The sequence below is a fragment of the Aliikangiella aequoris genome (assembly GCF_053709105.1).
Genome location: NZ_CM132298.1, coordinates 2736443 through 2793031, shown reverse-complemented (window position 1 = coordinate 2793031; position 56589 = coordinate 2736443). Strand labels below are relative to the sequence as shown.

Genomic DNA, 56589 nt, shown 5'->3' with positions numbered 1-56589 from the left:
ATTTCAGCACTTACGCAATACAGTCCCAAAGTTAGAGGCCGATGTTTTTTGGATAAGTGAAGGGGGGTTTCATCCATTCGCTTTATCGGGTTGTATGGAAACGGTGATGGAATTGCCTAATCGCTATGACTATATTGTTATGGCAAGTGCAACGGGCGCAAGTATTGCTGGACTTTATTTAGGTTGTCAAAAGCAGTCACCAAATACTCAAGTGATAGGTATTTCAGTGCTAAAAAATAGTCAGCAACAGCTTGATGATATTGTTGACTTGTTAAATGGTGAACAAACAGGCGAAAATGACAGAACAAATAAATCATGTTTCCAAAATAATATTAATGTGCTTGCTAAGTCAGAGTTAGCCGGAATAAAAATCGTTTCAGGTTTTGAGTTTGGCGGTTATGCCAAAAGTAGTCCTGAGCTTGATAGGTTTGTTAAACAATTTCAAGTGCAACACAGTATTACCATAGAGCCGGTGTATACCGGTAAGTCATTTTATGCAACTCTAGATTTATGCGAAAAAGGTTTTTTTAAAACTGGCAGTAAGATTCTTTTAATTCATTGTGGAGGCATTCAAACAACGCTTACCTAGGCTAAAATAAAACACCAATAGTCCAGCTCTAGTACGACATCTTTATGGTAGATCGTACGTCCATTTTCCGCTTTCATTAGAAACGGCATATTGTCCGGCAAGTCGTTTTTTATACCTATTAAACGAAGTCGAGCAAGCCCAACGTCTTCTCTATCTCTGGCTTCTTGCAAATCAATAACTTCAGTTTGCGCGTAAATAGTGTCTCCCGCAAAGCTCGGGTTTGCATGGGTTCCGGCGTTAATTGCCGCAGGCCAAATGGCATTGCCTAAGCCATTGTAACTAAGCGCCCTGCACAGCGAAATGATATGCCCGCCATAGACCAACCTTTGCTGGTGCCGCGAAGTTTGCATAGCATAGTGATCGAAGTGAACCTTTGCGTTGTTTTGATAAAGGCGCGTAGCTAAAGAATGATCTGAATCGTTGATGGTTATTCCGTCGCGGTGAAATATTGATTGACCAATAGATAGATCGCACCATTTTATTTGGTTGTCACTATAGCTAGATTGCCAATGATTAAAGTTAACCTGTTTAGGTAAAGCGAGCGTTTGATAATCTACCGTTGAGGCCAACTTGGGAATAACCGGTTGAGTATTAGTGGTATGTGGTGCACGCTTTTCTACCATGACCCAACGCACCCATGAGACAACGAGTTGGTCATTTTGATTGGTAGCCTGCGAACGAACATAGACTATGCCGGTTTTATTATTTGAGTTTTCTTTTAACCCAATAACCTCACTTTTTACCGCAAGCGTATCGCCTGCATAACAGGGGTGATTAAAGCTTACTTCGGCATAGCCTAAGTTTGCGACAGCGTTTAGCGAAATATCGTTAACCGTTTTCCCAAATGCAATATGAAAGACTAAAAAATTATCAATTGGCATGGATTTAAAACCACAGCTTTGACTTAAAGTAAGTGCACAGTTCAGTGCAAATCGACTTCCAGTAAGTGCTGTGTAAAGAGTAGCGTCTGCTTCGGTAATGGTTCTAGGGACACCATGAATAAATTGTTGACCGAGCGAAAAATCTTCGTAGTAATTGCCGCTTAAGTTAACATTTTTGGTCATTTTTCTGGCCCAATGAGTTCGGTTTGTCCTATTTCATGAACTTGATTATAAAGCGCAATAACACGTCGCGCCCAAAGCTCTAGTGACGGCTCAATTAAACGGTCATCTATTACGGCTGTACTTCTACCTATTTCATGAGCGTTAGCAATAGCATCAATGATTTTTTTTGCTCGTTTTACGTCTTCGCCTTTTGGCGTAAATGCATCGTTGGTATATGCAAGTTGAATAGGGTGGATAACGGCTTTACCATCAAACCCGAGATCTCGCGCTTGTCGACAAGAAAATTCACATGCTTCGATATTTTTTAAATCAAAGTGAGGGCCGTCAATAATACATTTGTTGTTTGCTCGTGCGGCTAAAATACATAATGATAAACTGGTTAGTAGCCCCATTCTATCTTGAGTTTGAGTAATTCTTAGAGAGTTGGCTAAATCGGTGGTACCTAAAATAACGGCTTGCAATCGCTCAGATGCTGCGCAAATTTCGTCGCTGCGTAATACGCCCTTGGGACTTTCAATATTAATCATTACATTTAGGTGGCTGCCACCTAACTCATCTAGGGTTGCAAGTGCTGCGTTTAATTGGCCTGCGCTTTCTACGTTAGGAAATAAAATGGCGTCTATATCTAAACTAATGCTCGCTCTTAAATCGTCCATGCCCCATTCCGAATCTAATGAATTAATTCTGACGATTTTTTCTGAATAGCCAAAATTGTGATTATTTAAGGCTTTTAATAGTAAGTTGCGTGCTTCATCTTTGCGTAAAGGCGGTACTGACTCTTGTAAGTCAAATACAATGCTGTCGACACTGAGTTTACGGGATTTTTCGATATGGCGAGGTTCGTGCGCGGGGACATATAAGACGCTGCGACGAGGTCGATATTGAAAAGTCATAAGTTGGCTCCGTGAGCTTTATTTTGATTTTGCTCTGCTAATTGTTTGATTAATTGTTTGCGCAATACTTTACCGTTTTTTGTGCGCGGAAAGTCTGTGAAGAAGTGAGCGCGTTTTGGCGTTTTATATTTTGCCAAATGCTGTGCCGCAAAATTCAGAACAGTTTCTTCATTTAAGCTGCTGTCTGTTTCTGGAATAATACAGACACTCACTAGCACCTTGTCTTTTTCAATTGTTTCGCCTAGTGCCACACAGTCAGCAACCTCTGGGTGGGTCTTTACCACTCTTTCTATTTCGTGTGGAGACACGCGATAACCAAAGGTATTAATAATGTCGTCTTTACGACCTAAAAACCAAATATAGCCGTTTTCGTCTTTACGAGCATAGTCTCCAGTAAAGAAAAAACCATCATGTTTTGCACTGCGGGTTTCGTCTGGGAGTTGCCAATATTCTAGGAATAATCCGGGATCATCTTGTGGAATCGCCAGCATGCCTTCTTGATTTACTTCAACCGGTTGATTATTGCCGTCGAGCAGCTGAACATTATGACCAGGCTGAGCAAAGCCTGCCGCACCTGGTTTTATTTGGGCATTTTTATGCTGTGAAATATAGTAAGAAAACTCGGACATACCAATTGCTTCGTAAACTTCAAGCTCAAATCTAGCGCGCCAGGCTAGCAGCATTTCATCTGATAAGTGCTCGCCGGCACTCATACAGTGACGCAGCGATGGAACATCATCGCTTTTAAAGTTGGTTTTTTGAATAATTTGCCGATAAATAGTCGGCACGCCGATAAAAATAGAGCAACGATGCTTTTTAATCAGTTTAGGCCAAGTGGAGGCATCATTGGGGCCTTCGTGAACAATCACAGTATGACCATGAAACAGAGGATCCATCAAGGCTGAGCCGAGTACATAGGTCCAGTTAAATTTGCCAGAATGCATTATTCGATCACCTGGTTGAAAGTCAAACCAAAACTGGCTTGCTGGTAGCCTCCCAATTAGAGCTCTGTGAGCATGAAGTACGCCTTTGGGGTAGCCGGTAGTGCCAGAAGTGTAAACTAAATAAGCCGGATCATTCGGCTGACTTTCAACTGTTTTATGACTCTCTGGTTGTTGTGAAAGAAGGGCTTCAAAATCATAAAGCGACACACTCGAATGATTGTTAGTCGCTGGCAGTTCACCGGGGCCTGCAAGCCAAATAGATTCAATTTGAGTGTCTTGCTCAAGTAATGGTTCTAGTTCTTGCCACATAGACTTAGCGGCAATTAAGATTTTAGCTCCAGAATCTTTTGCTAAGTAAGCAACTTCGCTGGCTGCTAATAAAGTTGATGTAGGAACAGCAATTGCGCCGTGGCGCAAGCAGCCAAAAAAGCTTATTGGATAGGCGGTGGAGTTAGGTAGCCGAATTAAAACGCGATCGCCTTGGGCAACTTTAAGTTGGGTTAAAGCGTGTGCAAATTGACTGCTTTGCGCCTCTAAATTTTGATAAGTGAGCTCACAGCTGCCTAAAAGGTGATCTTCAACGATTAGTGCAACTTTATTGGGATCTTGTGCGTGTTGAGTCACACAAGCGCTGGCAATATTAAAAACCTCTGGTAAGTGCCATTCCCACTGGTCGCCATTTTGAGATAAAAAATTTGATACTTGGTAAGACATAATTAAATTCTTCCATATGGCCAGTTTTCACGAATCACATGGATAGGAAGTTTCTTTAAAACCTCCATCGCAAAACTTTTGTCTTTTGGCTCTAGCGACTTAAGTGCATAAGCACGTAATAAAGTTTGAAGCGCTTTGCCGAACATTGGCGGGTCGAGCATTTCCCCTTCAAACTTTATAGCGCCGCCTAGCAGTGCGTCAGCATCAATTGCGGCTTTTAAAATATTAACATTTCTTTGAATAACCAAGGGTGAGGGAGTAAACGCTACCTTACATAAATGAATGTGATAAGGATGAATAACTTGTTTGCCAGTTAACCCCATTTGAGCTTCAACAGTTGCATGGCGATGAACTACATGACTTTCGTGATCTCCGTGTAAGTCAAGCCATCTCCTGACATCGTGCGGCTCAATGTTTTTTTCTGGCATTGGAGTTTCGTTAATAAGTACCTCCACACCGCCTATGACTCCTGTACCGGAAATGCGCGCTTCCAATAAGAGATTACGTAAATAGGTTTTTAATTCGTCGATCCAACCTTCGGGCGTTAAATGGATAGCCATTGCTTTGGAAAAGTCGTGAATACCAAAAACAACATGCTTAACGGTTGAAAACTGCATTAATTCTGGCGCAATTTTTAACGAGCGAGGGTGTTCAATAATCGGTTGAATTTCAATGTTAGGGTTAACCCCAACCAACCAAGCTGATAAATCTCTAATTTCTGCCGCGCCGTACATTTCTCCGGCTTTGGCTAAAATAATTACATCAATATGCTCAGCCACATCGAGGATCATTTCTAAGTCTTTTTCGTATTCGTCGGTTCTAAATGGATTTATTCTTAGCGCGATTTGAAAGTTTCTTTCGGGAAAGTGAGGAAGTTCATTTCTTAATAATTCGCGACTCATCTCTTTTTGACGACAGCCATCCTCTAAATCAAAAAGTAATGTATGCGCGGGGCAGTTGTGAGCATGTCGACGCAGCCTATCAACCGCTTGCTCCATAGTTTCGTACTCTCCTTGTGCAGGTGAATACTTAACCGGGGGATAATAGAGTTGAATACCCGGCCAAAAGCCGCCTAAAACATCCTGTTCGTTTACTTGTTCTAAAAACTCGTTATGGTAAATCATTGCAACTATCCTTTTTAGGCTGTAACAACTTGAGTTTGAGCTGGTTTTTTATAACAACCTGGTACTTAAATTAGATCAATAGGCCATTTAAAATAAGCTATTATGGCTACTGGTCGGATGACTTGTGCTATTCATAATACAGAACTTAGGTTAGATTTCAATCAAGAATAAGCTAAACCGGCTTAGTTAGAACCTAATTTTTTCCTATATAGAGTATAGGCAAATCTTGTTTGCTTATTGGTTAATTTATTGCGATAACATAAAAGCGACTTCGCAATCATGCGCAAAATTGAATAACATTTTGCCTAGTTTTGCGCTTAAATTGTTGTATACAGCAGAAAAAATCTTAATTTAGAGCAAAAGGAGAGTTAAATGTCGGCAACAGTTCACCCTAATTTGGCGTTATTTGATGCGGAAAAACCATTTCCAGTCATTCCAACCTGTGAGCATTTTGCTGGCAGCGAGAAATTAATTCTTAAAGCTTTAGAACTTCAGCAAAAGCTTGGCCCGGTGTTTGATATTACTTGTGATTGCGAAGACGGTGCGGCAGCAGGGCAAGAGGCTGAGCACGCTGCCATGGTAGCTAAAGTGATTGGTAGTGAAGCGAATCAACATAAAATGATGGGCGTGCGTATTCATGATTATAGCCATACTCATTGGCGCGCAGATGTCGACATTATAGTCCCTCAAATTGGAAATCTTGTTGCCTATATTACATTGCCTAAATGCACTCAGGGCTCTCAAATCGCTGAAATGGTCGGTTATATTAAACAAGTAGCCAAAGCGAATAACATTCACCGAGAAATTCCAATTCATGTGTTAGTAGAAACCCATGGTGCGCTTAGAGATGTATGGGAAATAGCGCAGATTGAATGGGTTCAAGTGTTAGACTTTGGCATGATGGATTTTGTTAGTGGGCATCATGGCGCGATTCCGGCGGCTTGCATGCGTAGCCCGGGTCAATTTGATCATCCGTTGTTAGCGAGAGCGAAAACAGAAATGGTCGCCGCCGCATTAGCTAATGGCGTGGTGCCGTCACATAATGTCACTCTTGATTTAAAAAACGCCGAGCAAACTACAAGCGATGCCAAGCGCGCCCGTAACGAGTTTGGATTTATGCGCATGTGGAGTATTTATCCTACCCAGATTAGTGCAATTGTTGATGCGATGAAGCCAGATTACTCCGAAGTAGAAGACGCTCAAGGTATTTTATTGGCAGCACAAGCCGCTGATTGGGGACCTATTCAATATAAAGGAGAGCTCCACGATAGAGCGACTTATCGTTATTTTTGGCAACTATTACAGCGTGCTTTTATTTCTGGCGTTGAACTATCTGAAGAAGCGAAAAAAGCATTTTTCAAAGATTAATCTGGTAATAACCGTCATATAAAATAGGCTTTGAACTGAGCGCTGATGTAAAGTTTAAAGCCTCATTTTTAAGTACTAAACATTGTTGCTGCATTTTTAACTGGTTTAAATAGAACCACAATTCCTCGCACTATTCATTAACCTTTTAGCTAACTTAATAATTGCTATTTTCTAACTTCAGCTTTACTGGTTGCGGCCTTTACTAAAAGGCCAAAAATTCCGCGTTTTATGAACAAAATCTAATAGTGAATATTCCCGTTATTTTAACTTGCAATCAACTACTTTTAGATAGTCCGTTTACTTAGTGAACTAATTTAACAATAAGCGGTGAAGTTTTAAGCAAGAGTCAGCATTTTTTGAACAAAAAAAAATCAATTAGTTTTTCTAATCTCGGCAATTATATTTTTTCATTTGTTTTGAGGTTGTTGGCTGTGAATAATCCGCGCCGCCACAACGGCGGATAAAGAGTTTGTTACTGAGACTTCATTAATTAAATTCGGGTAAATAATAAATTGTTCATAAATATTATTTATCATTCGTCGCATATTCAACCAACCTTGCTATCTAATAACTTTAAGGAAAAAAGTTAGTTATGAAAATTAATCGTAATTTGCTATTCAAATTAATCATGCTGTCATTTTTTGTACTGCCGGTCAGTGCAAAAAACCAATTGAACTCGCTCACAGCAGATCTTAACAGCTCACACCAAGCTGGCGTCACTAAAAAAAATGAGTTTGTTCTTATTGGGGACATGTTAGTTAAAAGCGATGTTCAAAAATTAAACTTTGATTCGGTAAAGCCTGAATGGACCGATGGTAAAGTGTTTTACGCATTTGATGACAATGTTAATGAGCAGCAAAGAGCCTCATTTGTTGAGGCGACTAAAATCTGGGAGTCAGTTGCTCAATTAGAGTTTATTGAAAGAACAACTGAGCCCAATTATATTCATGTACGCAGTGATAACAAAAACTACGCCGTTGTAGGTATGGTAGGAGGAAAGCAAACACTAGCTATGTTTGATTGGGGATCTTTGTATATTATTGTTCATGAAATTGGTCACAGCTTAGGTATGTGGCATGAACATATGCGTTCAGATCGCGATAGTTATGTTTCTATTCATGAACAAAATATTGACTCGACTCAAGCTTATAACTTTGCCAAGCGTAGCACGATAAACTATGCCGACTACGATCACCTTTCCATTATGCACTATGGGCTAACTGCATATACTACTAATGGTGAAAGAACGATTTCTCCGCTTCCGGAGTTTGAAAAATATACACCATTAATTGGTCATAGAAGCTTTATCAGCAAAAGTGATCAAATTAATGCGGCAACTCGTTATGGAGCGAAAATAATTGATTTTGAAGACGCTCATTTCAAAGCCTACCTAGTGAGTCAATTTGATAGTAATGGTGATTCAGAAATTGATACCATTGAAGCTGCCAAGGTCACTCAAATAACGACTCCTGGCAATGGACAAATTACTTCAATTGAAGGAATCGAATTTTTTAGAGGTGTAACTCATTTAAACGTATCCAATGAGAATCTTAGTGTCATTCCTAAATTGCCGAGCAGAGTTGAAGTTCTAAACGTCTCTAATAATCAGCTAGAAAATGTTGATGTTAGTTGGGGCTTTGTGAATTTACTGGTTCAAATCGATGCTTCGCTAAACCCACTTGATGTTTATAGCTGTGACTCAGTAAGTTTTGTCCATCAAACTAAATCAAGCCAATCGTTGACCATTAACCCTTTAAAAGACGGTTCGGAATTAGACTGTAGTGGTGATGCAATCTACAGATTGTTAAACGCAAAACCGCGCCAAGACTTACGCAGCAAAGGCTCGCAAACCTATCATATTAACGTGCCTGCGGGTCAGTCTGAATTAGTGTTTGAAACCCAATTACACAATGGTGTTTTAGGTGGCGAAATGGATATATATGTTGCCTTTAATCGCACGCCAACTGACACGGATTTTGATTTTAGCTCTAATAATGCCGGAAATATGGAAACTGTTGCTGTAGCCAACCCTCAGGCGGGCGTATGGTATGTGACATTAATTCCGGTTGAGCGTTCGTTTGAAAGTGTCGATCTAAGTGCAAGTTATACCGAATCAAGTGTTAGTGAAAATGAGCTTGTCAATGGTGTGAGAAAAACTAACTTAAGCGCAAATAAATCGGCGACGCTTGATTTTTATATTGACGTTCCAAATGCTGCAAAAGATTTAAGTATTGCGATTCAAGGCGGAAGTGGCGACGCAGATCTTTATGTGCAATTTGCAGCGGCCCCAAGCTTAAGTCAATACGACTGCCGCCCATGGAAAAATGGTAACACAGAAAGTTGTGCTTTTTCTCAGCCTGAAAGTGGTCGTTATTATGTTCAACTACATGGCTATACAGACTTTTCTGGAGTTGAACTAATTGCGACTTATCAGTTAGACAATAATCCTTTACCACGAGATTTTAAGCGTTTTGATTTAACCGCTAATACTGGCGAATGGATTTACTTTAGCTTAACGATTCCAAGTGGAACAAGCGAACTGAATGTTGCTATTTCAGGTGGTACAGGTGACGCGGATCTTTACCTTAACCCAAGCTATTCTCCAGCGGAGTCGCGATATGTGTGTCGACCCTATTTAAATGGAAACAATGAAGCTTGTGTGGTAAATGCGCCAACGGAGGGAGAGTGGATTATTGGTATTAAAGCCTATAATAGTTTCTCTGGGTTAAGCTTAGAAGCTACCTGGTAATTGTTATTTTGTTTTATCGGTTGTAATAAAATAAAGCGCCCTAGGGCGCTTTATTTTAATTGCGAGTTGCTCTGGACTATAGCGTATAACTTAATGCTGTTTTTACAAGCTTGTCTTTATCGCGACAGTCTTTAACATTTTCCGCGCTAAAGACGAAGACTTTATCTTGATTTTTGACATAGTTGTTAAAGATAATTGTGACATACTCGCTGTCATCGAGTGAACGTAAAGTTGCACCGTAGTCACATAAAGTCGAAAATATTATATCTGTTTTTAACTGAGTGCTTTCGGTATATTTTTTGTCACGCATAGCTCGGTATTCTTGCATTGACTTTTTGTATTCGTCTAATTGTGCGTTAAGCTGTGCCATTTTTTCTTCTAACTTTACTTTGGCTTTATCAATGCTTGATTTATCTTTTTCTCTCTCTCGGGTGCGCTCTAAAGCTCTAATTTCTCGTTGAAGTTCACGCACTTCCTCTCGTTGCTCTCTATTTTTTTCTCTTTGTCTTTCTAAGGCTTCCATTCGCTCACTATAGACTTCAAATTTATCATTAAACTCAGCCTCAAATGGCATTTCTGGTGGCTCTGGTGCTTCTGGCATAGGTATTTCCGAAAATGCGTTACCAACTTCTGAAGCAATAGATCCAACTAAATGTCCAATACCTTCTCCAAATTGCTCCCAGTCCGATGCACTACTAAATGAGTTTCTTCCAAACTGAAAATTAAATACCATTCCTTGACGTGCCAGATAGGTGCTTTGAGTTTTCTTAGAGCCTAAAATTTTGGCCTTGCTGGAAGTTTGTTCGTTAAGCGAGGTTTCAAATATTTTGCTCATTATTTTGAGCTCTTTTTGCTCTCTAGAAAAATTGTTATCGGCCGCAACACAAAGGTTGCTGGTTAGTATAAGTGCTAGTGCGACACTTGTTTTGCTCGGTTTTAAAAAGTTCATTACTTCTCTCCCGTAGGTACAGTTGCAGACTGAATAAGTTGATTTAAATATTGATTATTTTCAATTTGGTTTTCAGCTAAATAAGATAAGCGTTGTTCAACTTTTTGCTGATCTTCATAGCGTTGGGTTTGAATGCCTGTGATAATGAAATTAAGATCTTCTCGTCTTTCGTCTCGGGTCTTTTCCATTAAGTCAGCCATTAGCAGTTTATTCGCAGTAGTGAGCTTGTCGGTTTGCGCCACAAAACGAGCTTCTAATAATAAATTTTGTTGCTGCTTAAACTCTGCCAAGCGTTGTTCAACAAGTTCCTCTATCTGAGCATCTGCCTGGCCTCCAAAAGTGATTTGTATTCCACCATTATGGGCATTAATGTTTACCTGAAATAACACCATTAATATGGCACAGGCAGATGCACCCAGCGCAGTCCAGTTTAGCCAGCTAGCTTTAGTGGCTCTTGGTCTTACTGCGAACTCGGTGCGATGCCACTCAGGCACACTTTGTTCATGCCATTGCTTTGCAAGCTCAGGAAGGACCATTGCTTGTCGATAAGTTTCTCGACAGTCGTCGCACTGCTCGATTGCTTGCTCAAATAGGTTGCGATTTGTGCTTGAGAGCTTACCTTCGCAATAGTCAATTAAATGCTCACTAACTAACTGATGATCACACAACATTTTGAACCTCCATATGCCCTTTAAGTTTTTGCAGAGCAGAATATAATCGAGTTTTAATGGTACTAACGGCAACGCCAGTTTGTTGGCTAATTTCTTCGAAAGTAAAGTGTTGAAAAAACTTTAACTCTACTACTTGGCGTTGTTCATCACTTAATACTGATAAAGTTGCAAGTATTTTTTTATTTGCAGTTAAAGTTTGATAGTCAGATTCAGGGGAGTGATGAGAGTGGAAGTCATCACTGTCTACTTCACTGGCATGATGAAGCGGGTTTCTTCCTCTTGAGCGCAGAAAATCAGTTGTTTTATTCGCTGCAATGCGCATCATCCAACCCTTAAACTGCCCTTGACCTCTGTAGCTGGGTAAGTTTCTATAAACAGCCAAAAAGACTTCTTGCATTAGGTCCATTGCATCGGCGCTATTAAAGGTCATTCGTAAGCAGTAGTTATAGACTAGCCCTTCATAACGCTTGACTAGTTTTACCCAGCAGCTTTGAGAACCTCTCAGCGCCTTTTCTATTAGCTTTTCATCGTTACTTGTTAAAAACATAATATGGTTTCATCTTATTGGCTGTGGCTTTTGTTTTACTGATTGTTATGTCGAGCTTAACGGTTAAAAAGTTTGCATTTTTAATAAATTTTTTCGGTTCAAGTCTCTAGCAGTACAAATAGGCTCTCTGACAGTTTCCAAACTATCATTGTTTGGCTTTTTAACTTATTGAAATAGCTTAACTTAACTGGTTTATGTGGTTATTTTAAGTTATTTTATTGATATTTTAAGAATAAGGCTTATCTTGACGCTTTTTCTCGTTATAATCGGGTCTTAAAGATACTCAAAGTGGCGAGTTAAAGGTGTTAGAAGGGCTAAGTCGGGGGCTAACGCTGTCGATTGTAGTCACTAACTTAGCAATAATTGGGCTAAAAAGGCTAAATTGTAAATAGAATGCCTTGCGACAGTCACTTAATAATAATGATAAATTCTTATAATCTAGGGGATAAAATGCAACCTATCACTTATCTAATTACCAATGATGCCATTGTTTTTGGTATTTTAGCCTTAATTTTAGGAGCTGTGTTTTACACGCATAAAAGCCAACATCCCTACTGCCGGGCTTTTTACAAAGTTATACCTGCACTTCTATTGTGCTACTTTATCCCTTCACTATTACATACATTTCACATAGTTCCATATGATTACCCCTGTACCAAAGTACTTAGCGGTGCGATTGATGCGGGCCAAAATGTGTTAGCTCAGTGTCAAGCAGCAGTTAATCCAGATGATACGAAAATCGCGGCGAGCGGCTCTCATTTGTATTATGTTGCATCGAGATTTTTGCTACCGGCTAGTTTAGTGCTACTTACTTTGAGTATCGACTTTGGGCGGATAAAAGCTTTGGGGCCCAAAGCGCTAATTATGTTTTTAACTGGAACCTTTGGGATTGTTATTGGCGGGCCTATTGCTATATTAGCCATGGCTGCGATTAATCCAGAAGTTGTTGCTGGCGATGTTTGGAGAGGAATGACAACGGTAGCCGGTAGTTGGATTGGCGGTGGTGCAAACCAAGCCGCTATGAAAGAGGTTTTTGAAGTATCTGGCGGGCTTTTTTCTAGTATGATTGCTGTGGATGTGATTATCGCTAATGTTTGGATGGCTGTGCTTTTATATATGGCCGGTAAGAGCAAGCAAATTGACGCAAAAACCGGTGCAGATACTACCGCTATTGATGATATGAAAAAAACAGTAGAAGAATTCGAGAAAAAACATGCACGTAACCCCGATTTAACTGATTTAATGTTGATTATTGCTATCGCTTTTGGGGCGACAGCCTTTGGTCATATTGTTGCAGATACTGTCGCACCTTGGATTGGTCAAGTATGGCCTGATGCAAGTAAGTTCTCTTTAACCAGTAAATTCTTTTGGTTAGTGGTTACTGCGACGACTCTAGGTTTAATTATGTCGACCACCAAATTACGCCAGTTTGAAGCCGTGGGAGCTTCAAAAGTAGGTTCTGTATTCATCTATATTCTGGTGGCTGCCATAGGTTTGCATATGGACATATCTGCAATTGTAGAACGGCCTTGGCTGTTTGTTGTTGGCGCAATTTGGATGTCAATTCATGCTGGATTGATGCTAATAGTGGCTAAATTAATAAAAGCACCGGTGTTTTACATGGCTGTTGGTAGTCAAGCGAATGTTGGTGGGGCTGCATCTGCTCCGGTAGTTGCGTCGGCTTTTCACCCGTCTTTAGCTCCAGTTGGTGTGTTATTGGCAGTGTTAGGCTATGCTTTAGGTACCTATGCGGCATATATTTGCGGGCTTCTATTACAAGCAGCAGCAATGGTTTAGTCGCTTACTAGAAACAGTGTGATGCTTTTAGCAGTTTATGTTTCTTTATAAAAACAATAAGTTATACCATTATCATCTGAGGTGATTCTGATATAAAATGGCGAGCAATTAATTTTAATCGATTTAATTACTATGCCATTAAGATGTAAATTATATTTTAAGCAAAGTTGAGCGTTTTTTAGGTGTAGCATAAGAGTCGCTGGGAGCTTTACCAAAGCTCATTGTTTTTCAGGTTGTGTAGATTGATCACTTTCGGAAATTTTAAGTTATGTTGAAAATCCAATTCAAGGACAAGCGCAAACCCGCAATGTGGTTGGTCGACTCAACTTTGAAAATAGGGTCGGATAAAAGCTGTGAACTATTTATTGATGAGCCTTCAGTCGATCCTGTGCACGTAGAACTCATTGTGCAAAACGGCGAGATTTTGCTCAAAAATGTTAGTCAACATCGCAGCGTTTTTGTGAATGAAGTCCCTATTGTGAAAGAGCAAAAATTAACTGCTTGGGATATCATTAAAGTCGGTGCGAGTGAACTTGAAGTCGTTGACCCGTTAAAGCAGCGTGAATCTGAGCCTGTCGTTCAACAAGAAAACAAAACGGTTATTCGACCTGCGGTTAGCCCTTGGATGTTAAAAGCACTTACTGCACCTTTAGATGGACAATATTTTTCATTAAGTAACGGCCAAATAATTGGCAGAGATAAAGAGGCTGAAATAACCTTACCGCTTAGCTTTATTTCGCGCCAGCATGCCAAAATAGCATTGCGTAAAGAGAAAGTTTATATTGAAGACTTAAACTCTTCTAATGGCACTTATGTTAATGGTGAAAAGATAAAGTCAGCAGAATTGCGTAATGGTGATGAACTGCGGCTCGACCAATTCGCATTTTCTGTCATTGGACCTGTGAGCAAGCTTGATAGCAAACCTCGAACTGTTGTAAGAGACGCTATCGCAAAAGGTTCGATTAAAAAATCGGCAACACCCACTAATCCAGATCAAAAGAAAACCTTGGCTGACAAAACTGTTTATTTGCATGGCTTATCTGCGGAAATTCGCGGAAAAGTGTTTACCATACCCAATGTAGATAATCATATTTCGAGAATGCTAGGTCATCATTTGTCTACCAGCGAGCGCAGTGTTTCAGCACGACATGTGTATTTGTCTGAAACCGATTACGGCTGGGAGATTCGCAACAATGGTGCCTCAGATGGCCTCTTAGTTAACGGCAAAATGCAATCGAGGGTAGTATTACAAGACGGTGATGAGGTTACCGTTGGCGGGACTCATTTAAAGTTCCAGTGTAGCGGCAATGCACCTTTAAAATTAGCTGATTTGCCTGAACCGCCAAAAAGTAAAAAAGGTATTTGGTTGAGCTTAGCTATGATACTTATTGCTGCCGCAGCGGTTGTAGCGGTTACCTTTAAGTAAGAAAGTTTAATATCCTATTGCTTAAAAGCTGCTATTTATCATAGTGGCTTAACTGATTTAATCGTGTCTGATGTCACCTAATAAAGTCTTTTAGCAAAAGTCCAATAATACACAAGATAGAAATAAATAGGGCTATAGAAAGCCACATTGTCGAACTGCTCTTAGGCACTTGTTTTTCCTTATGTTTGACTTTTTTGTGCTTTTTTTTGGGCTCATTGGGCTGGCCTATTTTAGAGCGTTTACGCTTATACTTTTCACTATTTGCCATTCTGTTTAACTCAAGTAACACTAACTGTGCACTTTGCGGACGACTTAAGGGATCAAGGGCGAGCATTTGGTCTAATAGTTTTTGTAATCGAAACGATATTTTTTGTGGTTTTTTATTGCGTAGCATTCCGGGAGGCGCGCCGAATAGCATGTGATGAAAAATTGCACCTAAGCAATAAATATCGTACTGCTCATTTATGCTTTGCTGTTGTGGAGGCCTGTAGTTTTTAATGCTGTTGAGCTCTTCTTCGTCGGTATAAGGAAGGCCAAAGTCACCTAGTTTAGGGATGTGTTTGTCGTCAAATAAAATGTTATTGGGACACAGGTTTTTATGCAATATTTTATTTTGGTGAGCATAGTCAAGACCCGCACAAATTTTGCAAGCGATAGTAAAAAACGCTTCCTCAGTAAAGTCTTGGATTAGCTGATTATTTAAACTTCCGCCAGATAAATATTCTGAGATAATCGTCATATTGTTTTGGTTTTTAACCGCTGCTAAAACTTTTACAATATTCGGGTGCTTTAAACTGATAAGCTTTTTGGCCTCAACGATTCCTTGGGTATCACCATGGTTTCTGCGTATAACCAGGAGCTGTTTATTACTTTTCTTTTGAAATAATAGCACTCGCTTGTTTTTACTTTGGCTTAACACATCGAGTAAATTAAAATTGCTCGCCAGATCTTTATTTTCTTTTTCTACACTGTCTTTATTAGATTTATCTAAATGTTGACCTTGTGAAATTCTTAATAGTTCATCTCTTACTTGAGTAAGGGACTGATATCTTTGCGCAGGATTTTTGGCGCAACACTTTGCTAGTACTTTATAGAGATCAGCAGGTAGATCTTTAGGCAGACGGTTGACCGAAGTGCGAATTCTACTGTCTTTAACCGGTCTTCCAAATAAATCATATAATACGACGCCAGTGGAATAGATGTCGCTTTTAATCGTGGCACCGCTGTAGTCAGAGGCTTGCTCTGGTGCGACATAGCCAGCAGTGCCTACAACACTGGTTTGTTGTGTAGATTGCTCGCTACTAACTTCATTTAGTGCAATTCCAAAGTCGAGTATTTTTACCTGACCATGTTGGTCAATAATAATATTTGAAGGTTTAATATCGCGGTGGATCACATCATTTCTATGAGCATAAGCAAGACCGCGGCAAATTTGCAATGCAATGTCTATCTTTTTGCTAAATGGCAACTCGCCTTGGGTTAATAGTTCTGCTAGATCAATACCGTTAATTTTTTCCATCACAAAATAGGGAAGCGACTCTTCTGAGATACCTTTGTCGATGATTTGAACGATATTGGGATGGTGTAGTTGTGCAATAATTAAAGATTCATGCTCAAAAAGCGCTTTTGCTTCGGCGTGAGAAAGTAGTTGTTCACTTAAAAATTTAATTGCTACTGGACGGTTTAAGGATGTTTGGATCGCATCATAGATCTGTGCCATACCGCCAGATGCGAATTTTTGTTTAATTTTATATCCTTCTAAAAAAGGTAAAGCCATATAGCGTTTAATTTTTATTGTGATTACTAAAAAGTATAGTTATTTAATCGCTAATTTGCTGAAAATTAGATAGTTTTTAAGTAAATCCAGTAAATTTTAATCACCTAAGCCTGATCTCGACATTCTTTTAGTGGTAAAAAGTTTTCTGCGATCATGCAGCGGGCGCTGCCACCGCCAATATGTTCTATAGTTGAGATATTTGAAGAGACTAATTCGCCATGTTTTTCTAAAGTCTTTCTTTGTTGAGGGCTAAAACCCTGTAGAGCAGACTCAGACATCGCAATAATTTTGGATTGAGCGGCTTTTAGCTGAATAATATTGCCACAAAAAGATTCACTCATTTGCTGTTGGCTAATTTCAATTACATCGGTGACTGTTTCATTGAGATACTTTAAAACATTCTGGCGAACATTTTCATTAACCAACGTAGGGGAGGCGATAACCGCAAAGTCTTCCCCACAGGACATCACAACGTTGGTATGATAGATCGGAGCACCACTTGCGCCATTAGCCAACATCGAGCGGAGTTGATAGCCGAACTGCTGCGAGAATTTTAGTAAACTCGATTGCTCGCAGCGCTCGGAAATTGCAGCAAATAGTTGTTTGCTCGGATGATGAAAAACCATACTACCTGTGCCCTCTAGAATGCCATCGAGTTGGTGACGTAAATCAATCGTTTGATTAATTTGATAGGCAGCAGAGCTTAACAATTGACTTAACGGCTGTACTTTTACTTCCGCTCGACGATTGTCTGTTTTCATTGGGTAAATGATTAAGTCCCCCTGACTTGTTGTAGAGAACCAGTTATTAGGGAATACAGCGTCTGGTATTTTTATTTTATTTGAAGTGTCATCCAGTACTATTACTTCTATGCCAGCCTTCATTAAACGGTCTACCATTTGGTCAAATTCGTTTAAAGCAAGTTGAGTTACTTCTTGAGCTGCGCCGGCACTGGGCTTATTTTGAAATTCGTTATCTACGCCGGTTTCTGGGTTATAGCCAAAATCATTTGGTTTAACCATCACAACTGAGTTAGTTAGGTGAGGAAGTGAGTCTATCTTCATTGGAGGCAACATAAGTTAGGATAATTAAGCGTATTATGCAGCAAAATAGGAAAAAAAAAAGGCCTGCAAAAGCAGGCCTGTATAGTAATTTGCCGTGAAATTTAGGACCACTAAAGGGGTAGGAGGTCACAGCACTCACTAATAAACTCTGTTGGGACAGAAATAAAATAAAACAACTCTCAAAAAGGTTAAACTAACCTGCTGCTTATCTTTCAAGGGCAGACAATCCTGATAAGCAATGATATACCGGAGTATATCCTTGAAGTATTAACTGAGTTAATCCTTCAAGCCATGACTAACCCGTTAAGGCCAAGAGCGGTAACTAATCGCTCTTTGTTAGTCAAATGTTCACGCTAGCGAACAAATACCTGCGTACTGGAAAATAGATTGCTAACAATTTGTACTGGCAAAATGTTAGAGGAAGTGCGACTAATCAATCTGATATGGGTCAATCACTTCAAATATCAATGTGTTCCTGAACACGGGGCGAACTATACTTGTGTCATTGTTTCGCTTCAAACGATCATTTATAATGTTTCGCATAAATAAAACTAATCCGAAATAAGCGAGAAGATTATTTCATGGCGAGAAGATTACCTCCATTAAAAAGCCTCAGAGCGTTTGAATCCGCTGCGAGACATTTAAGTTTTACCCGCGCTGCCGATGAGCTTTTTGTCACCCAAGCTGCTGTGAGTCATCAAATAAAGTCATTAGAAGAATTTTTGGGAGTGCCACTCTTTATCCGGCGAAATAGACAACTACTTTTAACCGATGAAGGACAAAATTATTGGCCCAAAATTAGGGATATTTTTGAGATACTGAGCCAAGCAACAGAGGAAATAAAAGCTAATCGTGCCAGTGGTGCGCTTACCGTCAGCGTTGTTCCTACTTTTGCGACGGTATGGTTAGTACCACGCTTAACTATGTTTAAAAAGCTTTACCCTGAAATTGAGGTGCGTCTAAAGGCCAGTGATGATTTAGTCGATTTTGTGCGCGAGGATGTCGATATCGCAATATATTATGAAAAAAGCGACTACCCTGGGATGCATTCTGTAACCTTATTGAGCGAGCGATTAACGCCGTTATGTGCGCCAGCCTTGTTAGAAGGTGATATTCCCTTAGATTCTCCAGAAGATTTGCGTTTACACACCCTTTTACATGATGGGACTACCGATGACTGGCGCCGTTGGCTCCGGTTTGCTGGAGTCAAAGGGATTCCTCTAAATAGTGGCCCGGTGTTTAGTCATACTGCGATGGTTCAGCAAGCTGCAATTTATGGGCAAGGGATTGCAATGGGTCATTTAGTATTGTCGCAAGCCGATGTTCAAGCAGGGCGGCTAGTTAGACCGTTTGAGCTAACTTTAGAAAGTGATTACTCTTACGATATCGTTTGCCCAAAAGAGTCGGCAGAAAGGCCTAAAATTAAAGCTTTTACCGACTGGTTACTGCAAACAGTACAATTAGAAAGTAGCGCATTAGTGTAAAACTAAACTCGCTCACAATTAATCTATAGGGGGTTGGTCACTTGGGGTTTAAATAGTTGCAGCCTATTATTCGCCAAAACCGGCTTCAAATAGCTCTCGTAGTGCGGTTAACGCTTCTTCAGCTTGTGGCCCTTCACTTGTTATTACCACATCGGCATGTTGAGGCGCATTAAGGGTTAGAAGTTTTATCAGACTATTTGCGGGAGCGGTGGTTGCCTTGTGCTTCAGCTCGATATTACAGTCGAATGTAACGGCTAAAGCAGCTATTTGCGCAGCTGCACGAGCATGCATTCCTTTTTTATTGGTGACTTTACATTGAATTGAAGGCATAAGCTCCTTGTCTTTATTTTTGTTTGTCTAGCTCCCTATGCCGAATTTGCGTGTTAGGGAACAGTGCCTTAAAGTTTTTTGCAAGTTTTTCTGCTACGTAAACCGAGCGGTGTTGACCGCCTGTACATCCGATAGCAACCGTAAGGTAGTTTCTATTATCTTGTTCAAACCGAGGGATCCAGGTTTGCAAAAATATTTTAAGTTGCCAGTAAAATTCTTGAGCGTCTGGCTGAGAGTCTAGAAACTCAATAACTGGTTCGTCTTTTCCAGAAAAACTGCGCAAACTCTCGTCCCAATAGGGATTTGGTAAGCAACGCGCGTCAAAAACAAAATCTGCATCGTTCGGTGCGCCGTTTTTAAAGCCGAATGAGGTGAACAATAAACTTAAATGCGATGATTGCTCTCCTAAAACCCTATTCACAATCATAGTACATAATTCGTGGGGGGACTTAGAAGTTGTATCAATCACTAGCTCTGCATAGCGAGTTATTGGCTCTAGGCGTTGCTTTTCTTGCTCAATTGCCTCGGCTAAAGAGTAGCCTTCGGCGGTTAACGGGTGGCGACGGCGAGTTTCGCTAAAGCGTTTAAGCAGGGTTGCATCATTCGCGTCAATAAAGATGACATCTAGGTGGTATTGGCTTGCTTCAATTTGCTTAATTAAATTGTCAAACTCTTCTACTGTATGGGTAACATTGCGAGCGTCTACGCCGATAGCTAACCCTGGATAATGGCTATCAATTTGGTCAAGAAGCGCTGGAATGAGTTTAACCGGAATATTATCAACACAATAAAAGCCTTGATCTTCAAGCGCTCTTAAAGCGACTGTTTTTCCTGAGCCCGATCGCCCACTAACAATAATACGTTTCATACCTTTCCCTTTGTTGGCCAGTATGGCCGAGTTCTAGAGCCTAAAAATACTTTTTTGGTGACAGGTATTATTATAGTAACGCGAGATTGATTTCTGGCTAGTGTTTGAGTCTAATTGTTGTAATTTTTTGTGAATCAATCGACGTTATTGGCTTGTAGCTTTATTAAAAATTTGTAATAGCGCATCATTGCAGTGTGCATGGCGTATTTGGGCAACAACAGAAGGCTCAGACAATACTTTTGCAATAGCTGCTAAGCATTTTAACTGCGCTTCGTCGGCTTGTTCTGGAACCATGATGGCGAAAATAATATCAACAGCTTGGTTGTCGGGGGCGTCATAATCGACTGGTTCTTCTAATAGAATAAATACAGCGGTTGCATCTTGGCAAGATTTTACTCTGCCGTGCGGTATGGCAATACCGTTGCCCAACGCAGTAGAACCCAGTCTTTCTCGGGTTAACAAGCTCTCAAATATTTCTTCCGAAGGGCAGCCGATACGCTTGGCTAGCTCTTCACTAACTTTTTCGAGCACTTTTTTCTTGCTACTTAATTTTAAGTGGCAAAAAGTTGATTCTGGTGTGATTAGCTGGCTAATTTTCATTTAAACAACATTCTTAAAAATTAATAGGGCCTAATGTGTCGCACTCTAACACATTAGGCCCTGTTATATTTAGTGGTATTTTTACAATTCTTACAATTTTAAAGGATTAATGACGAATCATCTTTTCTTTGTGCTTAATCACCTGCCTATCGAGCTTGTCCACAAGGCTGTCGATTGCGGCATACATATCTTCTGATTCACTATTAGCAAATATTTCACCGCCGTTAACATTTAACTTTGCTTCAGCAATTTGGCGAATTTTTTCGACTTGTAAAATCACGTGAACATTATTGATATGGTCAAAATGACGCTCGATTTTCTCAAACTTGTCATACACGTAGTTTCTTAAAGAGTCTGTAATATCAAGATGTTGACCGGTTAAATTAATTTGCATAATTGTATTCCTTCGTTTGTGGATGGAAAATTAGTTGATTATTAATTGACTAAAACTATTAATAATCAGCCTAATACTTAAAGAATCAATATTACCGCGTTGTTTAAAGTAGTCTCTTTCGCTCGTTTGAAGGCGGAATAGACATAGCTTCACGGTATTTTGCTACCGTACGACGCGCAACTTTGATTCCTTGATCTTTTAACAAATTGGCTAACTTACTGTCGCTTAATGGTTTGGCTTGGTTTTCTGCACTAATTAACTTCTTTATAACAGCTCTTATGGCTGTTGACGAACACTCACCGCCTGCCGTAGTGCCGACATGGCTAGAGAAGAAATATTTTAATTCAAAAATGCCACGTGGGGTGTGCATAAACTTTTGTGTTGTTACTCTTGAAATCGTTGACTCGTGCATGTCGACTTCTTCTGCTATATCGTTTAGCACCAATGGTTTCATCGCTTCTTCGCCGTACTCTAAAAAACCAATTTGCTTTGATACAATACATGAAGCTACTTTAAGTAAGGTTTCATTTCGGCTTTGTAAGCTTTTAATAAACCATTTGGCTTCTTGCAAATTATTCTTTAAATATGTGTTGTCTGGGCTATTGTCGGCGCGCTTAATCATAGCCGCATATTCGTCATTAATTTTTAGCTTGGGGGTGCTACCACCGTTGAGCTCTACTCCCCAAATACCGTTGCTGTCTTTGCTCACAAACACATCGGGAATGATATACTGCGCGGTGTTTTCCGTGAGCTGATTACCTGGTCGCGGATCGAGCGTTTGTATGAGGTCAATAGCAGATTTAAGTTGGCTTTCGCTAATGTTCATAGCCCGCATAATTTGCCGGTAATTGCGACTTGAAAGGTGCTCAAACTGCTGTTGAATGACTTTTTCGGCGAGGTCTGCGCCTTCAACACCAGCTTTTAGTTTTCTTAATTGAATGATTAAACATTCTTGTAAGTTTCTTGCGGCAATGCCCGCAGGCTCAAAACTTTGTAATAGGTGCAGCACGGCTTCAACTTCGTCTACTTCGACCGACTCAATTGACTCTTGCTCTACCAGTTCGTCATATTCTTCAGCGAACATAGCAACGACTTCTTCTAAGGTGGTTTGCAGATAGCCGCGATCATCTATCGAGTCAATCAATATAGTGGCTATGGCGTAGTCAATATCAGAGAGGTTAGTCATATCAATTTGAAATTGAAGTTGATCACGAAGTGATTCGCTCGTTTCGCCTTGGTAGTCTAACTGAGTCCCATCGCTGGCGTTATAGTTGGAGTTTGGCCCCTGTGAAGTGTATCCCCAGTCTTCCCACTGAGTGTCGGTTTGTAACTCAGAGGCTATTTTATCATCAGCTAACTGATCACTGGTGTCTCTATCAACAGAGGATTCTGCATTGGGTTTTTCTTGGGGAGTATTTTGTTCTGCATTCGAAGTCTGTTCTTCAAGCGCTTCTGCCTCTAAAAGTGGGTTAGAGTCGAGCGTTTCTTGAATTTCACTTTGAAGGTCTAAATTTGACAATTGCAACAATTTAATCGCCTGCTGCAACTGAGGCGTCATGGTTAGAGATTGACCAATTTTAAGCTGTAAAGATTGTTTCATTCAGTTTTATTGTCCAGAGACTTGCCATGCGTCTCTCTTATTTATAACTATAGCAGTTAAATTCTAGTCAGGTGAAAATTGTCGTTACTAATTGACAATAATCCGTATGTTTTTTAATTGGTTTTGTTTACCGTTAATCTTAATATGCAGATCATTTGGACCATATTCAAGTGCAAAAGTGCATAAAAATATTTCTGCTTATAAAATGTACTAAAAGTGTAGCGTTTTAGTGGTATAAAACTTTAATTGGGTATGAATCGTTGGAGACAGAGTAAAATTGTATCTTGGCTTTACAAAGTAAAGTTTTCGCCAAGGTAGACCTCTTTGACTTTTTGGTTGTTGAGTATTTCTTGCGGCAACCCTTTGGCTAATAGGTGACCGGATTGAACGATATAAGCACGTTCACAAACATCGAGTGTTTCACGTACATTATGATCGGTAATTAAAACGCCTAAACCGCGATCGCGCAAATGTTGAATGATTGATTTAATATCGCTAACAGAAATAGGATCAACGCCAGCGAAAGGTTCATCTAATAGAATAAATTTAGGGTCATTAGCAAGTGCGCGAGCTATTTCTACTCGCCGGCGCTCTCCACCAGAGAGTGCCATACCTTGGCTTTTGCGAATATGCGTAATTTGAAACTCTTCTAACAAGCTTTGCACTTTAGCTTCTCGCTGCTGAGCGGTTAAGTTTTTATTAAGCTCTAAAATTGCCATGATATTCTGCTCAACCGACAGCTTTCGAAAAACTGATGCTTCTTGAGGGAGATAACCGATACCTAGTTTGGCTCTTTCATGCATTGCTAAATCGGTAATATCGCGTTGATCCAGTGATATGCTTCCTCGGTCTGTATTGACTAAGCCTACTATCATATAAAAAGAGGTCGTCTTTCCAGCACCATTAGGCCCTAGCAGGCCAACAATTTCTCCAGTTTTTACTTCTAATGAAACGTCGGAAACAACTTCTTTTCCTGAATAAATTTTTGCAAGATTTTTGGCGCTTAAGTGACTCATTATTTTGGCTTCTTTTTTTGTATAATTTCTACTCGGCCCGTACTCATTTTGGGAATTTCAATTTGACCGTTATCAATTTGATAGATTACTTTTTGAGCTCGTATCGTTTCTTGTTGATTAGTTAGAACCACATCGCCTATGAGAGTAATTGTTTTAGTTTGCTCTGCATAGGTCAACTCTTTAGCTTTGGCATGTATTTCCATAGCGCCTTGCTGTGTTATGTTTAATTCTAAGGGAGTACCTTGCACTTTTAACTCAAACTCAGGAGATTGCGTTGAAGTTAAATGTGTACCTTGTATTTTAAGGTTTTTTGTATTGTTTTCTTTTTGGATCATGACGACATTGTGCCACGCTTCGATTGCTTTAGTGCTCTCAACATAATTAATTTTATTGGCAAAAAGCTTCCGTTCTGGCATGGGGGCTTTTGGGGTTTGCATTAATATGGCGGGAGAGCCATGAATTTCGACCTGTTTGTTGGCACTATTTTTGGCATTAAAGGCAATGATTTTGTCCCCATTAATTTGATTGTTTTCGTGTAAAAGTTGCGCATTACCTAAATACTCCATGACATTATTTTTCATGTTGCCATTTAAGCTGTCGCTGGTGATTTTAAAGTTGGTATTGGCTTGAACATAACAAGCAAACAAACTAATTAAAAAGAGCTTGCTAGCTTTAATTGCTTGCTTCATTTTCAACTCCAAGAGTGATGACTTTTTGATTTAAACTAAATGTTTGCTGCTCAAAATCGACTTCTAGCCCTTGCGCCTTAGTCATAAAATTTGATTGTACTAAATTTACGCTGCTTGCTGTGCGCGCTTTCTTTTGATTTAAAAACACACTAAGATCGGCGGCGTAAATTTTTAACTCATTGGGTGCAGCAGAGCCAAGTTGCTCTGAGGCCGCTTGTTGTATTTCTACATTAGAGTCGAGCACTAAGACTTGTTTTGCGTGATCAAGTTGGCCTGTTTGTGAGGTTATTTTCCATTGGCTTTGTTCTACTGGCTGATTTAATGGTTCATTTTTCGCTAAATCAAACTGTTTTAGCGTTATTACCGGAGCCGTCAGTAACGAGGTGTCTTTAGCTTGAAAGTACTGTAGCTGACGCGCTTTTAATTGGCTTTCGAGCAAACCATTTTGATTAAACTGAACAATGCGCACTCCGGCAAAATAATTGTCGGCTTCAACCACAGGTAAACTTTTTGAAATAGTTTTTACGTTAGGTTGCGACGGCAAAAGGCTAATTATTAACAAGCTAGTTGCTAATATAATAACTAAGAGCAATTTAGAACGATTGTTCATTACTTTAAGTAGCTAGTTAAAATATTTTCAAGTTTGTTTTGAGCTGAGAGTAGTAAGTCTGCTACTTCTCTCACTGCGCCACTTCCCCCAGACTGAACTGTTACATAGTCTGCATTTTGGCGTACAAACGAGTAGGCGTCTGCGACTGCTATTCCTAATCCAGCAAGTTGCATTAAAGGTAAGTCGGGAAGATCGTCGCCTATATGAGCTACCTGATTGGGCTGCAGATTTAAAGATTGAGTAATTTCTTTAAAAGCCGCCCGTTTGTCTGAATGCCCTTGATATAAAATATCGATTCCCAGTTCTTTTGCTCTAGTTTCCACAATTGCTGACTTTCTTCCGGTGATTATCGCGACTTTTATACCGGATTTTTGAAGTAGCTTGATGCCTAAGCCATCTTTAATATTAAAGTTTTTTAGCTCATCACCTTTTTGAGTAAAGTAGACTTTTCCATCACTCAGTACGCCATCGACATCGCAAATCAGTAGTTTAATTAGCGCTGCTTTGGCATGTAAGTTGGGCATTTTTTGTTGTACTAGCGAATCAAAAACAATGGGGGTACTAAAACTAGGCTCGCTCATTTAGACGACTCCTGCTTTGAGTAAGTCGTGCATATTTAAGGCACCAATTGGACGCTGTTTTTGGTCCGTAATAATTAACGCGTTGATAGCAGCGGCTTGCATTATTTGTAATGCCTCGGCTGCTAATTTGTGCGCTTCAATAGTTTTGCCACCGGCGGTCATCACTTCACCAATTGGCGTAGTTTTAAAATCGACCTCTAACGCGAGAGAGCGCCTTAAATCTCCGTCGGTGTATATTCCGGTGAGCTTGCCTGAGTCATCAGTAACGCATGTCATTCCCAAGCGCTTTTCGGTCATTTCTAACAAGGCTTGGTTGAGTAAGGTTTTTTCGGTCACTATTGGAATGTTAACGCCGCTATGCATGATGTCTTCAACTTTCAACAGGAGCCGTCGACCTAAGCTTCCACCTGGGTGAGAAAGAGCAAAATCGTCTTCGGTAAAGCCTCGCGCTTCAAGTAACGCAACAGCGATAGCATCGCCCATAACCAGAGAAACGGTGGTTGATGCGGTGGGGGCCAAGTTCATTGGACAAGCTTCTTTTTCAACCGAGGTATCAAGGTTTACGCTAGCAAACCGCGAAAGTGTAGAGTTGGGGTTGCCGGTCATACTGATAAGTGGCACATTAATGCGTTTTATTACTGGCAACAAGCTGGTCACTTCGCTGGTTTCGCCAGAGTTAGATAGTGCAATCACAACGTCTTTAGGTGTAATCATGCCCAGATCACCATGGCTAGCTTCACCGGGGTGAACAAAAAAAGCAGGACTGCCGGTACTTGCTAAAGTAGCAGCAATTTTATTACCAATATGACCCGACTTACCCATGCCGATAACGACGATACGACCTTCACAGGCAAGTAAAATTTCACAAGCTTGCTTGAAACTTTGGTTTATTTTTTGCTTTAGAGAAATGACTGCCGCAACTTCAATATCGACGACTTTTTGGCCACATTGAATAAAATCTTTAATATCAGACATTTTTTTCCTGAACTCATTGTAGTTTTTGTGCTGTATGGTTTAACAACAAAGCGCGCTCTACAAACAATAGATAGTGGAAGTATAACCAAAAACGTCACGCTTTGAGTAACGTTTTTTAACCTTGAGAAGCGCTGATAAATTGATAGGCTTGATAGGCGCAAAACAGAATAAGGAGTATCGCACCTTCTATACGATTGATTTCACCTGGCTTACCATTACGTCCCCAAGCCATCACACACACGGCCACAACTAAAGCAACCATTAGCGCATAATCGATAAATAATATCTCTTGAGACACGCCAACCCAGGTAATAAGAGAAGGAACGCCTAGTACGGCGAGTAAATTAAATATGTTTGAACCAATAACATTACCAATGGCTAGTTCATGCTCTCCCTTTAATACACCTGTAACCGATGCAGCAAGCTCTGGCAAGCTTGTTCCTACCGCAACAATAGTAACCCCGATTAAAAAGTCGCTCACCCCAAATTGGTGTGCAATTGCGGTTGCACCGGTCACTAACAGCTTGGAGCTCACATTTAATAATACTAAGCCAATAACAACCCACATAAATGCTCGCCAATTTGGCATTTGTTCTGGAAGCTCTTCAATTAACTCATTTAACATTAAGTCTTCTTTGTTGCGATTTTTGAGAGCAGAACGAGATAACCAAGCTAGATAGGCAAACAAGCTACCTAATAAAATGATGCCGTCAACAAAACTTAAGCCGCCGTCTAACATTAATACAAATGCTAATACCATAACCCCAAACAGCACTGGTATTTCACGTTTTAACATTTCAGATCGGACTTTAAGCGGTACCACGAGAGCTGCAATACCTAATACCATGCCAACATTGGCAATATTTGAGCCAATTGCATTTCCAACTGCTAGTCCGGGCGCGTCATTGAGTGCAGCATTTAGCGAAACCACCACTTCTGGTGCAGAAGAGCCCATAGCGACAATGGTTAAACCGACGATTAACGGTGAAATACCATAATTACGCGCAATAGCTGCTGCTCCGTCAGTAAATCTGTCGGCGCTCCAAACTAATAGTGAAATGCCAGATATAATCATGGCGAAGTAAAGAAGTGACATTATTATTTGTTAAACCTAATATTTCTCAAATTTAAGTTCTCGTAACCTTTGGATTTAAATTGATTATTTTAGCAAAGCGAAGCTAGTTATTATCATTTATACTGTGTTCTAAGCTCTTTTTAAGCAAGCCTGAATTTGTTTCAAAGCATTAAAAGTCGCTAGCGGCTAATTCTCATAATGGTTCAAAAGGCGCCATTATACGGAATCTTTGCTATTTGTGTAGGCTTTAATCTGGCTGGCTGGTAACAAAGTAAGCACAGATAAGCTTTATAAAGCCTAGGTCATAAAATGCTGATTTGTAAGAACTAGTTCAATTAATTTTGCTTGTTTATCCGTAATCAAGCACAGGAGTGGATTCTGGCGTACACTTTCGGGTTTTTTCGGGGTACAATGCGCGGCTAAGCGAAATTATCATAATTTGAGCAGCAAAATGACAGAATTAGAGATTAAAAATAAGATTGAAGCAGGGTTGCAATGTCAGTCGGTAGAAGTTAATGGTGATGGGTATCATTATGAAGCAGTTGTTGTTTCACAACAATTTGAAGGCAAACGCGCCGTTGCAAGGCAACAAATGGTGTACGCAACCTTGCAAGCTGAAATTGCATCGGGCGAGTTACATGCCATCACAATGAAAACATTGACGCCAGCAGAAGCCGGTTAGTTGTCAAAGTACCTGAATTAAAATATCTTAAATTGGAGTTCTAATGGATAAATTGCAAATAACCGGTGGTAAGCAGCTCGACGGAAGTATTCGAATTTCTGGCGCAAAAAATGCCGCGCTTCCTATATTAATGTCTACGTTACTCGCTGAGGGAACCACTTCAATTGGCAATGTTCCCCACTTGAACGATGTTACTACTACCTTAGAGTTACTGGGAATTTTGGGTAACTCAATGACTTTAGACGAGAAAATGACGGTTCAAGTTGATACCAGTACGATTCACTCGTTTGAAGCTCCATATGAACTAGTTAAAACAATGCGTGCTTCGATTTTAGTTTTAGGTCCTTTATTGGCGCGTTTTGGTCAGGCCGATGTTTCATTACCTGGCGGTTGCGCAATCGGTTCGCGTCCGGTGGATTTGCATATTAAAGGCATGCGCGCCATGGGTGCAGATATTGATGTAACCGATGGATACGTTAAGGCTCGGGCACCTCAAGGTTTAAAAGGTGCGCGAATTTTTATGGACACAGTTAGTGTGACCGGCACGGAAAATATTCTTATGGCTGCGGTTTTAGCTAAAGGTACCAGCATAATAGAAAACGCTGCTAGAGAGCCAGAAGTAGTTGATCTGGCGAATTGCTTAATAGCGATGGGCGCAAAAATTGAGGGTGCAGGAACCGATATCATCACTGTAGAAGGCGTTGAAAAGCTGCATGGTTGTCATCATCAAGTGTTGCCAGACCGTATCGAAACCGGAACTTATTTAGTTGCGGCAGCAATTACCGGTGGACGAGTTAAGCTAAGAGATACTAACCCAGAAATTTTAGAATCAGTATTACTTAAATTAGAAGAAGCTGGTGCAGAAATAAAAACAGGCAAAGATTGGATTGAGCTTGATATGAAAGGTAAACGGCCTAAAGCGGTTAATGTTACTACAGCGCCTTATCCTGGTTTTCCTACCGATATGCAAGCACAATTTACCGCCATGAACGCCGTTGCTGAGGGCACAGGGATCATTACCGAAACCATTTTTGAAAATCGATTCATGCATGTGAGTGAAATGCAGAGAATGGGAGCTGATATAACGATTCAAGGCAATGCTGCCATTGTGAAAGGCGTAGATAAACTTTCTGCCGCACAAGTAATGGCAACCGACTTAAGAGCATCAGCTAGTTTGGTTCTTTCTGGGTTAGTTGCTGAAGGCAACACAATGGTCGATCGCATTTATCATATTGATCGAGGATATGAATGTATCGAAGAAAAGCTTCAATTAATGGGCGCCAGTATTCGTAGAGTGCCATAACTTGATAAGTAAAATAAAAAAGAGCGATTGATTCGCTCTTTTTTTTTGGCCGGTCGAAAAAAAACTTAGAAGGAACGATTAAAATACTTAGTCGATTTTGAAATGTCTTTTGTTTGTATCTATTACACTTTAAAAAGTAGCAGCAAAGAAAAAGCTTTCGGCTCATGAATGAGTGCTTTATGAAATCACGGATGACGTAATTTATAGGCATGTTAAAGGGGGCAAGTTAATCGCGACAATCATTTCTTTTAATGCCTGCATACAAATTGATTATATTATCCCGCAGGCTAGATGAGCGGTTTTTCAGTTTTAGCGAGCTTCAATTAAAGCTCTTCTTCTAATTGAACTTCAATTGAAACTACTTCTTTGTCTCTAAGAATTTGAATTGTAACCTTACTTCCAATTTCTGTTTCGTAAAACATTTTGTAAAACGAAGCTATGCCGTTAACTTCTTTGCCATTCATCGCAATTAAAAAATCACCAGGTAAAATTCCTGCTTTATGAGCAGGACTACCTTTTTCAATGCTGCGGACCCACATGACCGGCTTTACCACGCCGTTGGATTCCGTATCGCGGCTGATTCTATCGCCGGCATCTATGCCAAGCCAGTTGCGACGAACTTTTCCATATTGAATAATGTCTTCGACAATGGATTTAACCTTATCGATAGGAATTGCGTAATTGACGCCCGTTTGTCCACCACCTTTTGAGTTCAAGCTGATTTGATTAATCCCAACAATTTGACCATTGGCATTAATCAGTGGGCCACCAGAGTTACCTTCATTTAAGGCTGCATCAGTTTGAATACGGGCAGCTATAGGGTCGTGAGTAACTGCGCTAACAATTCCTAACGACACAGAGGCTTGGCTTGAGCCAAACGGATTACCAATGGCCATAACAAAGTCGCCAGTGCGTAAATCGCTAGAATTTGCCAGTTGAGCTGGAGTAATGTCTGAAATTTCGGTTTTTAATACCGCGATATCTGTCTTTTCGTCGTGACCGACAATTTCTACCCAGCGGCGTCGACCGTCGTGTAAGTTTACCGATATTCTTTCTGCGTTAGCAATTACGTGATAATTAGTGACAATATAACCGCTACCCAAAAATATACCCGAGCCAAAGCCAACGCCTAAGCCAACGATTTTTTCTTGTTCGGTTGTTTCTCGAATTGGGCGAGGGCGTAATACGTTTATACTAACAACTGAAGGGAAGGCTTTTTCTACCGCAGATGCAAAAGATAAATCTTGAATGTTAATGGGGGGGTGGTTTAGTTGAGAATGATCAACTGACTGGTGCTGCTGGATAAAGTGCCATGCTGCTTGGGTTGTTTGCCAATTAAATGCGAGTTGACTGTTAGGCATAAAATAGAGCACTAATAGCCCAAATCCTAAGCCGTAAAGAGCCCATTTGAACCAAAAAATTAAGTTGTTAATTATGTGCATAGTAATTTAGCCAAAATGAATCGTCTTTATGAATTTGGCCTAAGAACAGTCTATAAAACTTCAGCCTCAAGCGACTTAACGCTAATTATAACTTATTTTATTAAAAATGTTTGAAGCAAGTCGAGGTTATATCCGTCTATTCGATACTCAAAGTTGGTGCATTAGGCAAATAAATAAGCTAACGCACCAAACCGAGTTTAATTGATTAAAAACCCAGTGGCATTGGATTTCCATTCATGGTTGCTTGACCATTTTTAAAATTAAAGTCGAACTTAAGATTTTTATCTTCTTTAACTAGCATGCCCATTTCGATTAATTGGCTTATTTCGGCTTGCATTCCTAGGCCGATTAAAAACGCTTCTGGAGCGAAGCCTTTAGAAGCCGCGTCAATCGCCATTAACATAGTCATTGGGTTGCTTACATCGTAGATAGTCGGGTCAATTTTAATCACCATATCTGTTTTAACATCACCTTGAGGCGTAGTCACAGAAAGCTCATTAATTTTCACTTCGGGATTTTTAGCCAGCAATTGTGGTAGTAGCGCCTGTACTTGGGTTGCAAAAAGCATCGGATTAGGATCAGTTGCTGTTTGCGACTCTACCATAAGCTGGTTAAGTTGCTGTAAAACTTTAGCGTCAAATTTTTCAAATGATAAATTAAAAAAGTAATCGGTATATTGTGCATTAGCTATTTCGAAGGCTTTAATTTCGCCAATTAGCATTAAGTTGGCGAGGTCTGCTTCTAATTCCGAAACAAATGAAACGCCAATATTGTCAAAGTTAACGGACATATCTGCCGCGTCGTTGAATTCAATACGCTCGACTTGCATTTTTAAAAAGCCAGAATAAATCGCTGCAGGGGAAAAAAGTTCACCAAGCTCTAACTGTTGCTCACTGTTAATGGCGATTTTTTTGATGTGCACGCTTTTTTGCGTGTCGTTAACATCGGTAATGCTCATTCCGGCCCAGTCAATGCGACCAGCAACTTTACCACTCTGAGTAAAACTGAACTCACCATCGCCTGCTTTCACATCAATTAGAGTGTCTTGTTCTTTTATTTGAAAAGCTTTTAAGTCTAAATAAGTAGTTGAAGCAAGGCTAAAACTAGTGCGAGAAGCAACGCTTAAAGTTTCTTTATTGATGGCTTCAAGTTTATCTAGCTCACTTTGAATTTCAGCAGGTAAGGTAAAGTCCACTAAAGTGTCGGCCAAACCAAAGCCTATCCCATTCACCTTAGTTAAAATAGGCCCATGCTGAATAAAGTGGTCCATGCCCAACGCGAAGTCGACGCCACTGGCGGCAAGTTCTGGTGAAAGTTCAACTGACATAGTCACCTTAGCGGTTGAGCTAAACCAGCCTCGATGGTATTCGTCAATTTTAATCGACATGTTAGGATGTTGATTCAATTTAGTAATTTGGTCTGAGAATACTTGCTCGGCTTTAGAGCCGATGAAATAAGGGGAAATGCCAAAAATTACCGCTAAGACAGCGATAATTACAATAATCTTTTTCATTAATTTGCGTCCTAATTTAGGTTTTAGTTTTTTATCTCAATGGGAAGAACGAGTTCATCCTTGAATATGAGGGGGCAGTTTAACATAGCTGAGTTTAACTTTTAGTGAAAAAGTACCCGATTTAAAAGAGCTTTTAATGCTCGGTATATCATTGACGTGAAGGAATGAGTTTAAATTTCAGTTCATCACACTGAAAGTAGGGCGCAGTAAAGTTCTTTGGGTGAATTGATTAGTGTGTTTGCTCAAGTAAAAATAAAGCTAAGCAGTGGTAAAAACTTTCACTAATGAGTGTTACATTAGTGAAAGTTTACCTGTCAATGATTATGACTCTGACTTCTTGATATTGTCGTGATCGAGACTATTATGATTAATTACGCCTTTAGGCTTTATTGCGTAATCTAATGCAGGTTCATTTGGCTCATCTTTAGCACTTTCTATAGCCACTACATTGGCGTTCTGTTCAGCCGCTTTTTCACTTTCTTTAATGAGCTCTTCTGCTTCTTCTTGCTGGTTGCGATAATCATGAGCATTATATAATTTGTGAGCATCAAACATATTTTGCGCATCTAAATTGGTTTTGTTGGCTTTATTTAGTTTTGCTTGTGGCAGCTCTTCTGCTTCTGGCGACTTAGGTAAACCATGAAAAGTTTGACTTGCACACAGTTGGGTAGAGCTTTTCGCCATATGATCGTAAAGCGACTGATAGCTGTCCGAAACATGATTAAACAAAGTGGCGGTTTTTTCAAAATGGTTGGTGACTTTAGCTTGAAATGCTTCAAGTTCTTGTTTCTTTTCGTTTAGTTCATTTTGTAAGCGAATTTTTTCTTGGCTTCCTTGAGACGTTTTTTGTCCAATCACGAAGCCCGCGATCGCTGCGACTATAATGCCTAGAACAATAAAAGTGAATTCCATTGATAGTTCCTGAAAGGTTAATAAACTCCTTTTAAATATAACGCAGATTAGCTGACTAGTCGAATTGGATTTTGTTAGATTGAGTAAAAAATTGCCCGGTAAGTATCGCTCTATTCCAATTTTATTGCGCCTTTAAAAGTCCACGGGTTTTTGAGTCTATCAAAATACGGCTTTGACTCCTGCTGAGAAATCGAGTCTTACAAGTTTAAATTAATTGCTAGTTAAATACCTCGCTGTGTTGATTGCTACTAGCTGAATGCTAGGATTAGTGAGAAAATAAGGTTTTTAGCAGCTAAAATTATCCATATGAAAATTCAATCTCAAAAGTTGATCATTCGAGGCCAAGTAGGCGATATTCAGGCTGTATTAGATATTGCCGAAGGTACGCCAGAAGTTGATTTTGTCGCCGTAAACTGTCACCCACACTCGCTTCATGGTGGTAGTTTATCTAACAAAGTGACGCATACGCTTGCTAAAGCAATAGCTAGTTTTGGGATCCCAAGCTTAAGGTTTAACTTTCGTGGGGTTGGGGACACACATGGAGAATTTGATGAAGGGGTGGGAGAACAGCAAGATTTAGCCGACGCAGTGGCTTGGTTGCAAGCTCGGTACCCTAATAAACAACTGATTTTAACAGGATTTTCGTTTGGCTCCTATGTATCTGCTTTGGCGGCAAAACAACTTAATCCGAGTTTGTTATTAAGTGTAGCACCACCAGTTAAACGGTTTGATTTTAGTCAGTTTCAAAGACCAAATTGCGAATGGCAGGTGCTTATGGGAGACGCGGATGAACTTGTTGAGTTTGGCGCAGTTGTTGATTGGGTCGAAAGCTTTACTCCTAGCCCGCATTTAATAAGGTTTGAGCAAGCCAGTCACTTTTTTCATGGGCGATTAATAGAACTAAGAGAGCAAGTAGAGCAAATCATTGAAAACCATATAAAGGCCAATAGCAATAATGAGTAGTCCATTAAAGGTTTATCAAAATGATATTGAGTCTGGTCGAATTACGCCAGATGAAGCGCAACTAAATGCCATCACCGAGCTCGATAATTTGTATCAACGATTAATCCAGTTTAATCAGCCTACCGGCCTAATTGGCTCATTATTGCAACGCTTTAGCCAAACTAAAAAGCCGGTCACTGGGGTCTATTTTTGGGGTGGCGTAGGGCGAGGTAAAACTTATTTGATGGATATGTTTTATGATCAGCTACCCTTTGAAAATAAGTTACGCTTACATTTTCATCGTTTTATGCACCAGTTACATGAAAAGCTAACCGAGCAAAAAGGCCAAAAGAACCCTTTAATTAAAATAGCCGACGATATAAGTAGTAAAACCTGTATTATTTGTTTTGACGAGTTCTTTGTAAGCGATATAACTGACGCAATGCTCCTTGGCGGGTTATTTGAAGCACTTTTTGAGCGTGGTGTTTGTTTGGTCGCAACTTCTAATATACCGCCTGAAAAACTTTATTGGAATGGGTTGCAACGGGATCGATTTTTACCGGCCATTCGGCTAATTCAGCAACATACCAAAGTAGTTAATGTTGATAGCGGTGTAGACTATCGGCTGAGAACGTTAGAGCAAGCCGATATTTTTCATAGTCCCCATGATAGGGAAGCGATAGATAACTTAAACCACAGCTTTGATTTATTAGCGACAGAAGAACGCCTTGCTGGCAGCCAAATTGAAGTTGAACATCGTCTTATTGACACCGTAAGATGCGCTGAAGGGGTTGTTTGGTTTGAGTTTAGCGCCATTTGTGAAACACCACGTAGCCACGCGGATTATATAGAAATCTCTCGCTGTTACCATACGGTGATGGTGAGCGAAGTTCCGCAGCTTCTGCCCAAAGATGACGCGGCAGCCAGGCGCTTTATTAGCTTAGTTGACGAGTTTTACGAGCGAAATGTTAAGTTAATGCTGACCGCAGAGGTAGAGCTAGAAGCGATTTATAAAGGAAGTTTGCTAACTTTTGAATTTAAACGAACCTTGAGCCGGTTACAAGAAATGCAGTCAACTGAATATTTGGGTAGACAACATCTCACTTAGTAGAAATTTAGCAGGTTTGTGGTTATTCAGTTTGCCGTAAGTCAGGATTATAGTAAGTCAGGATGTGAAAATGAGATGAATAAAGCCTTCAACCAGAGCTGAAGGCTTTAATGATACTAGCTAGCCGCCATATCTTTTAATTTCTTAAGCGGGCGAACTTTTACCTGAGTAGAAGCCGGTTTTGCTTTAAACATGGTTTCTTCGCCTGTAAAAGGGTTGATGCCTTTACGAGCTTTAGTTGCTTTCTTTTTAACTGTTGTTATTTTCATTAGGCCAGGTAATACAAACTCGCCACAAGCGCGCTTTTTAATGTGTCGCTCGATCATATCGCCTAGTTCATCGATAACTGCTGCAACTTGCTTTTTAGAAAGCTCTGTTGATTCAGCAATTTCCGCTAAAATTTGAGTTTTAGTATATCTTTCTTTAACAATTTTTGGTTTTTTTGCGGTAGCCATGTTATTTCCTAGAAAGTTAGTAATTAAAAAGTACAAGATGTGAAGAATTGGTCCAATCTTCAAAAGTATCTTGCTGTTGTGCTTTTTAACGTAGAAATTGCGGGAAATAAAGTATTATTTTAAAAAAATGACTATTTTTTTAGGATATATTGAAATTCTTGCGCGCCAGAAAAAACGCGGTACAGGCAAAGATTTGCTAATAAATAGGCCGGAATATTAGAAATGTTGTTATTTTTGTGTAAAAAGGTTGTGTCATGGGATTGGTTTCTGTAAAATTCGCGCTCCTTTTTGATTGTAATAACGATCAACAGGCACAAGCAAAGCTAAAAATTGGAGCTATTTTAAATGAGAACTTTTAGTGCAAAACCAGAGTCTGTGAAACGAGATTGGTTCGTTGTAGACGCTTCTGGAAAAACACTTGGCCGTTTGGCCACTGAAATTGCTCGTCGCTTACGCGGCAAGCATAAAGCTGAATTCACTCCTCATGTTGACACAGGCGATTATATCGTTGTTGTTAATGCTGAGAAAATTGCCGTAACAGGTAACAAAGAAGCAGCTAAGACTTATTACCACCATACAGGTTATCCGGGTGGTATTCGTGGAATTACCCTTGGTAAATTACGTGAAAAAGCACCTGAGCGCATTCTTCATAATGCGGTTAAAGGCATGATCCCATCTAACCCATTAGGTCGCGCTTGCTTACGTAAATTAAAGATTTTTGTTGGGCCAGAGCATTCGCATCAGGCACAGCAGCCGAAAGAACTTAATATTTAATTGGTGAATAATAATGTCTAATACACAATATTACGGAACAGGTCGTCGTAAAAGCTCTACAGCTCGAGTTTTTCTTCGTCCAGGTAAAGGCGACGTTATCGTTAACCAACAGCCTTTAGATGAGTACTTTGGTCGTGAAACTTCTAGAATGGTTGTACGTCAGCCTCTAGAGTTGACTGAAACTATAGAAAAATTTGATGCATACGTTACTGTTAAAGGTGGCGGTGATACAGGACAAGCTGGCGCTATCCGTTTAGGTATTACTCGTGCATTAATGGAATATGACGAAGAAATGCGTCCTTCTCTACGTAAAGCGGGTTATGTTACTCGTGATGCTCGTGAAGTTGAGCGTAAGAAAGTTGGCTTACATAAAGCACGTAAGAAGCCACAATTCTCTAAGCGTTAAGATGCTTTTGGGGGACAGCCCCTCCCCAAGGTTTTGCTTACTAAAATGCCTCCAGTCGGAGGCATTTTTTTTGCGCGCTTAGAGAGTGTTTTTGTTAATGGTCATGCCATTAACGCAGCTATTAGCGCTTGCTTTTCCTTAACAAGCTCTGTTGCTTGTTGTCTTGATATATAAGTGAAATTGACTTTGTCGTGTGGAGCTAACTGCCCTAAAAGATCTCTGTCGCAAAGACAAACATTACCTATCCTTGGATAACCGCCAATGGTGTGACTGTCTGCCGTGGCAATGATAGGTAAACCGTTAGCCGGAATTTGGATGCTGCCCGGAATGAGTCCACTGGAAGTCATTTGTGGTAAATCGATAGCCGCTAGAGCTTCTCCATTAAGGCGCAACCCCATTCGGTTAGAATCGGCTGAAACAGTGTAAGGTTGAGAGTAAAACTGATTCCAGTGACTCGGCGTAAACCAGTCACTTTCGACTGATTTGACACATCTAAGCAAGTAATTGCCGCTATAACTTATTTTAAAGCTTTCTGGTAACTGGCGGAGCGGCCCTTGCCGGCTTGATAGAGAGTAAATCACATCGCCATCTCTTAAAGCTCGGCCTTTATAGCCGCCAAATGCCGCCGTTAAGTTGGTAGAATAGCTATCAAAAACTGATTTTAATTTTAATTTGGCTGATACCGCCAGATAAGCTCTTGCACCACTTAGCCTTTTTTTAAATACCAATCGGTCGCCTGCACTAACTGCAATAGTGAGGTTGTTAAATACTCTTGTGTCATTTAGGTATAACTCAAACTCTGCGCCACAAACCGCTACATTAAAGTTTGCATTAAATTCAATAACTGGGCCGTTTAAGGTGATTTCAAAAGCAGGTGTATTCGCCGGATTATCAACTAACCAGTTGGCCAACTGTAAAGAAAGTTTATCCATTGCGCCAGAGCAAGCGATTCCATTATGCATTTGTCCGTGCCTTCCCAAGTCTTGCAGGCTGGTTTGTAATCCTGCTTTAACAAAATGCAAACTCATGAGTGCTTCCTTGCAATTTGCTTAAATTCAGCTTCGTTGATAGCGACAAACTGGATTTTATCTAAAGGGCGAGCAATAAAAGGTTGAGCCGTGTCTGGCTTAAACAAAGCTAATGGCGTTCTACCAATAATTTGCCATCCGCCGGGAGTGGCTAACGGATAGATTCCCGTTTGACCGCCGCCAATACCTACGCTGCCAGCGCTAACTTTTAATGCAGGCGTTGATTTACGTGGAAAATTAAGCTTTGCATTTAAGCCACCTAAATATAAAAAGCCGGGCGTAAAGCCGAGCATATGAACTAGATATTGGGGCGCTGTGTGAAGCTCAATAAATTGTTCCTGAGATATCTGCTTGTGTTGACAAAGCGGTTCTAAATCAGGCCCAAACTTACCACCATAACAGACCGGAATGGACACTATTTGGGGTTGTACCTGTGCAAAGCTCACAGGATGGTTAAGTATAATTGTTAATTTAGTTTCGAATTCTTGTACGCTAATTATCAAAGGATTAAAAATCACAGTAATACTTTGAAAAGCAGGTATCGCATCTTCTAGGCAGTACTCAAATTCGCTCTTAATGGCTTCTGCTAGCGCGATTATATGCTCACTTAATGATTGACTCACTGGCAATTCAAACTCTACGGTCAGTGCAGCTTCACCATTGGCCTTGATAGAGTACGGAATAGGGGTCATGTGATTTCAACTCCCGCTTGCTGTAACCGAAAAAATAAATTTCTTGCAATGTATTGTGCATTGCTATTGTCGCCATGTAGGCACAGGCTGTCTGCGCTAATACGGAGCTTTTGACCTTCTACTGTGTCGATCGCTTGACCTGTCGCAATGTTAAGTGCTTGCCTGATTACCGCGTCAACGCTGTCGAGCATCGCTTTGGGGTGTTGCCGTGAAATTAAAAATCCATTTGCTTGGTAGCCTCTATCCATAAAGGCTTCGCGAATAAAATTTTGTTGATTAGCTTTTGCGGCCTGTTGAGTAGCTCCACCGGCTAAGCCCAATATTTTAAGTTTAGGAAAACTATTTTTAAGCCTTAATAAAATGCTTTGTGCGAGTTGCGGGTCACTTTCTGCGTCATTGTATAACGCGCCATGAAGTTTTATATGAGTTAATTGGATTGCTAAGCTGTTGGCTAATTCGGCTAGGCTTTCAATTTGTTGTTCAATTGAATTGAGTAGTTCATCTTGCGAAATTTTGATCGATATTCGGCCAAAGTTTGCTTTGTCAGGGTAGCTTGGATGAGCTCCGGCTTTGACTGAGAATTTGCGCGCATTTAAGAGGCTATTTTGCATCGACTCTTTATCGCCTGCGTGTCCGCCACAGGCAATATTGCAGCGCGAAATAAAAGGCATTAGCTGAGCGTCTTGCTGCCACCCTTGTTTGCTTTGGTACTCACCTAAGTCGCAATTAATATCTATTTTAGCCGAGTGCTTGGGGGCATTTGAGCTACACAAAGAATTCTCCCGTTTAAAGTAAATTAAATGCCAGCATTAAGCTTCGCCCGCTGAGAATAAGCGTTACGACAAAAATAGTGCCTCCTAAGAGGTTTTGTAATGGCGAATTAGCATATTGCCTTAAATTAGGGTGGTTAACAGCCCACAACAAAAATAAGGTAATGATTGGCAGTAATATACCGTTTGCTACTTGGGCAAACCAAATAATACTAATGGGTTTAAAGCCTGTGCTCGCGATAATAACCCCAAAAACTAAAATTAGCGCCCAAGTGATTTTAAACTTAAAGTTGGCTAAATTATTGCTGAAGTTTAGCACCCCCGATAATGCAAAGGCAGCGGCGAGAGGGGCAGTTATAGCCGAGGAAATACCCGCAGCAAATAGGCCAACCCCCATAAAGGTTTGCGCCCAGCTTCCTAATAGCGGTTGAAGTGCTGGGGCTAAATCGGCAGCACTTGTAATTTCAATTTGTTTACCAAAAAAAGCTGCAGCTGCTGTCCCCATAATTGCAATCGTAATTAGCCCGCCTAAAGGAATTGATAAATAAACGTCTCGCTTAGCTGCGTTTAAGTCTTTTTCGCTGTGCCATTTTTTGCTGACGCTTGAGGCGTGTAAAAACAAATTGTAAGGAACTACGGTAGTCCCAATAAGTGCAATAACAGTTAAAGTTGCACCACTAGGAAGTGCTAACGAGAAGATTTGCTCATAAATTAGTGAGAAGTCAGGCTTGCTTATGATTAATGTGGTTAAAAACGCCGCGCTCATTAGGCCAACTAAAAGAATTAATGACTTTTCAATTATGGCGTATTGGCCGTGCCATAATAGCAAAAAAGCGATGCCGCCAATAAGCAAGGGCCAAAAGTTTAAGGCCAGCGCTTCTGACTCAAACGGAGTAGGTAAAAGGCTTTGAATGCCTAAGCTTGCTCCAGAGAGGTTGCCGCCTTGATAAGCCGCATTACCAATGACTATCGCGCCAATGATTAAGCATTGCATAGCAAGCTTTAGGAAAGGTTGAGTAATCAGTTGATTGAGGTTTTCGCCAAGGCCTTGTTGAGTAATAACTCCTAGCCGAACAGCCATTTCTTGTAAAATGAGCGTTGCGACAATTGAGAATAGAAGCGCCCAAATTAAGGCGTATCCAAAATGTGCGCCAGCTAAACTGGCAGCAACCACTGTACCTGGCCCGATAAAGGCTGCAGTAACTAAAATAGCAGGGCCTAGCTTGTAATTATTGGGCAAAACCATTTTCTCGTTGAGTTTTAGACTATTATAAGTAATAACATAACAGAACTAGCTTGCCAATTATGCTTGTTTTAGCCAGTGTGGTGGAATTTTGTACGGCTTTTGCTTTGAATTAGATCAGGGGTTTTACTTAGGTAGAAACAGAGCAGCGAAAAATGAGCTCTTGAGAAATAAATTATTATATTTTTCAGTTAGATAGAAACAAAAACTGGCAATTCCTTGTATTATTTAAGCTTATTCTTTATGATCCGGTCGCAAATCCTATTTATGGGCATATTTGGCGACTATTTAATCTAATTTTAGGTGGCGACAAATTGCTAACTAAAAAAATTGTGTTTTTACGTAAAAATTACCGGTCGATGGGGAGACTTTCCGAATGAGTAATGAAGGTGTAGATAACGGCAAGCGTCGTTTCCTAACGCTTGCAACGACTGCCGTTGGAGCCGTGGGAGCGGGCTTTGTAGCTGTTCCTTTCCTAGGGTCTTGGAAGCCTAGTGCGAAAGCTCAGGCTGCAGGTGCGCCAGTTGAGGTTGCTTTAAATAAGCTAGAAGAAGGCCAAATGATTAAAGTTGAATGGCGTGGTAAGCCCGTTTTTGTAGTAAAACGTAGCGGCAGCGTTGTAGATTCTTTAAAAAATACAGCCCAACAATTAAAAGATCCTAAATCAACTGATGCAGAGCAGCAGCCTGAATATGTGGACTCTGAGATTCGTTCAATTAAACCAGATGTATTAGTGTTGGTTGGTATTTGTACTCATTTAGGTTGCGTTCCGCAGCACTTAAAAGAAACTGAAGTTGAATGGGGAGGAGGTTTCTTCTGCCCATGTCATGGTTCACGTTTTGACTTGGCTGGGCGCGTTTTCTCTGGGGTACCCGCTTCTAAAAACTTAGAAGTACCGCCTTATTCTTACGTAAACGACAGTACCATTATGATTGGTGTTGATGAGGGGGCTGCATAATGACTAAGATGGCTCAATTAATGCAATGGATAGATGACCGATTTCCTGCGACCAAAGTTTGGAACGAGCATTTAGCCGAATATTACGCACCAAAAAACTTTAACTTTTGGTACTTTTTTGGTTCTTTAGCGCTTCTGGTTTTAGTTAATCAAATTTTAACTGGCATTTGGTTAACCATGAATTACACGCCTTCTGGTGAAGAAGCTTATCGCTCTGTAGAGTTTATTATGCGAGATGTAGACTGGGGATGGTTGCTCAGATACATGCATTCTACTGGTGCCTCAGCATTTTTCGTGGTGGTTTATTTGCATATGTTCCGTGGTTTAATCTACGGCTCATTTAGAAAACCGCGTGAATTGGTTTGGTTATTTGGGATGGTGATTTTCGTCTTGCTAATGGCTGAAGCTTTTATGGGGTATTTATTACCATGGGGCAACATGTCTTACTGGGGCGCTCAGGTAATTATCAATTTATTTAGTGCAATTCCCTACTATGGTGCAGACATCACCGAGTGGATTCGAGGTGACTTTATTATTTCTGGAGCGACTCTTAATCGATTCTTTGCACTTCATGTGGTCGCTTTACCAATGGCTTTATTGTTAATGGTATTCCTTCACATTGTTGCATTACATAAAGTGGGTTCAAACAACCCAGACGGTATTGAAATTAAAAAATATAAAGACGAAAACGGTATTCCACTAGATGGAATTCCATTCCACCCTTATTACACAGTAAAAGATATTGTTGGTGTAGCTGGCTTCTTATTCTTTTTCTGCTTAATTATATTTTTTGCGCCTGAAATGAATGGTTTCTTTTTAGAGCCACCTAACTTTACTCCGGCAGATCCATTAAAAACGCCTGCGCATATCGCTCCAGTTTGGTATTTTACGCCTTTCTATTCGATATTACGTGCGATCCCAGATCAGCAGTTAGGGGTTATTGCAATGGCAGCTTCGTTAATTATTTTATTCTTCTTACCCTGGTTAGACAGAAGCAAAGTAAAGTCGATTCGTTATAAGCACTGGAGCTTTAAGCTTTGGTTAGCTTTGTTTGTAGTCGCTTTTGTTGTACTTGGCTATTTAGGCATGAAAGGGCCAACGCCAATGCGCACTTTAGTCGCTCAAATTGCTACATTCTACTACTTTGCATTCTTCCTGTTCATGCCTTGGTGGAGTCAATGGGGCGCAACAAAACCTGTTCCAGAGAGGGTAACGCACTAATGAAAAAATTAATAATGATAGTCACTGCGTGTTTGTCTCTTTCATTGACTGCCGCAGAGCAAGGGTTGGTATTACCAAACGATAAACTGCCTAAGTTAACCGGTGATATGTTAAAAATCTCCATGCAACGAGGCCTGCAAGTATACGTTAATAACTGCCTTGGATGTCACGGGTTAGAGTTTCAACGTTATAACCGAACTGCTAAAGACTTAGGCATTCCAGAAGAGATAATGATGGAAAATGTGGTGCCAAAAGGTTCTAAAATTGGGGATTTAATGACCAATAATATGAGTCCTGACGCAGCAGCTAATTGGTTTGGTACTACACCGCCTGATTTGTCATTAATTGGCCGCTCACGAGGCAGTGATTGGCTTTATAATTATTTAAGAGCTTTTTATAAAGACGAGAGCAGACCTTATGGCGTAAACAACACTGTGTTCAAAGATGTTGGTATGCCGCATGCGCTAGAAAGTATGCAAGGCATTCAAGCAAAGTCAGAAAAGGTTGTGGCGCTTGAAGGCAAAATTGCTGATGCAACAGCTGCCATAGCTGCAGCACGCAAAAAAGCAGAAGAAGGCGATGCCGAAGGTACTGAAGCGATTATTGACGCTGCAGAAGAGACTATGCACGCTGCTGAGGCTGAGCTAATCGCGTTATCTAAAGCGGGTGAGTTTTTTACCATAGTAAAAGATGGTCAGTTAACTCCTGCTGAGTTTGATCAGTCAATGGCAGACTTAGTTAATTTCTTAGATTATGTTGGTGAGCCGATTAAATTAGAGCGACGCCGATTAGGTGTTTGGGTGCTACTATTCATCCTAGGCTTCGGCTTTATTGCTTACCTCTTGAAGAAAGAATATTGGAAAGATATTCACTAAGCTCAAATAATAAAATCAATTTAACCTAACATAAACGAACAGTGTAAAGCACTGTTCGTTTTATTAACGGAGAAAACTCCATGGCAACAGTAGCCAAACGTTCTGTAATGACATTGTATTCAGGGGCCGATGATGTATATAGTCATCAGGTACGTATTGTTCTGGCGGAAAAAGGTGTTAACTTCGAGGCGATTGAAGTAGTTAGTAACCAACAGCCACCGGAAGATTTAATTGATTTAAACCCATACAACACAGTACCAACTCTGGTTGACAGAGAATTGGTATTGTTTGAAGCGCCGATTATTATGGAATACTTAGATGAGCGCTTCCCACACCCACCGCTAATGCCGGTTTACCCTGTCGCCCGAGCTCGTTCACGCTTAATGATGCATCGTGTTGAAAAGGACTGGTATAGTTTGATGCAAACTATTTTGAATGGCAAAGACAAAGAAGCTGAAAAAGCTCGTAAAGAGTTAACTGAAAGTTTACTTACTCTTGCGCCTGTTTTTAGTGAAACACCTTACTTTTTGAGTGAAGAATTTTCACTTATCGACTGCTGTTTAGCACCATTAATGTGGCGGTTACCTGCCATGGGTATCACGTTAAGTGGGCGCGGCGCGAAAGAAGTATTGAGCTATATGGATTTGTTATTTGAGCGCGACTCGTTTCAAGCGAGCTTAACTGATTCAGAAAGAGAGTTGAGAGATTAAGTTTCAATGAGTCAATCGACTGTATTTACATCGAATAAACCCTATTTGTTTAGAGGTATACTCGACTGGATTTTAGACAATGAGGCTACACCTTATATTTTAGTTGATGCAACTAAAGTTGGGGTTGATGTGCCGCAAGAGCACATTAAAGATGGACAAATTGTATTAAATGTTAACCCTAGTGCGGTTCAAAACTGGTTGGTAGATAATCAGGCTATTTCGTTTAATGCTCGTTTTTCTGGTGCATCAAGAAGTATTTATGTACCTATGTATGCATTGCTCGCTGTATATGCGCAAGAAAATGGGCAAGGTATGGCCTTTCCAGAAGAAGAGGCTAACGAAGCGCAAGAAGGTGCGAATGAGTCATCAGAAAGACCAACCCAACCTAAACTAGCTGAAGTTGAAGCAAGCGATAGCTCGCTAAAAGAAGACAGTCAGTCGTCAACTAAACGAAGCTCTCATTTAAAACTAATTAAGTAATCTATTAAGAATGCGAAAGCCAATTAATTTTAAAAAATTAATTGGCTTGTTGCTGTTGCATTCATTATTTAATGCCAGAACCCAATATGCCAATACCTGAAATCAATGAGGTTGACTTTGTCGCTTTTAATGAAGCTAAAGGAATTGTTTTTCTGGTGATTAGCGATGAAATAAGCTGGCAGCCATTAGAGAAAAAGCTGAACTGGCTTACCCAGAAAGTTAACTTTTATATAGAATATATTAACTCGGGTGAATTATCTTTGCGATACCCACAAGCAGGTCAGTTAAATCCTTTTATTCGGCTAGTTTCAAAATTTAAAATGCCACCCTCAGCGTATGAGAAAATGCAGCAACTACAACTCATGGTTGAAGAGCATGGCTATGCTTTTAGTAGCGAGCAGTTATCGGTTTAGCTACTGACGCTATTCTTGAATAATCTCAAATACTTTAATGACTTTACTAACGCCACTCACGTTTCTGGCAATTTCTACTGCTTGATTTGCTTCTGCCGGAGTCACTAACCCCATTAAGAAAACTTCGCTGTTTTCAGTGACAACCTTTACTTTGCTAGAAGGAAAGCCAGAAGCAAATAGCATTGCAGACTTAACTTTGGTGGTTAAATACTCATCATTTCTAGCAGCAAAAAACGAGATTGGCGCAGCAACTCTTATCTGGTTGTGAACCTTGCGGACTTTAGCCACGCGATTAATTTCCGCTGTTGCTTTTTGCTTGAGATCTGCCGTTGGTGCTTGTCCTATGATAAGCACTATATTGTTATAGCTGATTACACTGATATTGGTGTCGCTCCACAGCTCGTCATTTTCAAAAATAGCCTTAAGCGCTTTAAGCTCTATGCTCTCGTCTTCTAGCTGGGTAGGAAGGGTTCTTCGGTCTTGAGACGCTACCGCTCCGCCTGCCGCTCCAGCAACTAGCAGTCCGCTGCAGCCTTGTAAGAGTGCACACAAAAGTAAAATGCAGATAAGGTAATTTGATTTCATTCTATTCTCCCAATTAGATTTTGCTTAAACCTAATTATTCTCGCCAAACAAAGTGCTATCTATAAGGTCACAAAGACTATGAATAACGACCAAGTGTACTTCCTGGATTCGGGCTGTGCTATTTGATGGTACTCTAATCTCAACATCTGTTGGACCCATTAAGCCAGCCATTTCGCCGCCATCTTTTCCGGTACAACTAATAATTAACATATCTTTGGCTAGTGCTGCGCGCATGGCTTCAATCACATTTTGTGAGTTTCCACTGGTTGAAAACACCAATAATATATCACCAGCTTGGCCAAGTGCTTTGACTTGCTTAGAAAACACTTCGTTAAAGCTGTAATCGTTACTTATGGCAGTGAGTGTTGCCGTATCTGTGGTTAGCGCAATGGCTGGTAGAGGAGGCCTTTCCCTTTCAAAACGATTTAGCATTTCCGATGAAAAATGTTGGGCGTCGCCCGCGGAACCACCATTACCACAAGTTAAAATTTTTCCACCGTTCAATAAAGTATTTACCATTAGTTCGCCAGCTTTTGCTATTTTTTCGGGTAGTACGTCCGCAGCGGCAATTTTAGTTTGGATACTCTCGGTAAAACTATTGCGAATCTTTTCTATCATTTTAAAACCTATTGGTGCGATTGTTTTAATAAACTTGTATTTGTATTTTAAACGCTTTAATTAAAGGCGTTTTCTATCCAGTTAAACTCTAACTGGTTGAGCTCGCCAGTTATTGCAATTACGTCAAAGCGGCAGGCAATTTTATTAGTTAATTTTTTTTGTTGTAAGTAAAAGCTCGCTGTTTTAATTAGCTTGCTCTGTTTGCGTTTATCAACACTTAGTGTCGCTCCGCCATATCGATGACTGTTACGATATCGAACTTCTACAAAAACTAACGTTTCTCGGTGTTTTGCAATTAAATCGATTTCGCCTAACTTACAGTTAAAATTGGTCTCTATAATTATACAACCTTCGCGCTCTAAAAACTGGCGAGCGCGAGCTTCTATTTGGCTGCCAAAATCTCTCTTGTTAGGCAGGCTAAACAAAGCAGTCTAGCGGCCGCCGCGCTGTATAGTGTTTGGTACAACAGGGTTGGCTGAAGCCTCTAATGCTTTTACTTTTCTCTCGTCTGTGACATTGGGTACGCCACGATTAAATTGCGCCCAAGTTAAGTAACGGTGTACTAGGCCATTAAAGTCTACGCCGAGCTCCCCTGTTAGGCCATTCCATCGGTATTCGGGAAATGCTTGCAATATAGCTAGCTGGCTTAATATATTGTAACTGTCATAGCCTAGTGCAAAATACCTGCCGCGAGCGTCCAAAGCTTCGGGTAGTATTTGGCCTAAAGTTTGCCGTGTTTGTTCGAACTCTGCTTGCTCACTCAGTAGTAGCGGAATATCGGTAAATTCAATACCATTTAAATCAATGTCGGTTTGCGGATCGCGCTTTCCAGAGAAAATAGACGAAGTGGCAATCACGGGTAAGTCATGCGCAAAATAGTAGTTGATAAAGGGTTTGATACGCCGCCCGTCTTCTGGTCGTGCGAGCATAAAGATAAAGTCTGCGTCTTGTCGACGTCGCATTTCAAATTCTAAATTGCGACCTAGTAATCGTTCTAGAGAACGCTTGCGCTGAATACTGGTGTCGACTCTCAATAATTTTTGTACATTTTGTTTGAGCTGGTTAATTTCGCGATAGTTCTCAACGCTGATTAATTCACCACCTAACTCTTCAAAGGTCGCTCTAAACGCATTTTCTGCGCGTGCGCCAGTGCTATTTTGCGGCAAAAAAGCAATGGCTTTGGTGTAGCCTTTCTTAATTGCATAGTGAGCAGCTTGGATTGCCTCGTCTTCAATTGGTAAGCCAAATTGGTAAACCTGAGGATGAGTAAAGGTTTCAGACTCAGTTCGGTTTAGTGCCAGCATAGGGATTTGAATTTCCTCTTGCTGTAAAATAGATTCTATTGCTTCTTTAGTAAGCGGCCCTAAAATAAAGTCTGCTCCTTCTCGCTGCGCTTGTTGGTAAGCGGTAAGAGACGACAAGTTCTTTGCGGTATCATAAAAAGCTAGCTGTGGCGCGCTTGTTGCCTCTGGAGTTTGGTAGTGGGCTGCTAGAATGCCGTCATGTATCATTTTGCCAAACGATCCAAGTTTACCGCTTAAAGGCAGTAAAATAGCTATTTTCTTAGGCGTAAATTCTTCTGCAGCAGCGGCTTTACGCAATACTTCTGGTTGATTAACTGATGAAGGATGTAGTGGATATTTTAGTTGCCAACGCTCTATTTCAGCCAAAAGCTTTTTCGGATGGTATCCCCAGCGCTGGTTAATATAAGCAATTTCTAGCCAACCATTGAGGCGCTGCGAATTAAAGTCTGATTTTAACTGGAGTAAAAAGTCGGTTTGTATTTGGTTTAATGCCGCCCAAATCTTCTCATTATTTTGTCGTAGCGCTTGCTCGTCATCGATAAGGTCGTCTAATTGAATCCGTTGCTTGGCTGCTTCAAAATAATTGCTATTGGCCAAAAACGCATCGGATAAGCTTTGGGCATGGCGAATTTGCCAATGAATAGGCTTGGCTGAGATTAAATGAACAGACTGTATATGATTGAGTGCTTTTTCATGAGCGCCCAAAGCTAAAAGTGTTTCACCGTAATATAAGTTAAAATCGTCAACTTCTAGCGGAGTGAGCCGCGTCTGATCGACACGGACTAAAATTTCTTGTGCCTTTTCGTAGCGAGCCTCTTTGACCAATAAACCGGCGGCTTGAACTAAAAGCTGGCTTTTTTGATGTGGCAGCGCTTGTTTGGCTTGGTTAAGAATATATTCTAAGTTTTGCGATGCGTTATTCGTATGTCGTTTATTCTCTTTTACAACCGGACCGCAGCCTTGTAGCATTAATGCAATCAATACTGAGATAATTAATTTGTTGCTTTGAGTGATATAATTCATCATTATTTCTAAAAACTCCAACCTACCTTATTAAATCATCGTAAAACCTAAAGAGCGTGTATGAACTCCCTGAATACTGATAACGAACAAAAGCATGGCATATTGTATGTTGTTGCAACGCCAATTGGAAATCTGGGTGATATTAGTGATCGAATGCGTCACACTTTAGCTCAAGTTGACAAAATAGCCGCAGAAGATACCCGTCGAACTCGACAGCTATTATCGCATATTGACGTGGATACACCATGTTTTTCACTGCATGACCATAATGAAAGACAAAAATTAAACTATATTGTTCAATTGCTTACTCAGGGCGAGTCGATTGCGCTGGTGTCAGATGCTGGCACGCCGTTAATTAGTGATCCTGGCTACCCGCTTGTTGCCGCAGTGCGCCAGCAAGGGTTGCAAGTGGTGGCAATTCCCGGGCCTTGTGCGTTAATCGCAGCGCTTTCGATCGCCGGTTTGCCTACCGATCGCTTTATATTTGAAGGCTTTCTCCCGGCAAAAACAAGTGCGAGAAAGGCTTTGTTAGTCGAATTGGTCGAAGAAACCGCGACCCTGCTTTTTTATGAGTCTTCACACCGAATTAAAGACTGCCTTGCGGATATCGCAGAGGTATTTGGAGATAGCCGGTTTGTGGTAGTTGCAAGGGAATTAACCAAGACCTTTGAAACCGTATTACAAGGTGACGCAATAAGCCTGCTGCAAACTTTACAGACAGATCCTAACCAAAGTAAAGGTGAATTTGTTGTAATGATAAAAGGGGCATCTAAAAAGTCACAAGCGCTATCAAAAGAGGCCCAAAAATTGGCTCTGCTGCTTGCAAAAGAGCTACCGGGAAAGCAAGCCGCAAAGCTTACTTCGGAGATGTATGGCGAAAAGAAAAATGCTATCTACCAATTTTTGTTAGACTCTAAACACTAAATTTAAGCGCTAGTAACCTCCTCAGATAGTGCACTTTAGACTGGCTGGTTTTTTGTGCTCTCGCATAAAGATTAGTTACCTTGGTGTGAGCTTGCTGTCTTATGCTCAGGATAACGATTTACGATTTACGATTTACGATTTACGATTAACAATTAACGGTATCAACTCAATATTTCACTACTTAATTATCCGCACTTTCGCTGTTTTATATTTATTTTATATAAGTAGATTTAAAATAACGCTGTTTAATAATACATCTTTTCATATTTAAGAAATAATGTTTAAAGTTTGCTTGAAATTGGTAGAGCGACTGTGGTTATATTTACAACTAGAACGCAAGTTCGCCTGTTGTTCTCCTGGATGATTTGAGCTGCTTGTAGAAAAAAAATCGAATAGATATTACCAATAATAATTATAAAGGTTTTTGTTATTTATGAGTGTTTTTTTTAAGTCAGTTTTTGTTGTTGCTAGTCACAAAAACAAAACCTTAAATAGTATTTTAGCGTCTCGCTACAAAGTATGGGCAAAGTTAATAGCCGCTAGCTTGGTTGGTCTGAATATTACTGCTTGTAAATCAGAGTTTGATGTTTTTCTTACTCCATTTGAACAGTTATCGCTACCGCTAATTAGCTTGGTTGTCGCAGTTTTACTTCTATCAAGTTTAGCTTTTTTGTTTCGATATCAACATAACTTTGTGAACCGAATTTTTAGCACAAAATCATCACAGCCTGTCGCATTAGATAATGCTTTTTTAAATAGAAAAGCATTATCGGAAAGTTTATCTCAAGAAATAACAAAAGCACAAAAAAACAAGACAAATTTTTCCGCAGTTCAAATTAAACTTGATGACTTCTCTAATTGGCATCAAACGCTCGGTGTTGAGGAGAGTCGTCGAATAGAAAAGGCTTTTCAAAGCTGCTTAGTGAAACCCTGTAATACGCTAGATGTTTGCTTTAAAATAAGCCCGAGTGATTACGTTGTTTTGTTACCAGAAACTCAAATTCAGCCTGCGGTTGCGTTTGCTTCAAAGGTGTTAGAAGAAACTAGAAAGATTAAATGCACCGCTAACTATCTTGTTTCAGCTAGCATTGGAATTACAACTTTCCACTGTGAAGATAATGTTACCGATTTCTTACAGAGATTAAATAAAGCCTGCCTGAAAGCAATGGAGTCTGGTGGCAATCATTTTGTCGCCAAACTCGCTAGTTAATTTTATTTGGTTATTGATTTGGCGCTGCGTGGCGAATGTCGTTAATAAACTGAGTGTCGGTTAGGGTTTCTAAAAACGCAATTAAATCTTGCTTTTCTTTTGGCGTTAAGCTGAATCCTTTAATAAACTGGCTTTTATTGGGATTAACTCGGCCGTCGCCTTTAAGCTCGCCAGTTAAGATGTTTCTTCCTCCGCTGGCGTAAAAGTCAATGACTTCTGTCAAGCTGTTAATGCTGCCGTCATGCATATACGGAGCCGTTAGCGCAATATTTCTTAAGGTGGGCGCTCTAAATTTGCCGTTGTCTTTTGGATCTAAAGTAATTTCCGCAAGCCCTGGATCAGACTGAGGGTAACCTTGATTTGAGTCAAGAAAATACAATCCAGTATTGTGAAAGGGACGTCTATCAAGTACTTGCTGCTGATGAAAAGTTGATTGGGTAAAATTAAAGCCGCCATGGCAGTGATGACATTCAAGCGCTTCTGAAAAAAATAGTTTCATCCCATTGATAGCGCTTTCACTAATGGCTGTATCGTCTCCATCGTATGCGTATTGATCGAAGGGTGAGTTAAATGAGATTAAACTGCGCACAAAGGCAGCCAAGGCAAAACTTATGTGCTTGAAGTTTGCATTGGGATTTTCAAATGCTGCCTCAAACAAGCTTTGGTATTGCGGTGTGTTGAATCGAGCAAGCACGGCTTCTTCATTGCCGGTAATGCCGAGCTCAATCGGCTCTTCTCCAAATAGCGGCAGTAGTAATTGCATTTCGATAGATGTGATTTCACTGTGTGCCCAAGTTAAAGTTTTGTTGTAAGCGATATTGACTAATGCAGGAGAGTTTCTGCGATGTTTTTCTCCGGTTGAGCCAATAGAGGTTGGCTTAGGTTCTGCAAAAGAAAACTGTTGTTGGTGGCAAGTGGCGCAAGCTTGGGTTTGATTAAAACTCAAGTTTGGGTCGTAAAAAAGTTTTTTGCCTAATTTGACTTTAGCACGGCTCATAGGGTTGTTGAGAGGAACTTGTGGACGCGGGAAATCTTCTCGTAAATCCCAGCGAAAATCTTCAGCAGTTTTTTCACAGCTAACTAAAAGGTTTAATATCAATAAGCCACTAATGAACTTGATTAAAAAGTGTTTTTTTTTGAACATGAAAAGCCTTTAGTTTAATACTTTGAAAACTGTGTTTTTAGTGGTTGAACCGTCTAGGTTTAGGCTCTTAAAAAGTAAGCGGCAATCAGGATTAGTTAGGCTAGATTGACAACCTTGACTTTGTGCTAAGTTGAGAGGATCAAGTAATTGATCGAGTTGAATAGCAATTTTTGATTGGACTGAAAGTTCGCCTAACTCAATGTTAACGATATTAGGGTATTGGCAAACTTTCTGAGGAGGCCTTACTGGAGATTCAGACTCGCATCCCGTGGCTCCTAAATGAAAAGCCCATTGCTTGTTGTCGTTGGATAGTTCTAGCCGAAAATATTTGTGACCTGTTTGCCATACCCAAAACATATCGGCCTGATTTAATGGGTAGTTTTGTGTGATAGGGTTATTATGGTTTAACTTGTTAGGAACGCCAATTTTAAATTTTATTGCGCTAATTTCACTTTGCTTTATTGCTGAAATTCCTGCAAGCGTTAGCTTAAACGAGTTTGGGCAAACGCCACCGAGTAGTGCGACTCTAGTCGAGTTATTTTCATGTTTTGGCAGATGGAGTCGATGCCAGTTTGCCTGTGTATCTTTTAAATAGACGTCATGCAAAAAGAATTGCAACTGAGCAAGTTGCCAATTCATCGCTTGGTTGGTTAACAAGCTTTTACAGGTGACTGGTTTGGATTGATCGCGCAGTTCAAATGGTATTTGAATTGGATGGTTACTTAAATCGCAGCTACTAATTAATAATGTTGTACATACAACTAAAAGTTTGAACCCAATCTTAAGTAACCTAAATTGTTTATAAAAGCGGTTGAACATTTTGTATGAAATTAACCTTAACGAGAGTTTGTAATTAAAATTAACATATTTAGTTCAGTGTTTTGAACTTAAATCGCCAAAGTGTGAAAATTGAACTTTTTGCTAAACAGGTTAAGTGGTTAAATGGCTACTTACTTAAGTTATTTATCAGTTAGCCGTTAATAAAGGCTAAGCGGAGCGTTTGAAATGGTTCGAGCAGTGATAGTCAAAAAACTAATATTTACAGTTGTTTGGATAAGCCTAGGCATTGGGTTGTATGTTGGTGCTCATTCTGAACACGGTAAACCACGTTTTGTTGCTCCTAATGGCACGGATAGCGGATTTTGTGACAACGCACTGCGCCCTTGTAGAAGTATCGAGTTTGCAGTTCAAAAAGCCAATAAAGGCGATAAAATACTCGTATCTGGCGGAACCTACAAAATAACCTCTGCCGAAGCGCTCTTCTATTTAAAAAGTGAGCTAGTACCAGTTTATGGTGGTTACAACCGCTTTGACCACTTTCAGACTCAGGCCCCTAACAGTAACCAAACTTTTTTGTTAGGTGTGCCAGTAGAAATGTCTCAGCAAATGCGCAACAAGGGCTTTAAAGTCATTAGTGACGGCTTAAGCGCTGATTTAGCGAGTGAACTTTCAGCGCAAATGACGTCTTTTAGGGCGTTAGATCAAAAGCAAGCTGAAGAACCTTGTGTGGCCGGAAGTGCTGCTGGCTTTCCATGTGAAAATATTGATTTAGTCGCACACGTACCTTTGTCTAGTTTTAGTTCTCGGCCTTCATCGGGCAATGATATTTGGGGACACACAGATCTAAATACTGGCATAGAATACGCGCTTATCGGTGTGAATAATGGTGCTACCGTGTTTAGTTTGGAAGACCCAAGCAACCCAGTTGAAGTTGGCACCATAAGTGGTAGTCAATCAACTTGGCGTGACATTAAAGTATATCAATACTTTGACGATGCCGATCACCGTTGGAGAGCCTATGCTTACGTTACCGTCGATAGTGCGTCAGACGGCGTTACGATAATTGATTTAAATGATTTACCTAATAGCATAAGTTTGGCAGAACGTAATCAATCAGTACTAAGTGCACATAATGTTTATATTTCAAATGTTGACTACACGCTTAATGCAAAGCTTGATAATGCGGAGCCTTTACTGCAGCTAATTGGAACTAATCAATATTCAGGCTCATTTCATAGCTACTCGTTAACTGATCCAAGTACCTTGTCTGTTAAAGCTAATCAATCGACTTTTAATGGTTACACTCATGATGGCGCTTCAGTGTTAATTGACGACTCAAGGAAAGATACAGACTGCTTTAATGGTGCTGAAAACTGTAGCGTTTTTGTGGACTTTAACGAGAAAGAAATGGTGCTATGGGATATTTCTGATCCAACAGATACGCAAAAACTTTCTACCGCAGGTTACGACGACGTAGCCAAGGCTAATCAATATGTACACTCAGGCTGGGTCACTGAAGACAAACGTTTTGTTTTGCTTCATGATGAATTTGATGAGTATAGAGGCGGCCTGAATTCTACCGTGAGAATTTTTCAAATCGATGATTTACGCAACCCTGTTCAAGTTGGCCAGTGGACCGGACCAACCAAAGCCATTGATCACAATGGATTTGTTAGAGGTAATCGTTATTATTTATCGAATTATGAGCGTGGGGTTACCATTTTAGATATTACCGACCCGGCGAACCCTGTAGTTGCAGGCTATTTTGATACTTTTCCTGCGAGAAACAACCCTTCGTTTAATGGTGCTTGGGGAGTCTATCCTTTTTTACCGTCAGGTTTAATTTTGGCCAGCGACATTAATAGTGGTCTTTATGTTTTAAGAGACAATACACAAACTAGTGCCCAGGGAAGTTTTAAGTTTGCGCAAGCGTCTCAAAATGCTCAACCTAATAGTAGTTTAACGGTCCAAGTAGAAAGAATAGGTACTAATTCGTCTAGCCAAAGCGCTAGTGTTTTTTACGAAGTTATCTCTGGCAGTGCATTATTAGGAGAAGACTTTAGTTTTGCGAAAGGTGAGCTATCTTGGGTTGGGAGTGACGCCACAAGCCAATCTTTTACAATTGAGATTGCTGATAACCTCTCTGCACTAGAGTTTGATGAAGAGTTTTTTATAAGGCTTTATAACCCGACCTCTGGAGCAACTATATCTAACCCTAGTTATCAAACTGTTAAAATTGAAGGGGCGCCTAATACAGGCAATGTTGAGTTTTCGGTTAGTGAGCTTCAAGTAGATGAAAATGCGGGCAGTATTGAAGTTGTAGTCAAGCGTAATGGAGGCAATGAGGGCTCTGCAAGTGTTGACTATACTAGCGTTGCTAATAGTGCTGAGTCTGGTTCTGATTATGAATCATTCAATGGAGTATTGACTTGGGCTGACGGAGACTCGTCTGACAAAACAATTAGTTTTACCTTAATTGATGATGACGTTGAAGAGCCTACGGAAAACTTTAGTATCGACTTGAGTAATTCTAATGGTGCGACTCTAGGTACTAACACAAGTATGCTGATTAGTATCAGTGATGATGATTCAAATACCGCTCCTGTTGTTTCCGTACCAGATAGTTTTCAAGTCAATACCAGCCAGTCAGTGACTCTTCAAGGCTCTGCCGTAGATGCGGAAGGAGATGATTTAATTTACTTATGGACTCAGGTTTCTGGTAGCAACGTTGAGTTAAACAATGCAAATCAAGCCACGGCAAGTTTTACCGCACCGCAAGTTGCGGGCAATTTAGTGTTTAATTTTAGTGTTATTGATAGCAAAGGGGCGCAAGCGAGCGCGCAGTTAGTTATTCTTGTCGTTGCGGCCGAAGAGCCTCAACCCGAACCGCAACAGTCGAGTGGCGGTGGTGGACTAGGTGCTGCGGTACTGATGATTTTGGGCGCCTTAATAACGCGTAAAAAAATTAAGCAGCGGTAAAATCTACTCGTTATTGTGCTTAATAGTTGGTAACATAGCCTCGGGTTGACTGGACAATCGCTGTTTATCGAAAGGTAAGTGGAGGAAAGTCCGGACTTTAAAGAGCAGAGTGCCAGGTAACACCTGGGGGGCGAGAGCCTACGGAAAGTGCAGCAGAAAATATACCGCCTTGTAAAAGGTAAGGGTGAAAAGGTGCGG

55 protein-coding genes and 1 other RNA gene (2 of these 56 only partly in view) are annotated in these 56589 nt (G+C 40.4%); 22 read left to right on the top strand and 34 right to left on the bottom strand.

Features of this window, described 5'->3' with window-relative positions; translation table 11 throughout:
* Positions 1-589: the 3' portion of a 1-aminocyclopropane-1-carboxylate deaminase/D-cysteine desulfhydrase gene (locus tag ACUR5C_RS12085; protein ID WP_454465388.1), read on the top strand. 377 nt of this gene lie to the left of the window's left edge; 589 of the gene's 966 nt are visible here — the last part of the coding sequence; its start codon lies beyond the left edge, outside the window; the stop codon is at positions 587-589.
* On the opposite strand, the gene ACUR5C_RS12080 is transcribed toward ACUR5C_RS12085, so the two are convergent.
* From ACUR5C_RS12080 to ACUR5C_RS12065, 4 genes are read right to left on the bottom strand one after another with little or no spacing between them, the layout of a single operon-like run.
* Positions 586-1653, bottom strand: a complete 1068-nt coding sequence (locus ACUR5C_RS12080; RefSeq protein WP_454465387.1) for a MaoC family dehydratase — start codon at positions 1651-1653, stop codon at positions 586-588. The genes ACUR5C_RS12085 and ACUR5C_RS12080 overlap by 4 nt on opposite strands.
* The gene (locus ACUR5C_RS12075; RefSeq protein ID WP_454465386.1) at positions 1650-2546 is read right to left on the bottom strand and encodes an HpcH/HpaI aldolase/citrate lyase family protein; all 897 of its coding nucleotides are present in this window, start codon (positions 2544-2546) and stop codon (positions 1650-1652) included. The genes ACUR5C_RS12080 and ACUR5C_RS12075 overlap by 4 nt, the downstream gene beginning before the upstream one ends.
* Positions 2543-4204, bottom strand: a complete 1662-nt coding sequence (locus ACUR5C_RS12070) for an acetate--CoA ligase (RefSeq protein ID WP_454465385.1) — start codon at positions 4202-4204, stop codon at positions 2543-2545. The genes ACUR5C_RS12075 and ACUR5C_RS12070 overlap by 4 nt, the downstream gene beginning before the upstream one ends.
* A 2-nt stretch (positions 4205-4206) precedes the next feature.
* Positions 4207-5328 carry an HpcH/HpaI aldolase/citrate lyase family protein gene (locus tag ACUR5C_RS12065; RefSeq protein WP_454465384.1) on the bottom strand — a complete coding sequence of 374 codons (1122 nt, stop codon included), beginning with the start codon at positions 5326-5328 and terminating at the stop codon, positions 4207-4209.
* Positions 5329-5700: 372 nt separating this feature from the next.
* Between ACUR5C_RS12065 and ACUR5C_RS12060 the strand changes: the two genes are divergently transcribed.
* Positions 5701-6696 (top strand): HpcH/HpaI aldolase/citrate lyase family protein, encoded by a 996-nt coding sequence (locus ACUR5C_RS12060; RefSeq protein ID WP_454465383.1) that lies wholly within the window; start codon positions 5701-5703, stop codon positions 6694-6696.
* A 592-nt stretch (positions 6697-7288) separates the two neighbouring features.
* Positions 7289-9445, top strand: a complete 2157-nt coding sequence (locus ACUR5C_RS12055) for a pre-peptidase C-terminal domain-containing protein (protein ID WP_454465382.1) — start codon at positions 7289-7291, stop codon at positions 9443-9445.
* A gap of 76 nt (positions 9446-9521) precedes the next feature.
* On the opposite strand, the gene ACUR5C_RS12050 is transcribed toward ACUR5C_RS12055, so the two are convergent.
* Genes ACUR5C_RS12050 through ACUR5C_RS12040 form a run of 3 tightly spaced genes read right to left on the bottom strand, consistent with a single transcriptional unit; the run spans position 9522 to position 11612 of the window.
* Positions 9522-10394 carry a hypothetical protein gene (locus ACUR5C_RS12050; RefSeq protein ID WP_454465381.1) on the bottom strand — a complete coding sequence of 291 codons (873 nt, stop codon included), beginning with the start codon at positions 10392-10394 and terminating at the stop codon, positions 9522-9524.
* Entirely contained in the window at positions 10394-11065 is a 672-nt protein-coding gene (locus ACUR5C_RS12045; protein ID WP_454465380.1) for an anti-sigma factor family protein, read from the bottom strand. The genes ACUR5C_RS12050 and ACUR5C_RS12045 overlap by 1 nt, the downstream gene beginning before the upstream one ends.
* Complete coding sequence (locus ACUR5C_RS12040) at positions 11055-11612, bottom strand: RNA polymerase sigma factor (RefSeq protein WP_454465379.1); 558 nt, start codon at positions 11610-11612, stop codon at positions 11055-11057. The genes ACUR5C_RS12045 and ACUR5C_RS12040 overlap by 11 nt, the downstream gene beginning before the upstream one ends.
* 450 nt (positions 11613-12062) lie before the next feature.
* On the opposite strand from ACUR5C_RS12040, the gene ACUR5C_RS12035 reads away from it, so the two are divergent.
* Both ACUR5C_RS12035 and ACUR5C_RS12030 read left to right on the top strand, forming a co-directional pair.
* On the top strand, positions 12063-13409 hold the full coding sequence (locus ACUR5C_RS12035) for a DUF819 family protein (RefSeq protein WP_454465378.1): 1347 nt from the start codon (positions 12063-12065) through the stop codon (positions 13407-13409).
* Between the two features lie 268 nt (positions 13410-13677).
* Complete coding sequence (locus tag ACUR5C_RS12030; RefSeq protein ID WP_454465377.1) at positions 13678-14835, top strand: FHA domain-containing protein; 1158 nt, start codon at positions 13678-13680, stop codon at positions 14833-14835.
* 73 nt (positions 14836-14908) lie between these two features.
* On the opposite strand, the gene ACUR5C_RS12025 is transcribed toward ACUR5C_RS12030, so the two are convergent.
* The gene (locus ACUR5C_RS12025; protein ID WP_454465376.1) at positions 14909-16612 is read right to left on the bottom strand and encodes a protein kinase domain-containing protein; all 1704 of its coding nucleotides are present in this window, start codon (positions 16610-16612) and stop codon (positions 14909-14911) included.
* A 104-nt stretch (positions 16613-16716) separates the two neighbouring features.
* Entirely contained in the window at positions 16717-17676 is a 960-nt protein-coding gene (locus tag ACUR5C_RS12020; RefSeq protein ID WP_454465375.1) for an arginine deiminase-related protein, read from the bottom strand.
* Positions 17677-18257: 581 nt separating this feature from the next.
* Here ACUR5C_RS12020 and ACUR5C_RS12015 point away from each other — a divergent pair.
* A complete protein-coding gene (locus ACUR5C_RS12015; RefSeq protein ID WP_454465374.1) occupies positions 18258-19160 on the top strand; it encodes a transcriptional regulator GcvA in 903 nt (300 codons plus the stop codon).
* 66 nt (positions 19161-19226) lie between these two features.
* Here the strand turns inward: ACUR5C_RS12015 and ACUR5C_RS12010 are convergent, their stop codons facing one another.
* The 11 genes from ACUR5C_RS12010 to ACUR5C_RS11960 form a co-directional block, all read right to left on the bottom strand.
* Positions 19227-19490, bottom strand: a complete 264-nt coding sequence (locus ACUR5C_RS12010) for an HPr family phosphocarrier protein (RefSeq protein WP_454465373.1) — start codon at positions 19488-19490, stop codon at positions 19227-19229.
* A 13-nt stretch (positions 19491-19503) separates the two neighbouring features.
* On the bottom strand, positions 19504-20358 hold the full coding sequence (rapZ, locus tag ACUR5C_RS12005; protein WP_454465372.1) for an RNase adapter RapZ: 855 nt from the start codon (positions 20356-20358) through the stop codon (positions 19504-19506).
* A 144-nt stretch (positions 20359-20502) separates the two neighbouring features.
* Positions 20503-20958 carry a PTS IIA-like nitrogen regulatory protein PtsN gene (gene ptsN / locus ACUR5C_RS12000; protein WP_454465371.1) on the bottom strand — a complete coding sequence of 152 codons (456 nt, stop codon included), beginning with the start codon at positions 20956-20958 and terminating at the stop codon, positions 20503-20505.
* Positions 20959-21064: 106 nt separating this feature from the next.
* Positions 21065-21352 (bottom strand): ribosome hibernation promoting factor, encoded by a 288-nt coding sequence (gene hpf / locus ACUR5C_RS11995; protein ID WP_454465370.1) that lies wholly within the window; start codon positions 21350-21352, stop codon positions 21065-21067.
* Between the two features lie 103 nt (positions 21353-21455).
* Entirely contained in the window at positions 21456-22952 is a 1497-nt protein-coding gene (locus tag ACUR5C_RS11990) for an RNA polymerase factor sigma-54 (RefSeq protein WP_454465369.1), read from the bottom strand.
* Between the two features lie 290 nt (positions 22953-23242).
* Positions 23243-23968 carry an LPS export ABC transporter ATP-binding protein gene (gene lptB, locus ACUR5C_RS11985; RefSeq protein WP_454465368.1) on the bottom strand — a complete coding sequence of 242 codons (726 nt, stop codon included), beginning with the start codon at positions 23966-23968 and terminating at the stop codon, positions 23243-23245.
* Positions 23968-24657 carry an LptA/OstA family protein gene (locus ACUR5C_RS11980; protein ID WP_454465367.1) on the bottom strand — a complete coding sequence of 230 codons (690 nt, stop codon included), beginning with the start codon at positions 24655-24657 and terminating at the stop codon, positions 23968-23970. The genes lptB and ACUR5C_RS11980 overlap by 1 nt, the downstream gene beginning before the upstream one ends.
* Positions 24641-25267: an LPS export ABC transporter periplasmic protein LptC gene (gene lptC, locus ACUR5C_RS11975; RefSeq protein WP_454465366.1), complete on the bottom strand. Its 627-nt coding sequence runs from the start codon at positions 25265-25267 to the stop codon at positions 24641-24643. Before lptC ends, ACUR5C_RS11980 begins: the two co-directional genes overlap by 17 nt.
* Positions 25267-25848, bottom strand: a complete 582-nt coding sequence (gene kdsC, locus ACUR5C_RS11970; RefSeq protein WP_454465365.1) for a 3-deoxy-manno-octulosonate-8-phosphatase KdsC — start codon at positions 25846-25848, stop codon at positions 25267-25269. The genes lptC and kdsC overlap by 1 nt, the downstream gene beginning before the upstream one ends.
* On the bottom strand, positions 25849-26823 hold the full coding sequence (locus tag ACUR5C_RS11965; protein ID WP_454465364.1) for a KpsF/GutQ family sugar-phosphate isomerase: 975 nt from the start codon (positions 26821-26823) through the stop codon (positions 25849-25851).
* Positions 26824-26938: 115 nt separating this feature from the next.
* Complete coding sequence (locus tag ACUR5C_RS11960) at positions 26939-27919, bottom strand: calcium/sodium antiporter (RefSeq protein ID WP_454465363.1); 981 nt, start codon at positions 27917-27919, stop codon at positions 26939-26941.
* A gap of 430 nt (positions 27920-28349) precedes the next feature.
* Between ACUR5C_RS11960 and ACUR5C_RS11955 the strand changes: the two genes are divergently transcribed.
* Positions 28350-28580, top strand: coding sequence for a BolA family protein (locus ACUR5C_RS11955; protein ID WP_454465362.1), 231 nt, complete (start codon positions 28350-28352; stop codon positions 28578-28580).
* A gap of 43 nt (positions 28581-28623) precedes the next feature.
* A complete protein-coding gene (murA, locus tag ACUR5C_RS11950; protein ID WP_454465361.1) occupies positions 28624-29883 on the top strand; it encodes a UDP-N-acetylglucosamine 1-carboxyvinyltransferase in 1260 nt (419 codons plus the stop codon).
* A 323-nt stretch (positions 29884-30206) separates the two neighbouring features.
* On the opposite strand, the gene ACUR5C_RS11945 is transcribed toward murA, so the two are convergent.
* The 3 genes from ACUR5C_RS11945 to ACUR5C_RS11935 all read right to left on the bottom strand — a co-directional run bounded on the left by ACUR5C_RS11945 (position 30207) and on the right by ACUR5C_RS11935 (position 33750).
* Entirely contained in the window at positions 30207-31325 is a 1119-nt protein-coding gene (locus ACUR5C_RS11945) for a S1C family serine protease (RefSeq protein ID WP_454465360.1), read from the bottom strand.
* A gap of 205 nt (positions 31326-31530) precedes the next feature.
* Entirely contained in the window at positions 31531-32838 is a 1308-nt protein-coding gene (locus tag ACUR5C_RS11940) for a YdgA family protein (RefSeq protein WP_454465359.1), read from the bottom strand.
* A gap of 321 nt (positions 32839-33159) precedes the next feature.
* Positions 33160-33750 (bottom strand): Z-ring associated ZapG family protein, encoded by a 591-nt coding sequence (locus ACUR5C_RS11935; RefSeq protein WP_454465358.1) that lies wholly within the window; start codon positions 33748-33750, stop codon positions 33160-33162.
* A gap of 306 nt (positions 33751-34056) precedes the next feature.
* On the opposite strand from ACUR5C_RS11935, the gene ACUR5C_RS11930 reads away from it, so the two are divergent.
* Together ACUR5C_RS11930 and zapE are read left to right on the top strand one after the other, a co-directional pair.
* The gene (locus ACUR5C_RS11930) at positions 34057-34713 is read left to right on the top strand and encodes an alpha/beta hydrolase (RefSeq protein WP_454465357.1); all 657 of its coding nucleotides are present in this window, start codon (positions 34057-34059) and stop codon (positions 34711-34713) included.
* Complete coding sequence (gene zapE / locus ACUR5C_RS11925) at positions 34706-35800, top strand: cell division protein ZapE (RefSeq protein WP_454465356.1); 1095 nt, start codon at positions 34706-34708, stop codon at positions 35798-35800. Before ACUR5C_RS11930 ends, zapE begins: the two co-directional genes overlap by 8 nt.
* A 116-nt stretch (positions 35801-35916) precedes the next feature.
* On the opposite strand, the gene ACUR5C_RS11920 is transcribed toward zapE, so the two are convergent.
* Positions 35917-36255, bottom strand: coding sequence for an HU family DNA-binding protein (locus tag ACUR5C_RS11920; RefSeq protein ID WP_454465355.1), 339 nt, complete (start codon positions 36253-36255; stop codon positions 35917-35919).
* Between the two features lie 345 nt (positions 36256-36600).
* On the opposite strand from ACUR5C_RS11920, the gene rplM reads away from it, so the two are divergent.
* Together rplM and rpsI are read left to right on the top strand one after the other, a co-directional pair.
* Positions 36601-37029 (top strand): 50S ribosomal protein L13, encoded by a 429-nt coding sequence (gene rplM / locus ACUR5C_RS11915; protein ID WP_454465354.1) that lies wholly within the window; start codon positions 36601-36603, stop codon positions 37027-37029.
* A 13-nt stretch (positions 37030-37042) separates the two neighbouring features.
* Positions 37043-37435 (top strand): 30S ribosomal protein S9, encoded by a 393-nt coding sequence (rpsI, locus tag ACUR5C_RS11910; RefSeq protein WP_454465353.1) that lies wholly within the window; start codon positions 37043-37045, stop codon positions 37433-37435.
* Positions 37436-37536: 101 nt separating this feature from the next.
* On the opposite strand, the gene ACUR5C_RS11905 is transcribed toward rpsI, so the two are convergent.
* From ACUR5C_RS11905 to ACUR5C_RS11890, 4 genes are read right to left on the bottom strand one after another with little or no spacing between them, the layout of a single operon-like run.
* Positions 37537-38463 (bottom strand): 5-oxoprolinase subunit C family protein, encoded by a 927-nt coding sequence (locus ACUR5C_RS11905; protein WP_454465352.1) that lies wholly within the window; start codon positions 38461-38463, stop codon positions 37537-37539.
* Positions 38460-39155 carry a 5-oxoprolinase subunit PxpB gene (pxpB, locus tag ACUR5C_RS11900; protein ID WP_454465351.1) on the bottom strand — a complete coding sequence of 232 codons (696 nt, stop codon included), beginning with the start codon at positions 39153-39155 and terminating at the stop codon, positions 38460-38462. The genes ACUR5C_RS11905 and pxpB overlap by 4 nt, the downstream gene beginning before the upstream one ends.
* On the bottom strand, positions 39152-39928 hold the full coding sequence (gene pxpA / locus ACUR5C_RS11895; RefSeq protein ID WP_454465350.1) for a 5-oxoprolinase subunit PxpA: 777 nt from the start codon (positions 39926-39928) through the stop codon (positions 39152-39154). Before pxpA ends, pxpB begins: the two co-directional genes overlap by 4 nt.
* Positions 39929-39941: 13 nt before the next feature.
* Positions 39942-41165, bottom strand: coding sequence for an Nramp family divalent metal transporter (locus ACUR5C_RS11890; RefSeq protein ID WP_454465349.1), 1224 nt, complete (start codon positions 41163-41165; stop codon positions 39942-39944).
* Positions 41166-41544: 379 nt separating this feature from the next.
* On the opposite strand from ACUR5C_RS11890, the gene petA reads away from it, so the two are divergent.
* From petA to ACUR5C_RS11860, 6 genes are all read left to right on the top strand, one after another.
* A complete protein-coding gene (gene petA / locus ACUR5C_RS11885) occupies positions 41545-42126 on the top strand; it encodes a ubiquinol-cytochrome c reductase iron-sulfur subunit (protein WP_454465348.1) in 582 nt (193 codons plus the stop codon).
* An 8-nt stretch (positions 42127-42134) separates the two neighbouring features.
* Positions 42135-43346, top strand: a complete 1212-nt coding sequence (locus tag ACUR5C_RS11880; RefSeq protein WP_454467877.1) for a cytochrome b — start codon at positions 42135-42137, stop codon at positions 43344-43346.
* A complete protein-coding gene (locus ACUR5C_RS11875; protein ID WP_454465347.1) occupies positions 43346-44221 on the top strand; it encodes a cytochrome c1 in 876 nt (291 codons plus the stop codon). Before ACUR5C_RS11880 ends, ACUR5C_RS11875 begins: the two co-directional genes overlap by 1 nt.
* Before the next feature lie 80 nt (positions 44222-44301).
* Positions 44302-44931, top strand: a complete 630-nt coding sequence (gene sspA / locus ACUR5C_RS11870; protein WP_454465346.1) for a stringent starvation protein SspA — start codon at positions 44302-44304, stop codon at positions 44929-44931.
* Between the two features lie 6 nt (positions 44932-44937).
* Positions 44938-45411 (top strand): ClpXP protease specificity-enhancing factor, encoded by a 474-nt coding sequence (locus ACUR5C_RS11865; RefSeq protein ID WP_454465345.1) that lies wholly within the window; start codon positions 44938-44940, stop codon positions 45409-45411.
* A gap of 86 nt (positions 45412-45497) precedes the next feature.
* On the top strand, positions 45498-45824 hold the full coding sequence (locus tag ACUR5C_RS11860) for a DUF6572 domain-containing protein (RefSeq protein ID WP_454465344.1): 327 nt from the start codon (positions 45498-45500) through the stop codon (positions 45822-45824).
* Positions 45825-45833: 9 nt separating this feature from the next.
* Here ACUR5C_RS11860 and ACUR5C_RS11855 read toward each other — a convergent pair whose 3' ends face one another.
* The 4 genes from ACUR5C_RS11855 to ACUR5C_RS11840 are packed head-to-tail and all read right to left on the bottom strand — an operon-like array spanning position 45834 to position 49357.
* A complete protein-coding gene (locus tag ACUR5C_RS11855) occupies positions 45834-46409 on the bottom strand; it encodes a BON domain-containing protein (protein ID WP_454465343.1) in 576 nt (191 codons plus the stop codon).
* A gap of 30 nt (positions 46410-46439) precedes the next feature.
* On the bottom strand, positions 46440-47027 hold the full coding sequence (locus ACUR5C_RS11850; protein WP_454465342.1) for a phosphoheptose isomerase: 588 nt from the start codon (positions 47025-47027) through the stop codon (positions 46440-46442).
* A 56-nt stretch (positions 47028-47083) separates the two neighbouring features.
* A complete protein-coding gene (locus tag ACUR5C_RS11845) occupies positions 47084-47452 on the bottom strand; it encodes a YraN family protein (RefSeq protein WP_454465341.1) in 369 nt (122 codons plus the stop codon).
* Between the two features lie 6 nt (positions 47453-47458).
* Positions 47459-49357: a penicillin-binding protein activator gene (locus ACUR5C_RS11840; protein WP_454465340.1), complete on the bottom strand. Its 1899-nt coding sequence runs from the start codon at positions 49355-49357 to the stop codon at positions 47459-47461.
* A 57-nt stretch (positions 49358-49414) separates the two neighbouring features.
* On the opposite strand from ACUR5C_RS11840, the gene rsmI reads away from it, so the two are divergent.
* Positions 49415-50278, top strand: a complete 864-nt coding sequence (gene rsmI / locus ACUR5C_RS11835) for a 16S rRNA (cytidine(1402)-2'-O)-methyltransferase (protein WP_454465339.1) — start codon at positions 49415-49417, stop codon at positions 50276-50278.
* A gap of 433 nt (positions 50279-50711) precedes the next feature.
* Positions 50712-51488: a GGDEF domain-containing protein gene (locus tag ACUR5C_RS11830; protein ID WP_454465338.1), complete on the top strand. Its 777-nt coding sequence runs from the start codon at positions 50712-50714 to the stop codon at positions 51486-51488.
* 10 nt (positions 51489-51498) lie between these two features.
* Here ACUR5C_RS11830 and ACUR5C_RS11825 read toward each other — a convergent pair whose 3' ends face one another.
* Positions 51499-52632, bottom strand: coding sequence for an MbnH family di-heme enzyme (locus tag ACUR5C_RS11825; protein WP_454465337.1), 1134 nt, complete (start codon positions 52630-52632; stop codon positions 51499-51501).
* Between the two features lie 9 nt (positions 52633-52641).
* Positions 52642-53451, bottom strand: a complete 810-nt coding sequence (locus ACUR5C_RS11820; RefSeq protein ID WP_454465336.1) for an MbnP family copper-binding protein — start codon at positions 53449-53451, stop codon at positions 52642-52644.
* 186 nt (positions 53452-53637) lie between these two features.
* Here ACUR5C_RS11820 and ACUR5C_RS11815 point away from each other — a divergent pair, with 186 nt between their 5' ends.
* Together ACUR5C_RS11815 and rnpB are read left to right on the top strand one after the other, a co-directional pair.
* Positions 53638-56391, top strand: coding sequence for a choice-of-anchor B family protein (locus ACUR5C_RS11815; protein ID WP_454465335.1), 2754 nt, complete (start codon positions 53638-53640; stop codon positions 56389-56391).
* A gap of 41 nt (positions 56392-56432) precedes the next feature.
* Positions 56433-56589: RNase P RNA component class A (gene rnpB, locus ACUR5C_RS11810), an RNA gene on the top strand (it continues 202 nt past the right edge of the window).

What these genes read in the sequence shown, in the direction of transcription:
- ACUR5C_RS12080 (WP_454465387.1), bottom strand. Translation starts at nt 1,653, where the DNA reads ATGACCAAAAATGTTAACTTAAGCGGCAATTACTACGAAGATTTTTCG.
- ACUR5C_RS12075 (WP_454465386.1), bottom strand. Translation starts at nt 2,546, where the DNA reads ATGACTTTTCAATATCGACCTCGTCGCAGCGTCTTATATGTCCCCGCG.
- ACUR5C_RS12070 (WP_454465385.1), bottom strand. Translation starts at nt 4,204, where the DNA reads ATGTCTTACCAAGTATCAAATTTTTTATCTCAAAATGGCGACCAGTGG.
- ACUR5C_RS12065 (WP_454465384.1), bottom strand. Translation starts at nt 5,328, where the DNA reads ATGATTTACCATAACGAGTTTTTAGAACAAGTAAACGAACAGGATGTT.
- ACUR5C_RS12060 (WP_454465383.1), top strand. Translation starts at nt 5,701, where the DNA reads ATGTCGGCAACAGTTCACCCTAATTTGGCGTTATTTGATGCGGAAAAA.
- ACUR5C_RS12055 (WP_454465382.1), top strand. Translation starts at nt 7,289, where the DNA reads ATGAAAATTAATCGTAATTTGCTATTCAAATTAATCATGCTGTCATTT.
- ACUR5C_RS12050 (WP_454465381.1), bottom strand. Translation starts at nt 10,394, where the DNA reads ATGAACTTTTTAAAACCGAGCAAAACAAGTGTCGCACTAGCACTTATA.
- ACUR5C_RS12045 (WP_454465380.1), bottom strand. Translation starts at nt 11,065, where the DNA reads ATGTTGTGTGATCATCAGTTAGTTAGTGAGCATTTAATTGACTATTGC.
- ACUR5C_RS12040 (WP_454465379.1), bottom strand. Translation starts at nt 11,612, where the DNA reads ATGTTTTTAACAAGTAACGATGAAAAGCTAATAGAAAAGGCGCTGAGA.
- ACUR5C_RS12035 (WP_454465378.1), top strand. Translation starts at nt 12,063, where the DNA reads ATGCAACCTATCACTTATCTAATTACCAATGATGCCATTGTTTTTGGT.
- ACUR5C_RS12030 (WP_454465377.1), top strand. Translation starts at nt 13,678, where the DNA reads ATGTTGAAAATCCAATTCAAGGACAAGCGCAAACCCGCAATGTGGTTG.
- ACUR5C_RS12025 (WP_454465376.1), bottom strand. Translation starts at nt 16,612, where the DNA reads ATGGCTTTACCTTTTTTAGAAGGATATAAAATTAAACAAAAATTCGCA.
- ACUR5C_RS12020 (WP_454465375.1), bottom strand. Translation starts at nt 17,676, where the DNA reads ATGAAGATAGACTCACTTCCTCACCTAACTAACTCAGTTGTGATGGTT.
- ACUR5C_RS12015 (WP_454465374.1), top strand. Translation starts at nt 18,258, where the DNA reads ATGGCGAGAAGATTACCTCCATTAAAAAGCCTCAGAGCGTTTGAATCC.
- ACUR5C_RS12010 (WP_454465373.1), bottom strand. Translation starts at nt 19,490, where the DNA reads ATGCCTTCAATTCAATGTAAAGTCACCAATAAAAAAGGAATGCATGCT.
- rapZ (WP_454465372.1), bottom strand. Translation starts at nt 20,358, where the DNA reads ATGAAACGTATTATTGTTAGTGGGCGATCGGGCTCAGGAAAAACAGTC.
- ptsN (WP_454465371.1), bottom strand. Translation starts at nt 20,958, where the DNA reads ATGAAAATTAGCCAGCTAATCACACCAGAATCAACTTTTTGCCACTTA.
- hpf (WP_454465370.1), bottom strand. Translation starts at nt 21,352, where the DNA reads ATGCAAATTAATTTAACCGGTCAACATCTTGATATTACAGACTCTTTA.
- ACUR5C_RS11990 (WP_454465369.1), bottom strand. Translation starts at nt 22,952, where the DNA reads ATGAAACAATCTTTACAGCTTAAAATTGGTCAATCTCTAACCATGACG.
- lptB (WP_454465368.1), bottom strand. Translation starts at nt 23,968, where the DNA reads ATGAGTCACTTAAGCGCCAAAAATCTTGCAAAAATTTATTCAGGAAAA.
- ACUR5C_RS11980 (WP_454465367.1), bottom strand. Translation starts at nt 24,657, where the DNA reads ATGAAGCAAGCAATTAAAGCTAGCAAGCTCTTTTTAATTAGTTTGTTT.
- lptC (WP_454465366.1), bottom strand. Translation starts at nt 25,267, where the DNA reads ATGAACAATCGTTCTAAATTGCTCTTAGTTATTATATTAGCAACTAGC.
- kdsC (WP_454465365.1), bottom strand. Translation starts at nt 25,848, where the DNA reads ATGAGCGAGCCTAGTTTTAGTACCCCCATTGTTTTTGATTCGCTAGTA.
- ACUR5C_RS11965 (WP_454465364.1), bottom strand. Translation starts at nt 26,823, where the DNA reads ATGTCTGATATTAAAGATTTTATTCAATGTGGCCAAAAAGTCGTCGAT.
- ACUR5C_RS11960 (WP_454465363.1), bottom strand. Translation starts at nt 27,919, where the DNA reads ATGTCACTTCTTTACTTCGCCATGATTATATCTGGCATTTCACTATTA.
- ACUR5C_RS11955 (WP_454465362.1), top strand. Translation starts at nt 28,350, where the DNA reads ATGACAGAATTAGAGATTAAAAATAAGATTGAAGCAGGGTTGCAATGT.
- murA (WP_454465361.1), top strand. Translation starts at nt 28,624, where the DNA reads ATGGATAAATTGCAAATAACCGGTGGTAAGCAGCTCGACGGAAGTATT.
- ACUR5C_RS11945 (WP_454465360.1), bottom strand. Translation starts at nt 31,325, where the DNA reads ATGCACATAATTAACAACTTAATTTTTTGGTTCAAATGGGCTCTTTAC.
- ACUR5C_RS11940 (WP_454465359.1), bottom strand. Translation starts at nt 32,838, where the DNA reads ATGAAAAAGATTATTGTAATTATCGCTGTCTTAGCGGTAATTTTTGGC.
- ACUR5C_RS11935 (WP_454465358.1), bottom strand. Translation starts at nt 33,750, where the DNA reads ATGGAATTCACTTTTATTGTTCTAGGCATTATAGTCGCAGCGATCGCG.
- ACUR5C_RS11930 (WP_454465357.1), top strand. Translation starts at nt 34,057, where the DNA reads ATGAAAATTCAATCTCAAAAGTTGATCATTCGAGGCCAAGTAGGCGAT.
- zapE (WP_454465356.1), top strand. Translation starts at nt 34,706, where the DNA reads ATGAGTAGTCCATTAAAGGTTTATCAAAATGATATTGAGTCTGGTCGA.
- ACUR5C_RS11920 (WP_454465355.1), bottom strand. Translation starts at nt 36,255, where the DNA reads ATGGCTACCGCAAAAAAACCAAAAATTGTTAAAGAAAGATATACTAAA.
- rplM (WP_454465354.1), top strand. Translation starts at nt 36,601, where the DNA reads ATGAGAACTTTTAGTGCAAAACCAGAGTCTGTGAAACGAGATTGGTTC.
- rpsI (WP_454465353.1), top strand. Translation starts at nt 37,043, where the DNA reads ATGTCTAATACACAATATTACGGAACAGGTCGTCGTAAAAGCTCTACA.
- ACUR5C_RS11905 (WP_454465352.1), bottom strand. Translation starts at nt 38,463, where the DNA reads ATGAGTTTGCATTTTGTTAAAGCAGGATTACAAACCAGCCTGCAAGAC.
- pxpB (WP_454465351.1), bottom strand. Translation starts at nt 39,155, where the DNA reads ATGACCCCTATTCCGTACTCTATCAAGGCCAATGGTGAAGCTGCACTG.
- petA (WP_454465348.1), top strand. Translation starts at nt 41,545, where the DNA reads ATGAGTAATGAAGGTGTAGATAACGGCAAGCGTCGTTTCCTAACGCTT.
- ACUR5C_RS11880 (WP_454467877.1), top strand. Translation starts at nt 42,135, where the DNA reads ATGGCTCAATTAATGCAATGGATAGATGACCGATTTCCTGCGACCAAA.
- ACUR5C_RS11875 (WP_454465347.1), top strand. Translation starts at nt 43,346, where the DNA reads ATGAAAAAATTAATAATGATAGTCACTGCGTGTTTGTCTCTTTCATTG.
- sspA (WP_454465346.1), top strand. Translation starts at nt 44,302, where the DNA reads ATGGCAACAGTAGCCAAACGTTCTGTAATGACATTGTATTCAGGGGCC.
- ACUR5C_RS11865 (WP_454465345.1), top strand. Translation starts at nt 44,938, where the DNA reads ATGAGTCAATCGACTGTATTTACATCGAATAAACCCTATTTGTTTAGA.
- ACUR5C_RS11860 (WP_454465344.1), top strand. Translation starts at nt 45,498, where the DNA reads ATGCCAATACCTGAAATCAATGAGGTTGACTTTGTCGCTTTTAATGAA.
- ACUR5C_RS11855 (WP_454465343.1), bottom strand. Translation starts at nt 46,409, where the DNA reads ATGAAATCAAATTACCTTATCTGCATTTTACTTTTGTGTGCACTCTTA.
- ACUR5C_RS11850 (WP_454465342.1), bottom strand. Translation starts at nt 47,027, where the DNA reads ATGATAGAAAAGATTCGCAATAGTTTTACCGAGAGTATCCAAACTAAA.
- ACUR5C_RS11840 (WP_454465340.1), bottom strand. Translation starts at nt 49,357, where the DNA reads ATGATGAATTATATCACTCAAAGCAACAAATTAATTATCTCAGTATTG.
- rsmI (WP_454465339.1), top strand. Translation starts at nt 49,415, where the DNA reads ATGAACTCCCTGAATACTGATAACGAACAAAAGCATGGCATATTGTAT.
- ACUR5C_RS11830 (WP_454465338.1), top strand. Translation starts at nt 50,712, where the DNA reads ATGAGTGTTTTTTTTAAGTCAGTTTTTGTTGTTGCTAGTCACAAAAAC.
- ACUR5C_RS11825 (WP_454465337.1), bottom strand. Translation starts at nt 52,632, where the DNA reads ATGTTCAAAAAAAAACACTTTTTAATCAAGTTCATTAGTGGCTTATTG.
- ACUR5C_RS11820 (WP_454465336.1), bottom strand. Translation starts at nt 53,451, where the DNA reads ATGTTCAACCGCTTTTATAAACAATTTAGGTTACTTAAGATTGGGTTC.
- ACUR5C_RS11815 (WP_454465335.1), top strand. Translation starts at nt 53,638, where the DNA reads ATGGTTCGAGCAGTGATAGTCAAAAAACTAATATTTACAGTTGTTTGG.